This window comes from Thauera sp. GDN1 (assembly GCF_029223545.1).
Classification (GTDB): domain Bacteria; phylum Pseudomonadota; class Gammaproteobacteria; order Burkholderiales; family Rhodocyclaceae; genus Thauera.
The window spans coordinates 1,064,000-1,120,803 of the sequence record NZ_CP097870.1 but is presented as its reverse complement, the minus strand read 5'-3'; the positions used below and the strand labels follow the sequence as shown (position 1 = coordinate 1,120,803).

Here is a 56,804-nt window from a genome sequence, read left to right as displayed (position 1 = left end):
ATCACGAGCTGGGTAGACGGCCCATACACCGCGTAGCCGGCGGCGACCTGCTCGCGACCCGGCTGCAGGAAGTCGTCCTCGGTCGGCTCGGTATGGTCGGGCGGGTTGCGCAGCACCGAGAAGATGGTGCCGACCGAGATGTTCACGTCGATGTTCGAGGAGCCGTCGAGCGGATCGAACAGCAGCAGGAAACCGCCCTTCGGATAGTCGAAGGGGATCTGGCACACGGTCTCGACCTCTTCCGAGGCCATCGCGGCGAGGTGGCCGCCCCATTCGTTGGCCTGCACCAGGATCTCGTTGGCGATGACGTCGAGCTTCTTCTGCGCCTCGCCCTGCACGTTGTCGGTGCCGGCCTCGCCGAGCACGCCGGCGAGCGCCCCCTTGGAGACGTTGACGCTGATCGCCTTCACCGCGCGCGCGACGACTTCGATCAGCAGGCGCAGCTCGGGGTTGACGCGCCCGGCGCGCTGCTGCTCGATCAGGAACTGGGTTAGGGTGACTCGGCGCATGGGGGACTCCGTGAAAGCGTATGGAACGGACAGGCGCGAATTATCGCGGTTCCACGCCCTCAGCGCACGGACAAAAGCGTATCGCCGCGCACGATTGCCGGCCCCGGCGCGGTTTCTCGGCACCGCGGCTGGGGGTATCATCGACGGCCTTCCCGCAGGTCCCGCCCCTTGCCTCCGCCCACCCTCCTCACGCAACCCCCGCCCATGCACGTGATGGTTCTCGGTGCCGGCCTGTCCGGCGTGACCACGGCCTGGTACCTCCAGCAGGCGGGTTTCCGCGTCAGCCTGGTCGACCGCCAGCCCGAGGCCGCACGCGAGACCAGCTTCGCCAACGGCGGGCAGATCTCGATCAGCCATCCCGAACCCTGGGCCAATCCCGGCGCGCCGCGCCAGATCCTGCGCTGGCTCGGGCGCGACGACGCGCCGCTGATGTTCCGGCCGACCCGCGACCCGGCGCAGTGGCTGTGGGGTGCGCGCTTCCTGCTCGAGTGCCTGCCCGCGCGCGCGCATCGCAACACGCGCGCGGTGGCGGCGCTGGCGACCTGGAGCGGACGGCAGCTGCGCGCGCTGCGCGCACGGCTCGGCCTCGAGTACGACCAGCTCGAGCGCGGCATCCTGCATCTGTTCTACAGCGCGGAAGAGTTCGCCCAGGCGCCGGCGCGCGCGCGCATGCTGGCCGGATTCGGCATCGAGGCGCGGGTGTGCGGGCACGACGAATGCCTGGCGATCGAGCCTGCGCTCGGCGCGGGATCGGCCAGCCTGGCGGGCGGCCTGTACGCGCCGGCAGACGAGTCGGGCGACGCCTGCCGCTTCACCCAGGCGCTCGCCACGCATGTCGCGGCGCAGGGCGCGGCCCTGCACTGGGACACCGAGATCCTGCGCCTGCGCTCCGCGGGCAGTGGCGGCGACATCACCGGCGTCGAGGTGCGCGGCGCGGACGGCGAAGCGCAGATCCTGCACGCCGACGCCTGGGTGGTGTGCCTGGGAAGTCACGGACCGCGCCTGCTGGCGGGCCTGGGTGAGCACCTGCCGATCTATCCGGTCAAGGGCTACTCGATCACCGCGCCGGTCCTCGACCCGGCGCGGGCGCCGAGCGTGAGCCTGACCGACGAGTCGCGCCGCATCGTGTGCTCGCGGCTCGGCTCGCGCCTGCGCATCGCCGGCACGGCCGAGCTCAACGGCTTCGATACGCGGATCCGGCCGGAGCGGATCGCCGGCATCCTGGAATGGGCGGCGAGCCGCTTCCCCGGCGCGATCGACATCGACCGTGCGGAACACTGGGCGGGATTGCGCCCGGCGACGCCGGGCAACGTGCCGCTGATCGGGCGCGGCCGCCACCCCAACCTGTGGCTCAACACCGGCCACGGCACGCTGGGGTGGACGCTGGCCTGCGGTTCGGCCGCGGCGCTGGCGGAGCTGATGTGCGGGCGCCGGCCGCCGGTGGACTTCCCCTTCCTCGGCGCCTGAAGGCGCCGCGCGCCGGCGCCTGCCTCAGGCGGCGTTCGGGGTCGTGGTCGCGCAGCCTTCGTCGGCGCCGCTCAGGGTGGCGCAGGCGCAGCCCGCAGCACGGGTCTCACCTTCGGCCAGGGGCTCGAGTGCGCCCTGCTCGAAGTCGAAACCGATCGACGTCAGGTGAAACGCAAGCGCGGCATCCATTCCGTTCACATGGTTCTCGAACCAGGCCGGCAGCTCCTCGATCAGGCGCCGCCCGAGGAACATGTCGCCTTTCTCGACGCGCTTGCGGATGTCCCGCATCACCGCCAGCACGCGATCGTGCTCGCCACGGTGGCAGCCGGGGAAATCGACCGCCGCCATCCACCCGTTCTCGAGCTCGAAATGCGCCACGGTGTGCTCGAGCAGGCGATCGAACGCGGGCAGGAAGTCTTCCGGCGAGGCCGATGCGACCGCGTTGTAGCAGTCGACGAACTCGCGGTGGGTCTGGTCCATCGGCGCCAGATCGTTCTTGAGCGCATCGTTCCAGGTCAGGCTGGGCATGGGCGATCCTTACTTGACGACCTTGAGGTGGCTGCCGCGCGGCGGCCGCGGCGGCGCAGCGGGCGGCTCCTGCTCGCGCTGCAGCGCGGCGGTGGTCTCGGCCATGTCTTCCACGCCTTCGTCCGCGGGGGCCGCCTCGTCCTCGGCCGCCTCGTCGGTCTCGAGCTCGGGCTCGAAGGCCATGCCCTGGCCGTTCTCGCGGGCGTAGATCGCGATCACGTTGGCGACCGGGATCACCAGCGAATGCGCCACGCCGCCGAAGCGGGCCTGGAAGCTGACGTAGTCGTTGGCCATCTGCAGCTGTCCGGTGGCGTCCGGCGCCAGGTTCAGCACGATCTGGCCGTCGCGCGCATAGCCCGGCGGCACGCGGGTATTCTCATCCACCAGGGTGGCGAGGTAGGGCGTGAAACCCTGGTCCACGCACCATTCCCAGATGGCGCGCATCAGGTAGGGCTTGGTCGAGACTGTGCTCATCGGCTCTCCGGCGGCCGTGCATCGCCCGCAGGGGCGCGGCACGGCCTGGTTGCGGTCGGGCGGATCAGCGCCGCATGACCTTTTCGGACGGGGTCAGCGCGTCGATGAAACCCTGACGGCTGAAGATGCGCTCGGCGTACTTCATCAGCGGCGCGGCGGCCTTGGGCAGCTCGATGCCGTAGTGCTCCAGGCGCCACAGCAGCGGGGCGATGGCGACGTCGAGCATCGAGAACTCCTCGCCGAGCATGTACTTCTGCTTGGTGAACACCGGCGCGAGCTGGGTCAGGTGGTCGCGCACATGGGCGCGGACCTTGTCGACGCCCTTCTGCGCGGCTTCCAGCGCCTCGAGGTGGGTGAACAGCTCCTGCTCGAAGGTGTGCAGCAGCTGGCGGGCCCGCGCACGCATGATCGGGTCGGGCGGCATCAGCTGCGGATGCGGGAAGCGCTCGTCGATGTACTCGTTGATGATGTTGGCCTCGTACAGGACCAGGTCGCGGTCGACGAGGACCGGGACGCGGTTGTACGGGTTGATCACGGCGATGTCTTCGGGCTTGTTGTAGAGATCGACGTCGATGACTTCGAAATCCATGCCCTTCTCGAACAACACGATCCGGCAGCGGTGGCTGAAGGGATCGGTCGTGCCCGAATACAGGTTCATCATGGTGTTGCGACTCCGGAATTCAAAAGCAAAAGCGCACCACGCGGTACCGCGTGGTGCGTCTGGGTCAGTACCGCACTAACCGGCCCTCGGGGCCGTGGCGACTGGGATCAATGAATGTCCTTCCAGTAGTTCTTCTTCAGCGCGTAGCTGAGCACGAACAGGCCGGCGAGGAAGATCAGCACGACGGTGCCGATCGTCTTGCGCTTGTCGGCCACCGGCTCGCCCATCCACACCAGGAAGGAGACCAGGTCGGCGACCGCCTTGTCGTACTCCGCCGGCGACATCACGCCCGGCTTCACCAGCTCGAGCGCGGTCGACGTGGTGCCGTCGGCATTCTGCGTCACCTTGGCGATCTGCTCGCCCTGGAGCTGCCAGAACACGTGCGGCATGGCGACGTTGGCGAAGATCACGTTGTTCCAGCCGGTCGGGCGGGCCGGATCGCGGTAGAACTGGCGCAGGTAGGTGTACAGCCAGTCGGCACCGCTGCCGAACTCGGACGCGCGCTGACGCGCGACCAGGGTCAGGTCGGGGGGCGCGACACCGAACCACACCTTCGACTCCGCCGGACGCATCGCGATCTTCATCAGGTCGCCGACGCGCTCGCCGGTGAACATCAGGTTGTCGCGGATCTCCTGCTCGCCCAGGCCGATGTTCTCGAGCTGGTTGTAACGCATGAAGCTCGCGCTATGGCAGCTCAGGCAGTAGTTCACGAACAGCTTGGCGCCGTGCTGGAGGGCCGCCGGGTCGTTGCTGACCGGCGCCTTGTCCAGGTGCAGCACCGCGCCTGCCGCCATCGCGACCGCCGGCGCGAACAGCAGCACCGCCGCCGCTCGCTTGATCAGGTTGAGTAGACGCATCTTCATTTGAAATTCACCCTTTCCGGTTCGGGTTTGCACTTGTCGAGCTTGCTGTACCAGGGCATCAGCAGGAAGAAGCCGAAATACAGCACCGAGCAGATTTGCGACACCAGCGTACGACCCGGGGTGGGGGGCAGCACGCCCAGGTAGCCGAGGATGAAGAAGCACACCACGAAGATGGCCACGGCGATCTTGAAGATCGGCCCCTTGTAGCGCATCGACTTCACCGGGCTGCGGTCCAGCCAGGGCAGGAAGGCGATGATCACCACCGACGCACCCATCGCCACCACACCCCAGAACTTCGCATCGAGACCGAACAGCGGATAGGTCACCGCGCGCAGGATCGAGTAGAAGGGCGTGAAGTACCAGACCGGCGCGATGTGCGGCGGGGTCTTCAGCGGGTCGGCCGGGATGAAGTTGTTGAACTCGAGGAAGTAGCCGCCGCCTTCGGGCGCGAAGAACACCACCGCGCTGAAGAAGAACAGGAAGGCCACGACGCCGACGATGTCCTTCACCGTGTAGTACGGGTGGAAGGGGATGCCGTCGAGCGGCTTGCCGCTCGCATCCTTCTTCTTCTTGATCTCGACGCCGTCGGGGTTGTTCGAGCCGACTTCGTGCAGCGCGACGATGTGCGCGAGCACCAGGCCGATCAGCACCAGCGGCACGGCGATGACGTGGAAGGAGAAGAAGCGGTTCAGGGTGGCGTCGGAGACGACGAAGTCACCGCGGATCACCAGCGACAGATCCGGACCGATCACCGGGATCGCCGAGAACAGGTTCACGATCACCTGGGCGCCCCAGAACGACATCTGTCCCCACGGCAGCAGGTAGCCCATGAAGGCCTCGGCCATCAGAACCAGGAAGATCAGGGTGCCGAAGATCCAGATCAGCTCGCGCGGCTTGCGGTACGAGCCGTACAGCAGACCACGGAACATGTGCAGGTAGACGACGATGAAGAAGGCCGAGGCACCGGTCGAGTGCAGGTAGCGGATCAGCCAGCCACCCGGCACCTCGCGCATGATGTACTCGACGCTGGCGAAGGCCACCGGCACACCTGAGGCGTTGAGCGAGGCATCCGGCTTGTAGTGCATCACCAGGAAGATGCCGGTGACGATCTGGATGACCAGCACCAGCAGCGCCAGCGAGCCGAAGAAGTACCAGAAGTTGAAGTTCTTCGGCGCGTAGTACTCGGACAGATGCGCCTTCCAGGTGGACGTGAGCGGGAAGCGCTCATCGATCCAGTTGAGAACGGCTTGGGATTTCGTAGTCATCGCTTAGGCCTTCCCGTCTTCGCCAACAAGAATGGTGGTGTCCGCGAGGTACTGGTGCGGCGGAATCTCGAGGTTGTCGGGCGCGGGCATGCTGCTGTACACGCGACCGGCGAGGTCGAAGATCGAGCCGTGACAGGGGCACAGGAAGCCACCGGGCCAGTCCGCGCCCATGCCGCTCTCGGCGCCCATCTTGAACTTCTCGGAAGGCGAGCAGCCCAGGTGGGTGCAGATGCCGACGGCAACGAGGTAATCGGGCTTGATCGAACGATGCTTGTTCTTGGCGTACTCGGGCTGCATCGGCTTGTCGGAAGCCGGATCGCTGACCTTGTCGTCGGTCTTGTCGAGCGAAGCCAGCATCTCGGGGGTACGACGCAGGATCCACACGGGCTTGCCGCGCCATTCCACAGTCATCATCTCGCCCGGCGCGAGCTTGCTCACATCCACTTCCACCGGAGCACCGGCTGCCTTGGCGCGCTCGGACGGCGTCAGGCTGGCAACAAACGGCACCGCGGTCGCCACTGCGGCCACGCCGCCAGCGGCGGACGTCGCCAGCAGCAGGGTGCGGCGGCTGCTGTCCATCTTTTGATCAACGCTCATGACCCTCTTCCCAAAAAGGAAAACGAAAGACCTGGATACAAATAACCGGGCGATTATATCGAAGACGCCGCAGCAGAGAAAGCGCAAACCGCGCATCTCCAGCAGGAACAAGGCTTTCCGCACGAAAACCGGCATCGCTGGCGGGTAATCGGGGCGTCGCTTTTCTGCAACGCAACATCCGATTTCAGACCGATCGCCGCTCCACCAGGGCCTGGGCGATCGTCCCGGTATCGGTGTGTTCCAGCTCGCCGCCGACCGGCACGCCGCGCGACAGCCGGCTCACCTTGACCCCGCGCGCGGACAGCAGCGTGGCCACGGTGTGGGCGGTGGCCTCGCCCTCGTTGGTGAAGTTGGTGGCGAGGATGACCTCGCGCACGCCCTCCTCGGTGGCGCGCGCGATCAGCCTGTCGAACCGCAGCTCGCGCGGGCCGATGCCGTCGAGCGGCGACAGCCGGCCCATCAGCACGTAGTACAGGCCGTTGTAGGACTGCGTCTGCTCGATCATCGCCAGGTCGGCCGGCATCTCCACCACGCACAGCAGCGCGGGGTCGCGGCGCGGATTGGCGCAGCGCGGGCACACCGCCTCCTCGGCGAAGGTGTTGCAGCGCTCGCAGTGGCGCAGCACCTCGAGCGCATGCAGCAGCGCATGGCCGAGCCGCGCCGCGCCGCGCTGGTCGCGCTGCAGCAGGTGGTAGGCCATGCGCTGGGCGGACTTCGGCCCCACCCCGGGCAGGCAGCGCAGGGCCTCGATCAGCTCGTCGAGGCTGGAAGGCGACATCTTCGGCGCGCGCTCAGAACGGCAGCTTCATGCCCGGCGGCAGATTCAGGCCGGCGGTGACGCTGGCCATCTTCTCCTGGGTGGCGGTCTCGACCTTGCGCACCGCGTCGTTGAGCGCGGCGGCGACCAGATCCTCCAGCATCTCCTTGTCGTCCATCACCGACTCGTCGATCGACACCCGACGCACGTCGTACTTGCAGGTCATCAGCACCTTGACCATGCCCGCGCCGGACTGGCCCTCGACCTCGACCGAGGCGAGCTGGTCCTGCATCTTCTTCATGTTTTCCTGCATCTGCTGGGCCTGCTTCATCAGGCCGGCGATACCGCCTTTCATCATGGTGATTTCTCCACTGGATCAATTGATTGGGCAAGGGGGACACACGGTTCGGCGCGCCGCCGTGCCAATGGCGGCGAGGCGCGCGCCGCGTGCTTACAAGGGCTTCACCGTGCTCTCGACGAGAGTGGCGTCGAAGCGTTCGATCAGTTCGCGCACGAAGGGATCGGCCTCCAGCGCCGCCACCGCATCGGCGTGGCGCGCCCGGCGCTCGATGGCGTCGCGCTGCGCCGGGGTCTCGCCGGCGATGTCGCCGATCTCGATGCGCAGCTTCAGCGGCCGGCCGAGCGCCACGGAAAGCTGGTCCTGGATGCGCTCGGCCGCGCCGCGGTTCATGTCGAGCAGGTGGCGGTGGGTGGTCGACAGGCGCAGGTGCAGGCCCTCGTCGCCACACTCGACCCACTCGCAGTGCTGGGCGAGTTCGCGCACCAGCCCGCCGAGTCCGAGCGCGCGGATCAGGCCGCGCCAGTCGCCGAGCGCCAGCAGGGCCTCGGCATCGCCGCTCGGGCCGGTAGCCGGCGGGGCCGCGGGCGTGACGACGGGGACGGAGCCTGGGCCGGGGCCGCCGTCCGCTACACGGCTGGCGCCCCGCCCGTCGGGGCGGCGGGCTGCCTGGGAATCCGCCGCGACGGACGTGCGCGGCGCAGGTGCGGAGCGGGGGCGCGACGCGACGTCCTCGTCCGCCATCGGCATGCGCTCGGCGCGGGCGGGGCGGCCATCGTCGTCGGCATAGGCCTCGGCGGGTAGATCCTCCCAGGGCGGGACGTCTTGCTCGACCGTCGCGGCGGCCGGCGCCGCATTCGCGGGCACGCCCGCTCCCACGGAAACCGTGGCCGGTGCGTCACCGCGGTGGCGCAGCGGCACCGCCGGGTTCGCGGGCGCGCCCGCTCCCACAGGGGCAACAGCCGATGCGGAAGGCGGAGCGGGGGTCGCAGGCGAGCCCGCGCCCGCGGCAGGCGCGGGCGATGCGGAAGGGGGCGCTGAAACGGTCGGCGGCGCCGATGCCTGCGGGGCAGCCGGCCCCGCCGCAGCACCGCGCGCCGTGGGCACGGGTTTGCCCGCGACTGCGCCCGGCCCGCCACCGATCTCCCGCGCCTGCCCCGCCGGGCCCGGCTGCACGCCCGGCCCGCCGAGCGCCGCCGGCTGCTCGGGCCGGAAGGCATGCAGGCGCAGCAGCGTCATCGTGAACCCGGTGTACTCGTCGGGGGCCAGCGGCAGTTCGTCGCGGCCGTGGATCGCGATCTGGTAGGCGAGCTGCAGGAACTCCGCGTCGAAGCGCTCCACGTACGCCAGGACGCGCGCGCGCTCGACCTCGTCGCCGATCGCCTCGGGCGCGTACTGCGCGAGCGCGATCCGGTGCAGCAGGGTCGCCAGCGCCTGCAGCGCGGCGTCGAAGGACAGGCTGCGCGCCTCCATGCCGTCGGCCACCGCGAGCAGCGCCGCCACGTCGCCGGCGGCGAGCGCATCCAGCACCGCATACAGGTGATCGTCACCCACCGTGCCCAGCATGTGCGTGACCTGCTCCTCCTCGACCTTGCCCGCGCCATGCGCGATCGCCTGGTCGAGCAGCGACAGCGCGTCGCGCATCGAGCCCGCCGCCGCCTTGGCCAGGTGGCGCAGCGCGCCGGGCTCGAAGGGCACGGCCTCGGCCTGCAGGATGCGGGTCAGGTGATCGACGATGTGGCCCTGCGGCATCTGCTTGAGGTTGAACTGCAGGCAGCGCGACAGCACCGTCACCGGAATCTTCTGCGGGTCGGTGGTGGCGAGGATGAATTTCACATGCTCGGGCGGCTCCTCGAGGGTCTTCAGCATGGCGTTGAAGGCGTGCCCGGTGAGCATGTGCACTTCGTCGATCATGTAGACCTTGTAGCGCCCCTGCACCGGCGCATACACCGCCTTGTCGAGCAGGGCCGCCATGTCGTCCACGCCGCGGTTGGAGGCCGCGTCCATCTCGACGTAGTCGGGAAAGCGGTCGGCGTCGATCGCGCGGCAGGCGTCGCACACGCCACAGGGCTCGGGCGTGATGCCGGTCTCGCAGTTCAGGGCCTTGGCCAGGATGCGGCTGATCGTGGTCTTGCCCACGCCGCGCGTGCCGGTGAACAGCCAGGCGTGATGCAGCCGCCCGGTGGCGAGCGCGTGCGTCAGCGCACGCACGACGTGCTCCTGACCGACCAGCGTGCCGAAGGACTTCGGCCGCCACTTGCGTGCGAGGACCTGATAGCTCATGGCGGGCGATTCTAGCAGAGCGGCAGCGCGCGGCCGGGCCCGATCGCCAGCGTGGGCGGCCCGGATCATGAAGGCTGCCAATGACCGGCATGGCCTCGATCGATTGGATCGATCCACACCTGCGACCTATCCTGAGCATGTCGGGCAGGGTGCTCTGCCCGCGCTGAAGGAGCCGAGCATGAACCCGAACGCAAGAGACTTCGACGCCCTCTTCGACCTCCTGTGCGAGGTGTGGGCCGAGTACGCCGAAAGCCACTGAGTCCCCGGAGCGGCCGATGGCGAACCTGCCGCCCGCGCCGGAACCTCGCGCTGCGCTGCGCCCCCATGCGCCGCGCGAAGGCGCTCACCACGAGGACGCCCGCCCCAGCCTGCGCCCGCGTCTGCGACCGCTGCCGCCCGCGTCGCGCGACGACCCTTCGCTGCGCGCGATGGCCGCGCTGCTGGCCGAGGCGGACGTCGGCATCGACGGTGCCCGGCCGTGGGACATGGTCATCCACCACCCGCAAACCGCCGATCGCATCCTCGCGCGCGGCAGTCTCGGCCTGGGCGAGAGCTACGTGGACGGCTGGTGGGATTGCGCGCGGCTGGACGAATTCATCGCCCGCGTGCTGCGCGCCCGCCTCGACGAGAAGGTCGGCGGCACCGCGCTGCTGGTGCAGGGCCTGCGTGCGCGCCTCTTCAACCTGCAGAACCTGCGCCGCAGCTGGCAGGTCGGCGAAGCGCACTACGACCTCGGCAACGACTTCTTCGAGTCCATGCTCGGGCCGTCGATGGCCTACACCTGCGGCTACTGGGCCGCGGCCGACACCCTGGACGACGCGCAGGCCGCCAAGCTCGACCTCGTGTGCCGCAAGCTGGGGCTGGAACCGGGGATGCGCCTGCTCGACATCGGCTGCGGCTGGGGCAGCCTGATGAAGTTCGCCGCCCAGCGTTACGGCGTCGACTGCGTCGGCCTCACCATCTCGCGCGCGCAGGCCGAATACGGCCAGGCGCGCTGCACCGGCCTGCCGGTGCGCTTCCGCCTGCAGGACTATCGCCAGTTCAACGACGACGGCGGCGAGCGCTTCGACCGCATCGCCTCGCTCGGCATGTTCGAACACGTCGGCGCCAAGAACCACCGCGCCTTCTTCGCGATGGCGCGGCGCAGTCTCGAGGACGACGGCCTGTTCCTGCTCCACACCATCGGCAAGAACCTGCGCCGCACGCCTACCGACCCATGGATCGAGCGCTACATCTTCCCCAACGGCGACCTGCCCGCGCTCGGCCAGATCGCCGACGCCTGCGAAGACGACTTCGTCATCGAGGACGTACACAACTTCGGCGCAGACTACGACCGCACGCTGATGGCCTGGCACGCCAGGTTCGAGGCCGCCTGGCCGCACTTCGCCGAGCGCTACGGCGAGCGTTTCCGGCGCATGTGGCGCTACTACCTGCTCGCCTGCGCCGGCACCTTCCGCGCGCGCACCAACCAGCTGTGGCAGATCGTGCTGTCGCCCGGCGGCGTCGCAAGCGGCTACCGCCGTCCGGCCTGAGCGCCCGCACCTGCGCCTCGGCGGAGTCGGACGCCCGATCCTTGCGCGCCGCCCTGCCGCACCGTGATCGACTTCCGTTGTGAATGGACTGCCAGGGCGCTAACCTTTTGTCGGACCAAGCCCCAGGCCGGTTCGCCCGCGTGCGGACCGGCCTTTCTCCTGCTCACCCGGCCGCCATGAACAACACCACCCTGCTCCACCACCTGATCGCCGCCTCCGCCCGACGCGCGCCGGACGCCCCGGCGCTGAGCTTTTCCGGCGCCACGCAGCGCTACGCCGAACTCGACGCCGCGGTCGGCCGCTTCGCCAGCGGCCTCCTCGGCCTCGGCCTGGAGCGCAGCGAGCGCGTCGGCATCTACCTCGACAAGCGCCCGGAGACGGTCACCGCCTTCTTCGGCACCAGCGCCGCCGGCGGGGTGTTCGTGCCGGTCAATCCGATCCTCAAGGCCGAGCAGGTCGGCTACATCCTGCAGGACTGCAACGTGCGCGTGCTGCTGACCTCGCCCGAGCGCTTCGCCACCCTGCGCGACACGCTGGCCGGCTGCCACGACCTGCGCCACGTCGTGCTCACCGGCAAGGTCGATGTGCTGCCCGAGCTGCCCGGCGCCAGCGTGCTGCGCTGGGACGAGCTGTGTGCCGCGCCGCCCGCCGCCGGTCATCGCGTCATCGACACCGACATCGCCGCGATCCTGTACACCTCGGGCAGCACCGGGCGGCCCAAGGGCGTGGTGCTGTCGCATCGCAACATGGTCGCCGGCGGCAAGAGCGTCGCCCAGTACCTCGGCAACCACGCCGGCGACACCCTGCTCGCCGCACTGCCGCTGTCCTTCGACGCCGGCTTCTCGCAGCTCAGTACCGCCTTTCACAGCGGCGCGCGCGTCGTGCTGCTCAACTACCTGATGCCGCGCGACGTGCTGAAGGCGGTGGAAAAGGAGCGCGTCACCGGCCTGACCGCGGTGCCGCCGCTGTGGATCCAGCTCTCGCAGCTGCAGTGGCCGGAGACCATCACCGAGCACCTGCGCTACATCGCCAACACCGGCGGCCGCATGCCGCTGGAGACGCTGACCACGCTGCGCGGCATGCTGCCGAAGACCCGGCCCTTCCTGATGTACGGCCTCACCGAGGCCTTCCGCGCCACCTTCCTGCCGCCGGAGCAGGCCGACGTGCGCCCCGACTCGATCGGCAAGGCCATCCCCAACGCCGAGATCATGGTGCTGCGCGAGGACGGCAGCGAATGCGCGCCCAACGAACCGGGCGAACTGGTGCAGCGCGGCGCGCTGGTCGCGATGGGCTACTGGAACGACCCGGAGAAGACCGCCGAGCGCTTCAAGCCCCTGCCCGCCAAGGCCCCCGGCCGCCAGAGCGGGCTGGTGCTGCCCGAGATCGCGGTGTTCTCCGGCGACACCGTGCGCCGCGACGAGGAAGGCTACCTGTACTTCATCGGCCGCCGCGACGAGATGATCAAGACCTCCGGCTACCGCGTCAGCCCGACCGAGGTCGAGGAGATCCTCTACGCCACCCGGCTGGTCGGCGAATGCGCGGCTTTCGGCGTGGCCCACGACACCCTCGGCCAGAGCATCGTCGTCATCGCCACCCCGCCCGCCGGCGGCACCCTCGACACCGATGCCCTGCTCGCCGAATGCCGCATCCGCATGCCGGCCTACATGGTGCCGGGGCGCATCGAGGTGCGCGACGGCCCGCTGCCGCGCAACCCCAACGGCAAGATCGACCGCAAGGCGCTGGCCACCGAACTCGCCGGCTGAGGCCCTCCCCTGTGGGAGCGGCGGCAGCCGCGAACATTGCGGCTGCGTTCGAAGCGGGTGGATATCGAGGATCGAATTTCGCGGCTGCCGCCGCTCCCACGGAAGCACGACAGCCTCGAGGTCGTGACCGGGGATGCGGATGCCACCCGCCCTGCCTATGATGAGTTTCATGAAAGCGCTCGTCCTGGCCCTCGGGTGGGTCTCCTCCTTCGCCGCTGCACAAGCACAGGCAGCGGTGCTGCGCGTCGGCCCCGGCGAAGCGATCACCCGCATCGCCGACGCCGCCAAGCGGGCCAAGGACGGCGACATCGTCGAGATCCTGCCCGGCGAATACCGCGGCGACGTCGCGACGTGGCGGCAGAAGCATCTCGTCATCCGTGGCGTCGGCGAGCGCCCGGTGCTGATCGCCGACGGCAGGATCGCCGACGGCAAGGCGATCTGGGTGATCGCCAACGGCGACTTCGTCATCGACAACATCGAGTTCCGCGGCGCGCGCGCGACCGATCACAACGGCGCCGGCATCCGCTTCGAGCGCGGCCGGCTGGAGGTGCGCAACAGCGTCTTCCTCGACAACCAGAACGGCATCCTCACCGCCAACTTCGACGATGCCGAACTGGTGATCCGCGACAGCGTGTTCGCCCGGGCGCCGCGCGAGGGCGCCGACTTGCCCCACCTGCTCTACGTCGGCCGCATCGGGCGCTTCGAGCTCAGCGGCAGCCGCTTCCACGACGGCTACCGCGGCCATCTGCTGAAGTCGCGCGCGCGCTACAACGACATCCGCTACAACCTGATCTACGACGGCCCCCAGGGCGAAGCCTCCTACGAGATCGACCTGCCCAACGGCGGGCTCGCCTTCGTCGTCGGCAACATCGTCGGCCAGAGCGCCGGCACGCAGAACCCGGTGGTGGTTTCCTACGGCGCGGAGGGCGATGCCTGGCCGGAGAGCGCGCTCCATCTCGCCCACAACACCCTGCTCAGCGACCGCCACACCGGCACCCTGTTCCTGCGCACCTGGCCCGACAGGCTGCCCGCGGACGTGGAGATCGTCGGCATCAACAACCTCAGCGTCGGGCTCGGCAGCCTCACCCTGGTCAACGGCGGCGACTACCGCGGCAACCTGCCGCTGCCGCCCGGCGCGCTGCAGGACCCGGCCACGCTCGACTTCCGCCCGCTCGGCGCCGGCCTGCTGCGCAAGCTCACCACCCCCGCCGGCAGCGCACGCGGCGTGTCGCTGCAGCCGGACGCCGAGTTCGCCCTGCCCATCGGCACCCGCCCGCTGCCCCCGCCCGCCGACTGGCTGCCCGGGGCGGTGCAGCTGGGGTACTGACCAGCGCGCGCCCACCTGTCCGACAGTTCACTGACAATCCCTGCGGCATGGAGCATCATTAAATAGGTTGGATGAAACGCGGCCCGGCATCGGGGTCGAGGGAGAGAGTCGTGCGCGAACGATTTAGTGGGGTTCTCGGCACGCCGGAAGCGGCGGCCGCCCTGCCCGCGGACATGGCGCGGCTGCAGTTTCCCGCCGGGGCGGTGGCCTGCCAGGCCGAGGTCGGCACCTACCAGGAAGGCGGACGGTTTTACCTGGCGCTCGGGCGGCCGCGCTTTCATGACGATGCGCTGGAGCAGGCCAACACCCGCCTGGGCGCGGCGGCGGCCTGGGCGCAGGCCTTCGCCCGCTTCGGCGACGACGCGGTCGGTCAGGCCGCGGGCCGCTTCTGCGTGGCGATGATCGCCGACGACGGCCGCGAGGCCGTGCTCGCCACCGACCGCTTCGGCACCTGGCCGATCTGCTATGCCGAGCGCGACGGCCGCCTGCACTTCTCCGACCGCGCCGACACGGTCCCGGGCGTGGAGCGCCACATCGCCCCGCAGTCGGTGTTCGAATACCTGTTCTTCCACATGATCCCGGCGCCGGCGACCATCTTCGACGGCATCGCCCGCCTGCCCCACGGCCACCTGCTCAAGTGGCAGGACGGCAAGGCCGAATGCCGGCGCTGGTGGAATCCGCAGTTCGACGAGGACGCCGCCCCCGGCTTCGACGAGGCCAGGGCGCGCTTCCTGCAGATCGTCCAGGACGGCGTGCGGCGCGAGGCCGAGGGCGCCAGCGTGGGCTGCTTCCTCTCCGGCGGCACCGACAGCTCCACCGTCACCGGCATGCTGTGCAAGGTGCTCGGCCGGCCCGCGCGCGCCTACTCGATCGGCTTCGACGCCAGCGGCTACGACGAGATGGCGTACGCGCGCATCGCCGCGAAGCGCTTCGGCGCCGAGCATCGGGAGTACTACGTCACCCCCGCCGACCTGGTCGACGGCATCCCCAAGGTCGCCATCCACTACGACCAGCCCTTCGGCAACTCCTCGGCGCTCCCGGGCTGGATCTGCGCCAGGCGCGCGCGCGAGGACGGCGTCGAGCGCATGCTCGCCGGCGACGGTGGCGACGAGCTCTTCGGCGGCAACAGCCGCTACGCCAAGCAGCGCGTGTTCGGCTGGTACGACGAGGTGCCAGGCCTGCTGCGCCGCGGCCTGCTCGAACCGGCGCTGGCGCTGCCCGGCATGGACCGCATCCCGGTCGCGAAGAAGGGCGTCAGCTACGTCGAGCAGGCGCGCGTGCCCATGCCCGACCGCATCCACATGTACAACATGCTCCTGCGCCTGGGCATGGACAACGTGTTCGAGCCCGACTTCCTCGCCCGCGTCGACACCGGCCGGCCGAATGTCGAGCAGCGCGCGGTGTGGCAGGCGACCAATGCGCGCTCGCACATCAACCTGATGCTCAACTACGACTGGAAATACACGCTGGCCGACAACGACCTGCCCAAGGTCATCGGCACCACCCAGCTCGCCGGGGTGGATGTGGCCTTCCCGCTGCTGTCGGACGAGCTCGCCGACTTCTCCACCGGCCTGCCGCCCGACTGGAAGCTCAAGCGCCTGACCCTGCGCTGGTTCTTCAAGGAGGCGCTGCGCGGCTTCCTGCCCGACGAGATCATCGCCAAGAAGAAGCACGGCTTCGGCCTGCCCTTCGGCGTGTGGGCCTGCCAAGATGCGGGGCTGAAGGCGCTCGCCGCCGATGCGCTGGGCAGCTTCCGCCAGCGCGGCATCGTGCGCCCGGGCTTCATCGACGCGCTGCTGACGACCCACCTGCCCGCCCACCCCGGCTACTACGGCGAGATGGTGTGGATCCTGATGATGATGGAGTTCTGGATGCGCGGGCATTCCGATGGCGTCCGCCTCGATTGATCCGCTGCATTGAACGCCGGCGCCTGCTCGCCCACAATGGCGGCAACGCATCAGGAGCCTCGCCATGGGACACGCACGGGAAGCCGCACCGCTCAATCGCCAGGCCTACCTCGACTGGGAGGCCCAGCAGCCGGACAAGCACGAGTACATCGCGGGAGAGGTGTTCGCGATGGTGGGGGTGCGGCAGAACCACGCGCTCGCAGCCGGGGCCATTTACGCACGCCTGCGCAGCCATCTTGCGGGGAGCCGCTGCCGCAGCTTCATCGCCGACATGAAACTCTTCGTCGCCGAAGCCGACGCCTACTTCTACCCCGACGTGATGGTCACCTGCGACGAGCGCGACCGCCGCGCGGAACTCGCGATCGAGCACCCCAAGCTGGTCGTCGAGGTCCTCTCCGACTCCACCGCAGCCTACGACCGCGGCACCAAATTCGCCGCCTACCGCAAGCTCGCCGACCTGCAGGAATACCTGCTGGTCGACATCGACCAGCGCCGCCTCGAACTCTATCGCCGCGAAGCCGACCACTGGATCCTGCTCGAGAGCGAGGGCAGCGGCCCCGCGCTGAAACTGGAGAGCGTCGACATGGCGCTGTCGCCCGCCGAGGCCTTCGAGGATCTCGACGAGCAGCCCTGAAGACACCCGTTTCTCCGCGATGCTGCCCACACTTCCCCTTTCGGCGGGCAGCCGACGACAACGACAATACCGCCCATGAATCCCCTCCCCACCCCCGACACCGAAGCCATCCGCAGCGCGCTGCGCCTGGTCATGGACCCCGAAGTCGGCATGAACATCGTCGATCTGGGCCTCATCTACAAGATCGAGAGCCAGCCCGGCGCGCTCTACATCGAGATGACGATGACCTCGCCGGCGTGCCCGATGGCCGACATGATCCTCGACGACATCGACCGCATCCTCGACCCGATGGTGCCGCCCGAGGTGGACATCCGCGTGGAGATCGTCTGGGATCCGCCCTGGAGCCCGGAGAAGATGGCGCCCGAGGCGCGCGAGCACTTCGGCTGGAAGCGATGAACACCCTGCCCCCGCTCGCCCGGGTGCCGCTGCTGGTGCTCGGGCTGGCCTCGCTGGTCACCGGCGTGCTCGCCGGGCTGGCGCGGGTGGGCGTGAGCGTGCCGGATTTCGGCGCCATGCAGGCCGGCAGCCATGCGGCGCTGATGATCGGCGCCTTCTTCGGCACGGTCATCAGCCTGGAACGTGCGGTCGCGCTCGGCGGTCTGTGGCCCTACCTCGGGCCGGCGCTCGCCGGTGGCGGTGGCGTGCTGCTGATGCTGGGCGGTCCGCTGGTGGTCGCGCAGAGCCTGCTCCTGCTCGCCTCAAGCGTGCTCGTTGCCGGCAGCGTGGTCGTCACCCGGCGGCAGCTGGCGCTGTTCACCGTCATGCTGGCCATCGGCGCGGCGTGCTGGCTCACCGGCAACCTGGTGTGGATCGCGGGCGGCAACCTGCATGCCGCCGTGCCGTTCTGGCTCGCCTTCCTGGTGCTGACGGTGGCCGGCGAACGCCTGGAGCTCACCCGCTTCCTGCCCGTGCGACCGGCGGCGGCGCCCAGCTTCATCGTCGTCAGCGGGGTCATCCTCGCCGGCGCGCTGGTCGCATCGTTCGGGATCACCGACACCCTCGGGTCGACACTGTTCGCCGCCGGCCTGCTCGCCCTCGCCCTCTGGCTGCTGGTGTTCGACATCGCCCGCCACACCGCCGGCCAGCACGGCCTCACCCGCTTCATCGGCATCTGCCTGCTCACCGGCTACGTCTGGCTCGGCGCCGGCGCCATCGCGGGCCTGGGCGGCGGCTTCGCGCCCGGCCATGCGCTGCACGACACCGCGATGCATGCGATCGCGCTCGGCTTCGTGTTCGCGATGGTCTTCGGCCACGCGGCGATCATCTTCCCGGCCGTGCTCAAGGTGAAGATTCCCTATCACCCCTTCTTCTACGTGCCGCTCGCGCTGCTCCACCTCTCGCTCGCGCTGCGCGTGTTCGGGGGCCTGGGCGAGAGCCTCGCGCTGCGGCAGTGGGGCGCGCTCGCCAATGCCGCCACGCTGGCGGTCTTCATCGCCACCATGATCGCCAGCGTCATCCGCGGCGCCCGCCAGCCCGCCGCCCGCAGCACGCGCCGACGTGCGAGCAGCGCGACCAGATAGCCCGCGCCGCCAGCCACTACAATCCCAGCCAGCCTGTAGATCCCCGAGCGCACCATGACCGAGACCCGCCAGCCGCCCGTCCACGCCCCGATGTCGCAGTTCCGCAGCGCAGGAGGCGAACTGCTGATCAACGGCCAGCCGATCGGCCGCATCGCCGCGCGGGTCGGGCGCACGCCCTTCTACGCCTACGACCGCAGCCTGCTCGACGCGCGCGTGGCGCAGCTGCGTGCCGCGCTGCCGGCGGCGGTCAAGCTGCACTACGCGATGAAGGCCAACCCGATGCCGGCACTGGTGTGCCACATGGCGCGGCTGGTCGATGGCATCGACGTCGCCTCGGCGGGCGAGCTGCTGGTCGCGCTCGACGCCGGTGCCGATCCGCAGGAGATCAGCTTCGCCGGCCCCGGCAAGACCGAGGCCGAGCTGCAGCAGGCGGTCGCCGCCGGCATCCTGGTCAATGTCGAATCCTTCCGCGAGCTGCCGATCCTGGCCGCCGCGCAGCAGGCACTCGGGCTGCCGGCGAGGGTCGCGGTGCGCGTCAATCCGGATTTCGAGCTCAAGGCCTCGGGCATGAAGATGGGCGGCGGGCCGAAGCAGTTCGGTGTCGATGCCGAAGAGGTGCCCGCGCTGCTGGCGGAAATCGGTCGCGCCGGGCTCGCCTTCGAGGGCTTCCACCTCTTCGCCGGCTCGCAGAACCTCAAGCCCGAGGCCATCGTCGAGGCCCAGCAGAAGAGCTTCGCCCTCGCCTGCCGGCTGGCGGAACACGCGCCCTCGCCGGTGAAGTTCCTCAACCTCGGCGGCGGCTTCGGCATCCCCTATTTCCCGGGCGAGCAGCCGCTGGACCTCGCGCCCATCGGCGCCAATCTCGCCGACATCGTCGCTCAGGCCCGCAGCGCGCTGCCGCAGGCGGAGATCGTCATCGAACTCGGCCGCTATCTGGTCGGCGAGGCCGGCCTCTACGTCGCGCGCGTGCTGGACAGGAAGGTCTCGCGCGGCCACACCTACCTGGTCACCGACGGCGGCCTGCACCACCACCTCTCGGCCTCGGGCAACTTCGGCCAGGTCATCCGCAAGAACTACCCGGTGGCGATCGCCAATCGCATGGACGGCAGCGCAACGGAAAACGTCTCGGTGGTCGGCCCGCTATGCACCCCGCTCGACCTGCTCGCCGACCGCATGAACCTGCCCGCCGCCCAGCCGGGCGACCTGGTGGCGATCTACCAGTCCGGCGCCTACGGTGCCACCGCCAGCCCGCAGCGATTCCTCGGGCATCCCGGGGTGGTGGAAGTGCTCGTCTGATCGGCAGCGCGGTTCGCGGGCAGGCCTGCGAACCGTCGGCGCGCCTTCAAGCCTTGCGCGATCCGGACACGGGCGGAATGCGCACCCCGCCCCGCTGCTCGCCTGCCGAAGAGGCGAACCGCGATGCACCATCCTTGAAAGGCATCAGCACCCGGCAGACCACCTCGAACGGCACCCCCGCCGACTCCAGGGTCTCGGCCGCCTTCGGCAGGGACATCATGCCCCCGCCGACCGCTCGCGTGGTCAACTCGATCAAGCGCCGCAGCGTGTGCCGCGTCCGCTGTTCCATCATTCAGCCCCTTCAGAAAAGAGGGAACCGATCGACCGGCTCAAGCAAGTCCAGCCGGCAATCATGCAGAAGGCGTTGTTCTCGTCTCCCTTGTGCCGATACGACAAGCAAAAATCGTTCGCAGACGCTCCAAGCTGACAACAAAAAGCGTCAAATCATATAGTTGCGCGCAAAATAAAACCCGACCACATCCGGCAATCGGCACATCGGAATCGAAAATGTAAAAATTCCCGACACCTGTCGGCGGCGACCGCCACGGGCTGCACCAACGCGGTCGACGTCTACCGCCCGCGCGCGCCCCTCACCCCCAGCGCCGTAAACATCAGCAGGAAGGCCAGCGTCGCCAGCCGTGGCGCATCGACCAGACTGTCGAAGGCGCCCACGATGAAGAAGGCGCTCAGGCCGCCCAGCAGGGGCGGAGCCAGGGGATGGGTAGCGCCCCGCCCCAGCGTCAGGCGCCACACCGCCGCCGCACACAGCAGCGAGAACGCCACCAGCCCCATCCAGCCCTGCTCCACGAAGAAGTGCAACCACAGGTTCTTCGCGTGCCAGGGCAGGTGGTGACGGTCGCTGGTGAAGAACCAGTAGTCCGCCCCGTGAGCGAAATGCCCGTTGTCCAGCAACTCGCGCCCACGCCCATCGACCAGGCTGATGTCATCGACCTCGAGCAGTGCACGGCTACTGTTGGCGATCGAGAACACGGTCAGCCGCGGCACCCCCGATCCACCCAGGCGACCGGGATCCAGCACCAGGTGCTGCGTCGTCCACGCGCCCCCCTTCGGCACGCGAATCCGCCCCCCCGTGCACCCCGCCTCGTACAGCAGATGCTTGCGGCACACCTCCACCGTCAGGCGCGCATCGGCCTCGGGCGCACGCACGCGCACCGCCAGTTGCAGGGGCGCGATCAGGCCCGGCGACACCCGCTGCGACACCCGGTACAGTTCGCCAAAGCCCAGTACATGCCGCGGCGCGCCGAGCTTGAGATAGGTATTGCCTGCATCGAAGCCCAGGCCGTGCGAACCCGGAAACACCCCCTCCGGCGCCTGCCAGAAGTAGGCCTCGGCGAACTGGCCCACGCCAACGCCCAGCCACTGCGTCCCCTGCCCCGAAGGCAGGGACGCCGCGTAGGACCAATGCGCAAGGCGACCCTCCAGGTCGGCGGCGGCACGCTCCATCCGGGTCGCCGCGTAATAGGTGTTCAGGCTCACCACCACGATCGTGATCGCCCCCAGGCACATCGACACCAGCACCCAGCCATGCGGCGTCGGCCGCCAGCAGCGAGCGGGCCGAATGCGCACCCAGGCCAGGGGCAGAAACAACCACAGCGCACAGAACATGGCCGGCAACAGGCCATCCGACTCGGCCCAGTACTGGCTCACCAGCACCGCATTCGCCGCCAGCCATCCCAGCAGGGCGATCACCACGCCCGTGACCCAGCGCTCGAGCGCGCCCGGCCAGCGGCTGAACAAGGCCACGCCCAGCAGCATGGCATTGAGCGCGTACGCCAGATACACCCCCTTGGGCACCATGAGCATCGCCGCCACACTCGCCACCGCAGCCGCGAGGGCCAGCACCACCGCCCCGCCGAGCGCCCGCGCCGACGCCACCGCCACGACCGGCGCCGCGCCGAACACCGCCAAGGCCAGGCCCAGCATCGCCCCCGCGCCGCGGTAGCCGCCAGTCTGGAACCCCCCTGCCAGCAACCACAGCAGCACGCCCGCATAGGCCAGCCACCCCAGCAGGCTCGTCACCGACACCCGCCACGCGCCGTGCCGCAGCATCGCCAGCAGCAACACGACCACCCCGACCGCCAGCCCCAGATACAACCCGCGCGAAAACGTCGTAAAGCTCGCGTACGCCAGCACGCCCAGCACCGCCAACCCGATCCACAGCGCTGGCGCCTCCCAGCCCGCATCCCGCTGCCGCAGCACCCACCACAACGCCACCGGCACCGTCAGCGCCAGCCAGCCGTCCAGCGTGGCGCCGCCCACGTTCATCTCCCAGAACAAGGCCGTGGTGCGGTAGTCGCTCGCGAAGTCCGACAGCCCGGTAAAGGCCCAGCGCTCCCACACCGCAGCCAGCGACACCAGCACCGCCCCCGCCACCAACCCCCACACCAGGCAGCGCGTCGCCGCCTGCGGCCGATCGCGCAAGGCCTGCGCCAGCAGCGGCAGCAACAGCACCGCCCACACGAAGCCCTTTGCCACGCGCGGTCCGTTCAGCGCCGTGCCGTAACCGATCAACAACGCCGCATCGCGCGCCGCCGCCCCCACGGCCGACCACTGCGTCGACACCATGTAGCTCAGCCCGAGCAAGCCCACCAGGGCAATCTGGATCACCCCGAAGCGCCAGGCCCGCCCGCCGCCGGCCTCCACCGCGGCCCCCATCCGACCTGCCGCCGCCAGCATCGCCTGCACGCTGCCCGCGAGCAGCGCGCTCATCACCAGCGCGTCGCTCTCGGTCAGATGGATCGCCCCCGACCATCCGGCCAGATCGACCACCGGCGCCAATGACGGCAGGCACAGCAGCCAGGCATCGCGCCGCACGCTCATCAGTGCCAGGAAGGCGATCGCGATTCCGCCTCCGATCGCTACGCCAAACGGATGTCGCAGCGCAAACACCGCGAGCCCCAGCGCGCCGCACAACGCGAGCAGGATCCAGCACGCCAACGCCAGGGAACTGCCCCTGCTCCTCGAATCCGTCCGCATATGCCGCCGCCCGCGCCTTGTTCGACCGACTCTCAGTCTAGCCAAGATTTCAAACCACCATCACACCCCCGTAACGCCGTTTTCATCCCGCCCGCCTAGCTTCGAGCGCATACACCACTGCGGAATCGAAGCGGATGAAACTGAGCATTTTCGGCACCGGCTACGTCGGACTGGTCACCGGCGCGTGCATGGCGGAAGTCGGCCACACCGTGGTCTGCATAGACGTCGATCAGGCCAAGATCGACAAGCTCGAGGCGGGCGTCATCCCGATCTGGGAGCCGGGCCTGCAGCCGATCGTCGAGCGCAACATCGCCGACGGGCGGCTGCGCTTCACCACCGACGTGGAAGAGGCGGTCAAGCACGCCGAGGTCCAGTTCATCGCCGTCGGCACCCCACCCGACGAGGACGGCTCGGCCGACCTGAAGTACGTGCTCGCCGTCGCCGAGGGCATCGCCCGCCACATGCCGCGCTACCGCGTCATCGTCAATAAATCGACCGTCCCCGTCGGCACCGCCGACAGGGTGCAGGCCAAGATCGAGCAGATCCTCGCCGAGCGCGGCGAAGAGATCCCCTTCGACGTCGTCTCCAACCCCGAATTCCTCAAGGAAGGCGCCGCGGTGGGCGACTTCCTCAAGCCCGACCGCATCATCATCGGCACCCGCTCGGCCAAGGCGCAGGAGCGCATGCGCGAGCTCTACGAGCCCTTCAACCGCAACCGCGAACGCGCCCTGTTCATGGACGTGAAGAGCGCCGAGCTCACGAAGTACGCCGCCAACGCGATGCTCGCCACCAAGATCAGCTTCATGAACGAGCTCGCCAACATGGCCGAGCTGCTGGGCGCCGACATCGAGGAGGTGCGCAAGGGCATCGGCGCCGACCCGCGCATCGGCTACCACTTCATCTACCCCGGCTGCGGCTATGGCGGATCGTGCTTCCCCAAGGACGTCCAGGCGCTGGGCCGCACTGCCGACCAGATCGGCTACGAGGCCCCGCTGCTGAAGGCGGTCGAGGCGGTCAACAACCGCCAGAAGACCACCCTGTTCGCCAAGCTCGCCCGCCACTTCGGCGGCGCCGACAAGCTCGCCGGCAAGACCATCGCCGTCTGGGGCCTGGCCTTCAAGCCCAACACCGACGACATGCGCGCAGCCCCCAGCCGCACGCTGATCGAGGCGCTGTGGGCCGCGGGCGCCAAGGTGCAGGCCTACGATCCGGTGGCGATGGACGAGATGCGGCGCATCTACGGCCCGCGCAACGACCTGGCGCTCGCCAGCAACAAGTACAACGTGCTCGAGGGCGCCCACGCGCTGGCGATCTGCACCGAGTGGCAGCAGTTCCGGGCACCCGACTTCGACGAGATGGAAGGCCTGCTGCGCAACAAGCTCATCATCGACGGCCGGAATCTCTACAACTCGGACCGCCTCGCCAACGACGGCTGGCATTACTACAGCGTAGGCCGCAACCAGCCCGACTCGACCCAGTAATGCGTCACCAGCAGCGCATTCGAAGCAAGGCCCGCAAGCAAGCCGGCCTCACGCAAGAAGAAGTCGCAGCCCGCATGGGCACGACGAGAAGCGCGTCATCACAACTCGAGGCCTCGCTGCGCAACGACAAGCACTAGCCGTCCTTCGCCACCCTGCGTAAATACGCCCACACCTACGGCAAGCGGCTGATCATCAAGATGGTTTGAACACCACCATGGGAGCGGGCTTGCCCGCGAATGCAGCGACTCGATGCCCCAATCATCCGACACCGTGCTTATCCGGCGGCAATCCCATCTGGGCATGCACTGATCAGGGCACTTCCTCGCTTACACCGATTCGCATTCTTACGAAATTAAATGGTGCTAAGCTACCTCAAGGCTTTGCCGGAGGACGCAAGCTGCGGCCCGCGATTGGTGATGATGGGCTCGTGATTGCGTAAGCCATGAAAATCAAGCGCGAGAGGACTTCAAGCGAGAACGACGAGTGCGTGGCTTTCAACCTGGCGCTTCGTCAGACGAGGCGCGGCGCAACGTCGCTCTCGCCCGCGGTTACACCTGCAGTCGTGGTCGGTCTTTGTGCGCACGGCCTGGGGATCGTGCGCGAGCTTGCTCACGCCAAGGTTCCCGTCATCGCACTTGAATCGAACATGGCGCTTCCCGGTGTGAAGACCCGGCTTGCCCAAATCCGCCGCGTGACGGATATCAACAGCCCCACCCTCATCGATGATCTCGACGCCCTTGCGAAAACCTTGGGGCCGGACGTGCACCCCGTGCTGTTCCTGACCAATGATCGAATGGTTCAAGTCCTGGGCGAAGCCGCACAGCAGCACATTAGCCGCAGATTCCGGCTCTCATGGGCACACGCTGCTACGCGCCTGCTGCCGCTGCTGAGCAAGAGTGAAATCGAGGCGCGCTGTGCCGAAACGGGACTGAACTACCCGAAATCCCATCTGGCTCACACGCTGGATGAGGTGCCGATCGCTCTGGCTGGCCTGCGGTTCCCCGTTATTGCGAAACCCGTGCAGCCCCTCTCCGCGTTCAAGACGCTCATCGCACAACAACCAGAAGACCTGCCCGCCGCTCACAAAAAAATTGCATCGAGCCTCCCCGTCCTCCTCCAAGAGTTCATCCCCGGAGGCGACGATCAGATTCAGTTCGGAGCCCTCTACCTCGACCACGGAAAGATCATTGCCCGCTTTGAGGGCCGTAAGCTCCATTCAAGGCCAATGGGGCACACAACCATCGGCATCTCCGAGCCAAATGATGAAGTGCACGCACTCACAGCCCGGTTCTTCAGCGGCCTCGATCTCTCCGGCCCAGTCTCCCTCGAACTCAAGCGGGCAGAGGATGGCTCCTTCTGGGTAATCGAGCCCACCGTCGGGAGGACCGACTTCTGGGCCGGCTTGTGCAGCGCCAATGGCGTACCGCTTGCCGTAATCGAATACCTCACGGTCCTTGGGCAACCGGCTCCAATATCTACCCAATTCGTACATCGAACCTGGATCAACGGCGAACGCTTTCCGGGCGCACTGCTCTGGCTCCTGATCCATCACCCGACTCGACTACGCGAGGGAGCCCGTGGCGTCTACCTTGACTATGATGACCTAGCTCCGTTCGTCTGCGCCACGCGGCAGTCAATAGTCAGCATCCCCGGGAGAGCGATGCGCAAGGCATGCCGACAGTTTGGATTCAGTTCACGTAAGGACACCTAAGTGAACATTCTCCTCACCTTCGATGTCGAGATCTGGTGTAACGGATGGGCGATGCTGGAGCGCGACTTCCCGGCGAGTTTCGAGCGCTACGTCTTCGGCCGCTCGGCAGCAGGCGATTTTGCATTGCCAAAAACCCTGGAAACCCTCGCTCGGCACGGACTTCGGGGTGTGTTCTTCATCGAGCCTCTCTTTGCAGCACGCTTCGGCATCGAGCCGCTGGCAACCATCGTTAGGCTCATCCAGCAAGCAGGACAGGAAGTGCAGCTTCATCTCCACCCCGAGTGGACGGATGAAGCCAAATCGCCATTGCTGCCAAACGTCACCGCCAAACGCCAGCACCTTTCCTTTTACAGCAGGCAGGAGCAAGAGGCACTCATCGGGCATGGGCTACGGCTGTTGCGCGAAGCCGGCCAGGCAACAGCCCCTTCTGCGTTTCGCTCGGGCAGCTTCGCCTGCAACGAAGACACGCTCCCTGCAGTTGCGGCAAATGGCTTGCGGTTCGACAGCAGCATCAACCGGACACTGTCTGTATCCTCGCCCGGCGCCATACAACCCCAATCAGCCGGCCTCTGCGAGCCTTTCACGGCAGGCAACGGACTCGAGGTTTATCCGATGACGCTTTTCCGAGATGGGTTTGGGCATCTGCGTCATGCTCAGATCGGCGCTTGCAGTGCGCGCGAACTCATACAGGCCATGCAATGCGGACACGCAACCGGTTGGTCGTCGTTCATTGCGCTTTCGCACAACTTCGAGCTCATGGTCCCGAAAAAATCCAAACCCGACCCGATCGTCGTCCGGCGCTTTGAAGCCCTGTGCAGTTTCCTGGCCAGTAATCGCAACACCCTGCCGACGGTGGGCTTCAATGACCTGACGCCATTGCCAGATACCGTGCACGGGCTACCTTTACCGCACACCAGCGGGGTCTCGACCGCCATTCGCTACGTCGAACAATCCCTGCGCCGACTGCACTGACCCCGATGAATACAGCCCAATGGCACCCGTTCGAGTACGCGCTCAAATACCGTCTCGGCGAGATCACCCTCGGTCAAACCCGCTTCAGCGTGCTGCGCAAAGTTTTCTCGCTTGACCAGATACGCAACTGCAACGCTCCCCCTGAACCTCCCCCGCTCCCCGCGGAACTCGACGGCTACCTTCTGGCCAACGCGCCCAGCGAAGACGCTTCGAGCGCAGTTGAACGCGAAGATGGATACATCAGCTATTCCCTGAAATCGTACACGCGGTCCTACATCGACATGACCGGGGACTTCGACGCCTATCAGGCCAAGTTCTCGAGCAAGACGCGCTCAGGCATCAGTCGAAAGGTGCGCAAGTTTGCCGATCACGCAGGCGGCCTCGACTTTCGCTGCTACAAGGGGCCTGCAGAGCTTGCCGAGTTCTTCAACCTTGCCCGACCGGTCTCCGCCGACAGCTACCAGGAGCGGCTGCTCGACTGCGGCCTGCCCGACAACAAAGACTTTATCGATGACGCAATCCAGGCCGCGACGCGTGACGAGGTGCGCGCCTTCCTGCTGTTTGCACAGGGAGAACCCGTCTCCTACCTCTACTGCCCCGTCGATCAGGGGATCCTCCAGTACGCCTACCTCGGCTACCGCCCGGAGCACAGCAAACTGTCGCCCGGCACCGTACTGCAATGGCTCGCAATGGAAAGCCTTTTCGCCGAGCAGCGCTTCACGGCCTTCGACTTCACCGAGGGCGACTCCGAGCACAAGCGCTTCTTCAGCACACATCAGATCCCATGCACCATTGAACTCTTGCTCCGCCCCACCCTGGCCAATCGGATCAAGTTGGGACTTCACCAAGGCATCAGCGCGGCATCGGACACTGCAGTAAGAGCGCTCGATCGAATAGGCCTCAAGCAGCGAATCAAGCGCTGGATTCGGCGTGCTGCATGACAGCAGCCACCACACACGTTCAGCAAGTGCGCAAACAGAAACCCAGAAGCGGATAACCAGCAGGCCTCCGCCAGCGGACCACCAGAGTATTGAGGATCACCACAAGATCCATGCGCCCCGCAGGGCGCATTCCACCTTTCTGCAAGCCTCTTTGCGAAGCTGTGTTATCGGGACTCGTCTCGGCAACGATGCGCACAAAACCATGGCTACGGGCGATCTCGGCACGCGCACCAACCGAGCGCGACTGACATCCCCTGCCCCGGTAACTCGGCACCGTAAAGTCGTTGCCGATCAGGGCCGTACCATTGGCCAAACCCAGAATGCACGCCGTCTTGTTCTTCACGAAGACATAGCTGTAATGCTCCACCATCCCCGCACGAAGGATCACGAAGGCAACTACCCGCCCACGACGCAAATCTTCGAGGTAGTCCGCAACATCGCCACCGAGTTCGAGCAAGGCTTCGCAGACGTCCCGATGCGCATGCACATTCGAAGCAGTCAGCACAAAGAACTGCTCGTCGTCCATCGCACCTGACGCCGCGACTGAAGAACATTCGGCCTCGAGGATCACGTATGCCCGAGCACGATAGAGTTTGGCCAACAGGTACGACAGCGCCAGTTTCAAGCTTCACCCCCTGTCCACCGACCTATCCGTCGAAGGCTGAGCGAACTCGTTGGCCCTACTGCGCCGCGCGCCACTTTCCCGCACGCTTCAACTTTTCCCGTAGCCCAGGCAGCGGAAAACCCGCCGCATAGGCACGGTGCGCGCTCTGAAGCGCCTTTTCGTGCAGGCCGACGTCAAAGTAGGCGAGACCGAGGTTGTATTGGATGTTGCCATCACCCGAGTCCAGCGAAGCCGCCTGTTCAAGTTTGCCGACCGCCTCGGCCCTCTTCCCGCTCCGAAGCAAAAAGATCCCATGCAGCACCTTGACCATCCCATCGTCGGGCCGATAAACCTCAGCGCGCTGGTACCAGCAGGACACCGAATAGCGGACTCCGTATGGTGGATCCCTTTTCTCCTTTCTCGCCAAATCCATCATCGCTTTCAAAGCGCGATGATGGTTCGGTGATGCCCCAAGGGTGTAGGCAATATCACCCCCTGGCTTCGCTCCACTCCTGTTCCCACGTTCGAGACGCTCCACTTCTGGAGTAAAGTGCGCGCCTTCTACGATCTCCAGTTCCTTTTTATGGGTACGGTAATCATATGGACCATATCCACCGCCTATTTGGCCGCACTCCGCCGGCAATTTTTGCGCGTAAGAAGGCAAGGAATATGAAGCAAACAAGGCAAGCGCCAAGCCCAGAATCAAGTTCAGTTTCATTGCGGCTGCCCTCCTATTCATCAAGCCACTAAATCTGCCCACCCAGAGTCTCACACCAATTCAACGACAGGCTGGCCACCTCCTCACGTTGCCGGGCATTGGAAAACGTGTGGTCGACCTCGGGTAGGTGTTGCACCACATTGGCCGCCAGAAACCGCTGCCAGCCGGGATGGTTCTGACAAACCTGCTCGAACTCACGTGCCACATAGTCGCGGCCACTCAGTACGATCAAGGCCGGCTTTGCCGCACGTTGCAGGTCGGCCAGCATGCGTTCGGGCAGCGTGCCCCCCGCACTTGGCTGAGTCTGAGACGCGCCGCCACGGGCGCGCTTCATCGCAGCCGACAGCCCCGCCAACGACTGGCCCAGGCGCACGCCACCGCGCAACAACTTCAGCCAGAACGCGCGAGACAGCAAACGCTGCAGATAGTAATGCTTGAGATACGTCTGCGCCTCACCCTGGGCAGTACGCACCCACGGATTAAGCAGAATCAGCCCGCAGACCCGCGCATCGGTGGGCGCATAAAAGCACGCTGCGCTCGCCCCGTCACACAAACCCCACAGCACCACGCGGCGCAGCTCGGGCACCTGGCGAAAAAACGCATCGACCGCCGCGCGCACGTCGTCATTCACCGACTCGAAGCTGCAAACGTCGCCCGCCGAATCGCCCATGCCGCGGTAGTCGAAGCGCATGCACCCCATGCCATGTGATGCAAGGCTGCGCGCCAGCAGCACGAACTGGCGGTGACTGCCCACCCGATACTGCGGCCCGCCGACGATGACCAGCACCCCAAGCGGCCCGGCCTCACCCTCGGGTCTGCTCAACACGCCCACGAGCTCGTCCGCGCCGCAGTTAAAAAGCATGGCCTCGTCACGCACTGCGTTCACGGCATCTGCTCCAGCGCAGCCAAAGACTGCTCGATCAGCGCCGGCACCACCTCGATCTCCTGCGTCTGCCAGAACGCGCTGCCCGGCACCGGAATGGCCGACACACTAATACCCTCGTGCTGCCAGGCCGCAACGAGGCTGGCCAAGGCTGGCGACACCGCGGTCGCCTCGCCAGACGCAATCTCGAACATCGCCGCCGCAGCAGCGCGTCCCGGTGGTAAGCGCAGTGTCGCCTGCTCCAGCCCCGACACAAGCCCTGCACCCAAGGCGTAACCCGCCACCTCCACAGTCTCGCCGCGCTCGATCGCCGCCCGCAATTCGGCCATCGCCGCGCGCGCATCGGATTCGGCCAGCATCTCGTTCGCCGCCTTCAGGCGCAGGAACTGGGTCAGGTGCTGTTTGCCGTTGATCACCGGCTGCCACGCCAGCCAGGGGGCCTTGATCCCGCTGGCGCCAAGCCAGTCGCTGACCAGAAGGCTGCCGGCGCGCAGGCTCCACAGGGCCGGCGCCAGCCCGAAGCGGGCCTGCAGCCAGGCATACCCGCGCCCGACGTCATCCACCCACGCCTGCCAGCTCGCATCACCGAAGTCCCCGGCACTGTCGCCACACCCCAGGAGGTCCATCTGCAGCACCGCCCAGCCCTGCCCTGCAAAAGCGCGGGCGGCCAGCCCCACCATGCGGCGTGACTTGTTCAGCTCTTCGGCGAACGGCGGGACAAACAAAAGGGCGCCACAAGGCGCCCCCGAAGGAATGGTCAGCAAACAAAACCGATCGCCGCCCGGAGCGGACATGAAGAACGCTTCACGCCGCAATCCGGTTGCGCCCATCAGCCCAACTTGCCCTCGACGAACTCGACCAGCGTCCCCACCGTCGCGAACGAGGAGCCGTCGATCTCGTCATCCTCGATCACGAAGCCGAAGCGTTCCTCGAGCAGGTTGATCACGCCGACCACGGCCATCGAATCGAGTTCGGGCACGGCACCCAGCAGCGGCGTTTCGCGGTCGAACGCCAGCGCCCGGCCACCGAGGCTCAGAACCTCGTCGATGACTGCCAAAACCTCTTTGCTGATATCCAAAACATTCTCCTGCCGTATGCCGTTCAGCGCGCGGGTGACGCAATCGACATCGTTACTCCGAAACGGGTTGCTATTATAGGTGCCGACGCTGCTCCGCCGTGAGCGGGAGTCTAAGCCACTTCGGGCCGCTTGGCCCATCCGGGATGCCAGACGATGAAGCGCTTGCTGATGGTCGCCTTCCACTTCCCCCCGCTCGCGGGAAGCAGCGGCATCCAGCGCACCCTTCGCTTCGCCCGGTACCTCCCCGACAACGGCTGGGAGCCGGTGGTGCTCACAGCCCACCCTCGCGCCTACGAGCGCACCAGTGGCGACCAGATGCAGGACATCGCCCCCAGCCTGCGCGTGGTGCGCGCCCAGGCATGGGACACAGCCCGCCACTTCGCCTTCGGCGGGCGCTACATCGGCGCACTCGCCCGCCCCGACCGCTGGCTGAGCTGGAAGTACGACGCCATCCGCCAGGGCATGCGACTGATCCGCGAGTTGCGCCCCGCCGCCATCTGGTCCACCTACCCGATCGCCACCGCGAATCTCATCGGCCTGGCGCTACACCAGCGCAGCGGCCTGCCCTGGATAGCGGATTTCCGCGACCCGATGGCGCAGGACGGTTACCCAGCCGATCCGGTCACCTGGCGGCAGTTCAAGTCCATCGAGACGCAGGCCGTCCAGCACGCCGCCGCCATGGTCTTCACCACGCCCGGCGCTTGCGACGACTACCGCCAGCGCTACCCGCAAGCAGCCAGCCGCATCCACCTTATCGAAAACGGCTACGACGAAGCCCCCTTCCGCGAGATCGCCCCCAGCGCGCAGCCGCTCGTGCCGGGCCGCGTCACCTTGCTGCACTCGGGCATCGTCTACCCGTCCGAACGCGACCCGCGCCCACTCTTCGACGCCCTTGCCGAACTCAAGGCCGCCGCCCCCGAGCTGACCGCCCGCCTGCATGTGCGCCTGCGCGCCTGCGCGCACGAAGCCTTCGTCAACGAAGAACTCGCCCGCCGCAACATCACCGACCTCGTCGAGACCCAGCCCCCCATTCCCTACCGCGAGGCGCTGGAAGAAATGTGCCGCGCCGATGCGCTGCTCGTCATGCAGGCAGCCAACTGCAACGCGCAGATTCCCGCCAAGCTCTACGAGTACTTTCGCGCCGGCCGCCCGCTTATCGGGCTGACGGACCCGGCGGGCGACACCGCCCGCAGCCTCCGGGCAGCGGGCGTTTCGGCCATCGCCCCGCTTGACAACGCTGCCGCCATCGGCGAGCTGCTGCTGCTCTACCTGAAGAATGGCGCAGCACAAGGATTCACCCCCAAGGCCAGCTATGTGCAAGCCTGCTCGCGCCAGGCGCGCACTGCCGCCTTCGCCGGCCTGCTCGAACAGGTCGTGAAGTGACCCCCGTGCAGCGCCACCTGCCCAAACGTCCCGTACTCGACTGGGCAGACTTCGTCGGCGCCCGGCAGGCCAGCCTGCCCAGCATTGCCGACCTGCCCCATCGCCAGCTCACCACCAGCGGTCGCGCAGCCATCTACCACGCCCTCGAGCTGGCAAACCCCGCGCCGGGTGCCGCGGTGCTGGTGCCCACCTACCATTGCCCAACGATGATCGCGCCCTTCGTGCTGCTGGGGCTCGAACCCATCTTCTACGCCATCAACGCCCAAGGCCTGCCCGCACTGGAACTGATATCGGATGCGGATGCCCGCCGTGCCAACTGCCTGCTCGCACCGCACTACTTCGGCATCACCCAGTCCTTTGCCCACCTGCGCCAATGGTGCGACGCAACCGACACCCTGCTGATCGAAGACTGCGCCCATGCCTTTTACGGCAGGGCCGGCGAACGCCCCGTCGGCGCCTGGGGCGACTACGCCATCACCAGCCTGACCAAGTTCTTCCCCATCCTGGAGGGCGGGCTACTCGCCTCGGCAAGTCGCCCGATTCCCGCGCTTTCGCTTGCCCCGCAAACATTGAAGGCAGAGTTCAAGGCCGCTTTCGACATCTCGCACCTAGCCACCGCGCATGGGCGCTTGAAAGGCCTGGGTCTTTTCGTCGAGATGCTGCGCGGCAGTCGGGGCCGTAGCGGGCTAAATAGCGAGGAACAAACACCTGCCGCCGCTCCACCGCCTGCGCCAGCGCCCACCACAAGCGCATCCATGCACGACAGCGACATGGCCCGGGTCAACAGCGCTCCCCTTCGCTCTACCCGCTGGCTCACCGCGCACCTGCCGAAACAGCAAGCCTGCACCCATCGGCAACGGCTCTTTGCTCGCTATGCCGATGCGCTCTCGGCCCTGCCCGGCGCGCGCCCGCTGCATGCCGAGCTGCCAGCCAACACCGCCCCCTACGCCTTTCCGCTATGGGTGGACGACGCCGAGCGCGTCTATCACACGCTGCGCATTGCCGGCGTTCCGGTGTATCGCTGGGACAGGCGCTGGCCCGGCACGCCTCACCTCACCGGCGACCAGGGCCCACTGTGGAGTACGCACGTGCTGCAACTGCTCTGCCACCAAAGCCTCACCGAAGACGAAGCAGACTGGGCAATCGCCACCATCCGCCGCACCTTGCTAAACAACGACACCCCGCACAATGGCCGCTGACATGCCTGACCGACTGACCTGGATCACCCACCCCGCACACGAACTCGCCAGCAACGCAAAACTGCGTGAAGACTGGAACCAGCTCAACGCCAGCACCACCCGCCAGGTGTTCATGGATGCGGAGGCGATCAGTTGCGCAATCAAACACTTCGGCACAGGTCAGGAGCGCCTCTTCGTCGGCACCGCCCAGGGCCAGATCGTGTGCATGGCCGTCCTGTCGCGAATCGACGCCCTGCGCTGGTCCACCTTCCAGCCCTCGCAGATCCCGCTCGGCGCATTTCTCATCGCACCGCACGCGGGCCTCGACACCGCGTCGGCCGCGCTGCTCCGCGCCCTGCCCGCAACCACGCTCGTCCTCTCGATCACCCAGCTCGACCCGCTGTACGTTCCGCGGCCAGCCGACACCGCCACCCTACGCCTGGATGACTACATCGAAACTGGCTGGATCGAGCTCACAGGCACTTTCGAGGAATACTGGGCTGCCCGCGGAAAGAACCTGCGCCAGAACATGCGCAAACAACTCAACAAGCTCGCAGCCGAAGGCACCGTGGTGGAATTCCGCACCATCAGCGAGGCCAGTGACATGGCTGCGGCCGTTGCCCGCTACGGCGAAGTCGAAAGCGCCGGGTGGAAAGCCGAATCCGGCACCGCCATCCACCCCGACAACGAGCAGGGGCGCTTTTACACCGAACTACTTACGACTGAAGCCGCGCACGGCCGCGCCCTAGTGCATGAGTACTGGCTGGATGGCGGTTTGGCGGCGTCGAACCTGTGCCTGGTGCACGACAAGACACTCGTCGTCCTCAAGACGACCTACGATGAAAAGTACACGCAACTCTCCCCCGCCTTTCTGCTTCGTCTAGCGCAAACGCAATCAGCGTACGAAACCGGCGAAGTCGATCGGATTGAGTTTTACGGTCGCAAGCGCGATTGGCACACGCGTTGGACGGAAAAATTCCGTACCCTGTATCACGCTACTGCGTACCGGCAGGGTTGGATCCGACGACTCTCGGAACCCCGACGCGACGCCAACCCGTAACAACCAGCGCTCACAGGGTAAGCATCCCGAGCACTGGCGTCGATGTCGTCGTTTGGCGCCGCCTCTCCGAACCGAAAGCAAGGGTCTGCAGAAAACCTGAACCACTTACGAATGGGGAGAAGGCCATGGATCTCACTGCTTACCGCGCAAGCACCAGCGAACAAGAGCGAACTGACGACTTGGTGCGCCTGATGCCAAGCGCCGGAGAAATCGCACTGGACATCGGGGCAAGGGATGGCCACTTTTCACGGTTACTTGCGGAACGTTTTGGAACCATCGTCGCCCTGGATCTCTGTCTCCCGCGGTTTATGCTTCCGAAAGTTCTATGTATACAAGGCGATGTCACGAAACTGAGCTTTTCTGATAAATCGATCGACTTCATTCTTTGCGCCGAAGTGCTCGAGCACATTCCGCCTGACCTGCTGCCCTTGGCCTGCAATGAGCTTCAGCGGGTTTGCCGCGGGAAACTTCTAATCGGAGTTCCCTATCGCCAGGACCTTCGCCTGGATCGACTGACATGCTCTCACTGCAAGAAAAAAAATCCACCCTGGGGGCATGTCAATCAATTTGACGAAAACGTGATAGCGAACCTCTTCAAGAACTCCGCGATCGAATTTATTTCTTACGTCGGGCACACCCGCGCCCAGACTAACATCTTATCCGCCTTCCTAATGGATCTCGCCGGCAACCCATACGGCACCTACATGCAAGACGAACCCTGCATCCATTGCGGAAAAAAAATGCCTTTACCCCCTCCGCGCAATCTCACAAGAAAGATCCTCACGCGACTTGCCATTTTCGCCCGAAGCCTTACCCGCCCGTTCAAGAAAGAAAGGGCCAAGTGGATCCATGTGATTCTGCATCCACATTACCTGAAAGACACAAAATGAGCGTTCTTCGCGCCCTGCGCTTTACCTCAATTGCAACTGCAGTCAATTTCGTTCTTTCGCTCATCAGCGTAGTCGTTGTCTCACGCCTGCTAAAACCCGAAGAAATCGGAGTTTTTTCAGTCGCTGTATCTCTCGTTGCGTACACACACATTCTCCGTGAGTTCGGAGTCGGCCAATATTTTGTTCAATTAAAAGAGCTTACCCGAGAACACCTAAGGGCTGGATTCACCATAATGCTAGCCGTCTCCTGGACGATAGCTTTGGCTCTACTCTTGACTCGCGAACCTGTAGCAGTTTTTTATGAGCACTCGGGACTATCCGCGGTCTTTACAATCCTCTCAATCAACTTCGTCATTCTGCCTTTCGCCTCACCCATCCTGTCAATTCTAAAGCGTGAGATGCGTTTTGACCGTCTAGCCATAGTTAGCGTCTCCAACGCAGCAGTACAAGTCAGCGTCACACTTGGTACTGCAATGGCCGGCGAAAGTTACATGAGCATGGCTTGGGGCTCCCTGGCCGGAAATATTACCAATGTCGTGATGCTCTCTCTGATGCGCCGCGAGTTCGCGTTTTTGCTACCAACCACCAAAGGCTTACGCGAGGTGCTCTCCTTTGGTGGCAAGGCCAGTGCCGGCTCGCTTGTGGGTCAGTTCGAAAACAGCGGTCCCGATCTCATCCTCGGCAAGACGCTTGGCTTCGAAGCCGTAGCGAACTTTAGCCGCGGGATAAGCCTGAACAACATGATTCTAGGGAAAGTTAACGAACTGATCGGGCAGATCTTTCTGCCCGCCTTCGCGCAAGGCATTCGCCACGGCCGTCCGCCCGAAGCAATGTACTGCGACGCTATGCGGCTAATTACTGGCATCACCGTACCACTCATCGGTATTCTGACCATCCTCGCTCAGCCCATGATCTTGCTATTCTTCGGCCCGCAATGGCACGAGGCTGCCTATGTGGCCATCTTCTTGTGCATGTATCAACTCGTACTCGCCCCTGTCGCCTTCGCAAGCAACGCATTGATGGCTGGGGGCCATGCAGGTGCGGTTCTACGCAGTGTGAGCATGACTCAGGGCGCAAACCTCTGCATTCTTGCTTTTTCAATCTGGCTTAACCTCGAGACTGTCGTTTACCTTTTGCTCATCGCAAGACTGTGCAACCTCTTTTTCTTCTTCAATTCTCTCGCAATTCACTATAATTTGACACCACGGCAACTCTATCGTGCGGCCATCCCCAGCTACGCGCTTCTGCCCGCAACACTTATAGGCCCGGCCCTTGTGCTGTTGGCAGCACATTATCAAGCAACCGTATCGCCTTTTGTACCGATCGCACTTTCGGGGCTGCTTGGAGCCGTGGGCTATGTTGCCGCCTTGAGACTCTCACACCACCCCGTTCGCGAAGAACTCATCCGACTTGTACCTCCCCTCGTCTTTTTGCTAGGTCCTATCAAGCAAAGACCTGATTGACCCCAGGAACTTCGATGTCACTGCCATTTCAATTCATCGGGATCTACCGCCTCGGCGCCTTCCCCGTAGCGGACGACTCAAACTTCGAAGACAGACTCCGCGAAATCGCGGGTGCGCCGTTGTACAGCGACGAACGGTTCTTACTTTTTGGCGCACATGAAGACCGCTGGCCTGGCAGCCCGTTTCACATTGACTCACGAACCGTAACGCTGATTCTAGGCGAACCGCTACTGATCGAAGAAAAGACCCCAATCCCTCGAGCGGATGCACTCCCCATACTTGCCCAAGCACTTGGCGAGGACAAAGTTTCACTGCTTACGCGCACTCATGGCAGCTATTGCGGAATTCACTATCACTGCAAGCGCGGCACGCTCCGATTGTTCACCGACAAGATCGGACTGCACGGTCTCTTCATTGCTGAAATCGGGAATGTCTTGATGTTCGCGAGCAGCCCTGAACTTTTGATGCAACTCGTGGAGCCGTACTCTGAAGGGGACGAAGCAGCCGCTGCGGAAACCATCGCATTCGGCTATCCACTTGGTGATCGTACGCTTCTGAAGGCGTGCAAGCGGCTACTGGAAGCTGAAGTGGTTCAGTGCAACCCCTCTGGCATTAGCCGAGAGCGCTATTACCACTGGACCGCATCTATCGATCAAGCACTTTCGCTCGAAGAGGCCACCGATAGAATTCATGCTGTTTTTACGCAGGCCGTGTCCGACCGCCTGAAGGTCGCACCGAAGACGGTCCCCTTCGCTTTTTTATCGGGCGGAATGGATTCGCGACTGATCGTTGATGCCCTGTGCGCTTCCGGGCACCGTCCCGTCACGCTCAATGTAGCGCCAAGTGAGACGCAAGACGCCTTGTTCGGCCAATCTGCCGCTTCCTTCTTTGGGACCCGACATCACATCTTTCCCGCAACGAGCATCTCGCTGGCAAATGCCATAGATGAGGGCGTCCGCCGTGCCTGTGAGGCGCACAAAGACCTCGAAGGGCATCTGTGGTGGTCTGGCGACGGCGGTAGCGTAGGACTAGGGCATGTATATCTGACCGACGCCTCGTGTCCGAAGTCCGAAACGGCGGCCCACACACTCGCGCAGGTACTCATTCGCGCGAACAACTGGCGGATTAGCACTCGCGCGTTGAAGAAAAACTGGCGCCACCTTGGCGAGCAGCCACAACGCGGCATCGTCGAAGAACTTGAACGGTTAAGCCATTTCCCGCCGGAGAAGCGCGCCTACGCCTTCCTACTCTTCAACGACCAACGCCGGCATTCAGATCGTCACTTCAGCACGCTTGACGCACGTGATCATGATCTCATTTTACCATTCTTTGATGACCGCTTAATCCAGGCAGTATTAGACACACCGACTGAACATTTGCTACGCCACAAACTGTACAACAAGCTTTTCGAACGCCACCTCCCGCCAACGCATGCTGTTCCGTGGCAAGCTTACCCCGGACATGAAGCGTGCCCCTATCCGCAGGACAGCATGGGGCGATACCAGTGGGACAGTTGGGTGGACAAAAGTAGCCTTCGACAAGCTCAGCGCGATTCAGCGCGAGAAGCCGTATTAAGTCTGATTTACGGAAAAACGGCCCCTCAGATGAACAAGTTCTCGTTAGTTATAGCTTCGCTTCTTACGTACGTAGGCTTAAGGGATATGCGCTATGTACTCAAGACCGGAGCGGTCTTGTCGCAAGCGCGAACGAGATGCGCCACACTGGGCAAAGCATGAATCTGAAAAGCGCCCGCACTACCTATTCTTCGCCAAGAAACAAGATCGCCTAAAAATAGATGACCGCTATTCTTTACGGATATTACGAAATAGCCGTAGCATAAATCGCAATCGGGACTGATCCCAAGGCGTGAAGCGCAGCAACTGAAAACAGTCAGTCGACATCGAGCTTGCCCCCCAATTGGTGGAAGCTGCCGCGTCAAAGCCCAAAGATCGAACCATCTCAACGTGTTCCGCGAGATAGTCCTGCCCCAGCTTTCCGTTGGGATAGGCAAAAAGACCGCATCGCTCTCCGAGCAATTCCTCTAGCCGTTCCCGCCCCTCGGCAATTTCACGATAGGCAGACGCCGCGTCGATGCGCGCAAGGATGGGGTGGCTCACCGTATGTGCGCCGACACCCATGCCAGCCGATCGAAGCGCACGCAATTGTTCAGTCGTGAGCATCAGATCATTGGGCAAAACCGCAGCACAAGACTCAGCCACCCTTGAAACCGCTGCGTCTCGCTCCACGGCCGGCATGTGCTTGATAGCGGGAATCAGCGCATCAAGCGCAGTACGCTTCTCCGCAATCGAGTCCAGCGCCAACGTCGGCTTTCCAAGCCACGACAGGTCGATCTGCCCGGCACGGGTGTTGCGAACAGACTCGATCAGCGTGTCGTTCCACATGCGACCACCGTCGAGAAAGCCCGTTGCGATGAAAAACGTGGCGTGCAGACCATGTTTCTGCAAAATCGGCACCGCATTGAGCCAGTTGTCCGCATAGCCATCATCGAAGGTGATGGCCGCTGCGCGCGCCGGCAGTTGCCCACGCTTGAGGCGGGCGACCGCCTCCTCGAGCGGCAGCACGTTGAACCATGCCGCGATCCAGCCCATCAGCTCATCGAAGCGTCGCCGGTCGACCTCGCCAGGAAACAGCGGATCGGGCTCGCTGAGCACACGATGGAAGATGAGGATGGACAGGCGTGCTCGCGGTCCGGCGGGCGACAGGGCGGAGAGCGCGGCGCGGATCAGCATGGGAATTCAAGTCAAACCGTTCTGAACGGGATACACGCCGGGCTTGGCCATCGGCGGCTGATCCTTGCGGCGTTTGCGAAGCCCCATGTACTCGAGCCAGGGCACTTGCTGATCGCGTTCCCAGCCGCGCGCTCGAACCCAGGCCTGAGCGGCAACAACCAGGATCATCATGTTGTACGGCAGATCGAAGTACGACAGGCTGAGGAAGGCACCGCCTACCGCATAGCCGACAAGGCTCACCTGAACCATCGCGCCGAGATCCGCGGCCCACGTCGCCTCTTCCTGCTGGCGCGCATTCCTGCGCAACCAGCCTGCCACACGATAGGTGGACAACCAGATACCGAGGAAAAGGAATAGCCCCACGAACCCGTGATTGCCGAGCACTTGGAAATAGATGCTGTGTGCAGCACGCACGATTGTTTCGTGGACGCCATAGAGGATGAACAGCACTTCGTGCTGGTAGCTCATCCCCGCGCCGAAGAAGTTGTGCTTTGCAACCTCCCAAGCGACCCCCCAGGCATTGATGCGCCCCATGGCCGAACCGTCTTCCTGATACTCGCGGATGGAGCTCATCCGCTCCCACCACTCCTCGGGCATCATCGGCAGCGCGACCAGCACGGCGAAGAGCAGCATCGCGCCGATGAGTCCCTTGCGGCTGCTACGCCACCAGAACATCGCCGACATTGCGGCAATAGCCAGCAGGCCGCCGCGTGAGTGGGTACCGATTGCCGCAGCGGCGCAAAGTAGCATTGCCGCTGAAAGCCCGTGTCGCATCCATACGCTCTTGAGCTGAAGCTGCAGGAAATGCAGCAGCGGGATGGTCATGATAAGCGCCAAGGCAAACTCGTTGTTGTCGCCGATGAACGTGCCCGGGGGCCCCCATACCCTGTGGTTGCCACCTGTCAGGATCGTGAACACGCCGCCTTTTGCGCCAAGCAGCGCCAAGGAACCAATCGTGACCCAGGCAAAGGCCGTGATGTGCATTTTGTTGATGACGAGCATGGCGGCTACGAAGGTCATGAGATAGATCTTCATGACCTTGTTCCATTGCTCATAGTCGCCGACTGGGTCCATGCCAAACAGCCACGACAGCGTTACCCAGCACGCGAAGAGAAAGAACCAGACGATCGGCGCGCCTTGAAATGGGTTTTGGCGCTCCTTGGTCATCAACAACCCGAGCAGGGTGCTCCCGGCGGCAACGGCCGCGAGCGGGGCCGAATAGGCGAACCCCCATGCGTAGCGATGGGGATTCATGATGCTGATCCAGGTCCACAGCATCACCCCAATCCACGGCCGCTTCAGCGCCATCAGGGCACCGACGGCGACGATGCCAACTATGATCAGATCGCGCATGGGTTCGACTCCTTCAACGCACCGCCACGTGGCTCACCACGTAGCGGAACTTTCCGGACTTCTCAGCCGGAATGGATTCGACGAATTCCACCGACACCTCCACGCCCCTCCCGAGCCGCCGACGGAAACCTTCGGTCACGGTCGTATCCATGCCCGTCGAGTCAGCACCCTCCTCGGGCACAACCAGAGCCCGGGTCAGGCAGCGGCTCTCCTGCACGATCTTGAACGCACGCACGCCGGGCATGTCGCGCAGGATGTAGATCAGCGACAACCCGTGCAGCACCGTACCGTCTTCCGCCACCACGAAGTCGGTGCTGCGCCCCTGGATGTCCTTGAGGATCGGAAGCCCGCGGCCGCAGGTGCACACCTCGTCACCCAGCGTGCCGATGTCACCGGTGCAGTAGCGAATGAAAGGATAGTCGCGCGTGGCCAAGTGGGTGACGACGATCTCGCCCGACTCGCCCGGCGGAAGCACCCTGCCCACCTCGTCGATGATCTCGACGACGATATCCTCGGCAGTGATGTGCATGTTGCCGTTGGGGCATTCGTGGGCGATGAAGCCGGCGTCGCGCCCTCCATAACCGTTGGCCACCGGGCAGCCGCAGAGCCGGCTGATGGTTTCGCGCTGGTGGTCGTAGAGCCGCTCGGAGGTGCAGAACACCACCTTGATGCCCAAGTCGTCGAGCCGCACGCCGCGCTGTTCGGCGCGCAGGGCGATGTGGCTGATGGCCGAGGGGTAGCCGAAGAGCATCTTGGGCCGGCGCTCGCGGATGCGGGCGATGAAGCCGTCGACCTTGGCGTCGGACATCTCGAACGCAGGCAGCAGCTCGGTGCGCATCAGCGCGTCGCGCACCAGGCGCACGCGGTCTTGCGTGCCGAGCTCGATCGGCGAGCCCCAGACCACGATCTCGCGGTCGCCGATGTCCACGTCCCACCAGCGCGTAGCGCGCCACTTGGCGGCGACGTCGTGGGTGACACGCTCTGCTCCGATGAAAAAGATCAGCGGCTCGCCGCTGCTGCCACCGGTGTTGAAGCGGGCCAGGCCCTTCGCATCGTCGGCGCGCAGGGCGTCGGCGTGGGCGCGGATCTCGGCCTTGGTGAGGAAGGGCAGCGCCTGCAGGTCGGCCACGCTGCGCACGGCGGCACGGTCGAAGCCGATGCGGGCGAAGAGGTCTCGGTAGTACGGCACATGCACGGCGACGTCTTGCAGCAGGGCCTGCAGGCGCTCGAACTGCAGATTGAGAATGCGATCACGAGGCCACCACTGCGAGGCTTCCATGTCGCGGTGCACGCGCACGGTGTCGTGCTTCTTCAATTTCTCCTGAAGCGGGAAGAGCGCGCCGGAGACGAAGCGGGTGTAGAAGTCGCTCATGATCTTTTCTCTCAGGCCACCGGCCGCATGGATTCGGCGGGCGCGTGCAGGGCGTCGTGGTAGGCGGCGAGCAGGGTGTCGCGCACGGTCTCCCAGCGGTAGCGCTGCACGGCTTGCAGCCCGGCGCTTCGTAGTGCGGCAGCACTGGCTGGGTCCGTCAGGATCTGCAGCGCCGCGGCGCCCATGGCTTCGGCATCGTTAACCGGTACGAGCAGCGCGGTGCGGCCGTGCTCGACGATGAAGGGCACGCCGCCCACATCGGTGCTGACCACCGGCACGCCGCTGGCCAGGGATTCGAGCACCGAGTTGGGCATGTTGTCGACGTGGCTGGGGTTCAGGCAGAGGTCTGCCTCGCGGTACAGCGCGGCCATCTGGTCGCGGTCGAGTCGGCCGGTAAAGCGGACTCGGTCGGCCACGCCGAGCGTGGTGGCGAGCTGTTCGAGTTCTTCACGCTGCGGCCCGCTGCCCGCAATCGACAGGCGCGCCGCCGGCAGCTTTGCGGCGATGACAACGAAGGCACGCAGCGCGACGTCGATGCCATAGATGGGCTCGAGGTTGCGCGCCACCATGATGTGCGGCGCCTGCGGCTTGGGCGGGTACTGCTCCGCTGGGTGGAAGCGGACAAGGTCGATGATGTTCGGCACTACCCTGCCCTGCATGCCGTGGCGTGCGAACACTTCGAGCAAGAATCCCGAGGGCAACAGCAGCCCTGCGCTGTGGCGCAGCGTGGCGCGCACGGATGCTGCAGCCTTGTCCAGAAACGGCCCCGCCTCGCCGCCACGGTAATTGACCACGACAGGCGTGCCGCGTAACACCGCGATGCGGATGGCCGGCATGGCGAAGAGGTGCCACGACCAGCCGGAATTGGCCATCACGTGCACGATGTCCGCTCGGCCGCAAGCTTGCCAGAGGTGCGCCAGGTAAGGCAGCAGACGGAACCCCGCGCGCACGCCCTTGATACGGCCCGCCCATTCGGGCTTGTAGGGCGCATTCACCTGCACTAGCTCGACGCTCGCCCCTTCGCCGCGCAGCAGCTCGGCGAGCTGGTGCGTCTGGCTAGCCATGCCACCCGCGGGAGGGGGCAAGGGGCCGACGAGGGCGATGCGCAGCCCGTCGAGCTTCATGCGGCCTTCCGCCGCGTGAGCCGGCCGTACACCGGGATGTAATTGGCCACGCTGTTCTTCCAGTTGCGCACCTCTTCCACGAAGTGCCGCCCCGCCGCGCGCATCGCCGGCCAGCGCTCGCGATGGTCGAGCATGTCGTCGATGGTGGCGGCAAGCGCCTCGGCGCTGCCGGCCTCGAACAGCCTGCCGGTCTCGCCGTCGCGGATCAGCTCCTTGTGCCCGCCGACGTCCGAGGCCACGAACAGCCGCCCCTGCGCCATCGCCTCCAGCGGCTTGAGCGGGGTGACGAGTTCGGTGAGGCGCATGGAATGGCGCGGATAGGCGAGCAGGTCAATCTGGTCGTAGTAGCGGCTGACCTCGCTGTGCGGCACGCGGCCGGTAAAGACGATCTTGTCGGCCACGCCCAGGCGCTGGGCCTGAGCCTTGAGGTTGGCGTCCTGCGGGCCGCCGCCCACCAGCAGCAGGCGCAGGTCGGGGCGCTTTTGCAGCAGCGCGGGGAAGGCATCGAGCAGCAGGTCGAGGCCTTCGTAGGCGTAGAAGGAACCGACGAAGCCGACCGTGGTGCAGCCCTCCAGGCCGAGCTGGCGGCGGAGTGCGGGGTCGGCTTCGCCCGAGAGCTGGAAGCCTTCGATATCCACCGCGTTGGGGATCACGGTGACCTTGTCCGCCGGGATGCCGCGCGCGACGATGTCGGCGCGCAGACCCTCGCAGATCGTAAAGGCGTGATCGACGCGCTGGAGCGCCCAGGTTTCGATGGCGCGCGTGACGCGATAGCGGACGCTGCCCTCGCTGGTGGTGCCGTGGTCGACTGCAGCGTCTTCCCAGAACGCGCGGATCTCATAGGCGACGGGAATGCCGAGGCGCTTGCCGACGCGGATCGCCGGGATCGCGTCGAGCACGGGCGAATGAGCGTGCAGCACGTCGGGCTTGAGCTCGCGTGCGAGCTCTTCCAGGCGGGTCTCGGTGGCGCGCATCAGGCGCAGCTCGTTGATCCCCGCCGGGCCGGGCTCGGGCACCGGGCAGCGGTAGAAGCGCAGGCCATCGACATCCTCGACCTCGGCCGCCGTCCTGCCCTGCTTGGGCGAGGTCAGGTGAAACGTCTCCCAGCCCAGCGCCCGCTGCTCGCGCAGGATGGCCGCGGTGCGAAAGGTGTAGCCGCTGTGCAGCGGGATGGAGTGGTCGAGGATGTGGAGGATGCGCATTGAAGGTCACTACCAAAATCGGAATCTGGCACTCACTGCCCGCTACGAGAAGAAGGCTCAACGCAAGGCACCGCACTGGGATAGTCTGCGAACCCGCGCGAGCAAGGCGGCAACTGGCTAGGCTGCACGTCATTCAGGAGATAGAGGGGCCGCTGCTTGACCTCATCGAAAACGCGCCCGAGATACTCCCCCAAGATGCCCGTAAACATGAGCTGCGTACCCCCAAGAAAAAGCACCACAACCATTAACGACGGATAGCCCTGAACAGGATCCCCGTACATCAGAGTTTTATAGATCACAAAGGCTGCGTAAATGAAGGCTCCCGTTGCCACACCCAATCCAATGTAGGTCGCAATCTTGAGCGGAGCAATCGTGAATGATGTAATTCCTTCAAGCGCAAAATTCCAGAGTTTCCAATAATCCCACTTTGTTTCCCCGGCCGCACGCGGAGCGCGCTTGTAATAAATTGGCTTAGACGGGAATCCAATCCATGAAAAGAGCCCTTTCATGAAACGGTGATGTTCGCGTAGGGAGCTCAGCGCTTCTACGGCCCGCCGGCTCATCAACCTGAAGTCACCGGTATCCTTCGGAATATCAATGCGGCTTACCGACTGAATGAGACGGTAGAACGCAGCAGCTGTAGCTTTCTTAAGCCAGGTCTCGCCCCCTCTCTCAGTCCGCACTGCATAAACAACGTCGAAACCCTTTCTCCACTCCGAAACGAGCTCCGGAATCAATTCGGGCGGATCCTGCAAATCAGCATCGATAACAACCACGACATCTCCGCGAGATTGATCCAAGCCGGCCGTTAAGGCAATCTCCTTGCCGAAATTTCTTGAAAGATCAACAACCGCGATGTTTGGGTCCGACTCCCGCAGGGACAACATCACGTCAAGCGTTCGGTCCTTACTTCCATCGTTGATGAAGACTATCTCATAGCGAAGACCCAGAGTCTTTAGCACCGCTAACGCTCGCTCGTAAAATTCGGGCAGGACCTCCTCCTCATTAAATGCAGGTACAACCACAGAGATGCTGGGGTTAGGCAACCGCATATTGGGAAAAGTTACACCCTCGGCTCTCGAAAGATCCATGTCTTGCTCACGAAATAGTTGAGTACCAGCACACCAGCCGTTGCGATAACCTGCGCTGCAAGATAATGAAGACCAAAATGGACAAAAACACCAACAATAAACGCGTTCAAGAAAATTCCCACACCTGCCAGCAGAAGAAAGCGCGGTAATGCGACGACATGCTTTACATTACTTATAAACGTGTAGCGATAGTTCAGCATGTAATTCGTCAATGCGCCTAGTGCAGCTCCCATCGTCGCGCCGAGCACGGGCGCGAAACCAAAAACTGAAACTGCCAAAATTAACAGCGCGTAGTGCCCCATCGTACCGATTGCACCGGCAGCCAAGAACCGTGAGAACTGCGTCAAAGGCGTCACCTCCGAAGCACCCATCTATCGGCACTGACTGACAGCAAAACTGCTAACAAGACACATGGCACCCACAGTACAGGCACATGATATTTTCCGGCGCTTTCGAATACGCTGTGAATTGCGAATAGATAGAGCCAAAGCCAGACTACGCTGACAGAGAACGACTGAGCAGAAAAAACCTTGGATCGAGATATAAGAGCTAGACAACCAATGACCATCCAGACAAACATCCACCAAGCGTTCGCAACTAGCTTCAATATGGCGTAGAGCTTTGGATCGCCCTCTGCACCACCCACCTTGAAGGTGCTGTATACACCCACAGCATCATCACCCATGAAGCGAATCTGCTTCTCAAGCAAAAGACCGAAGAAACGGCTCGGGTTCTCCTTGATCCACTCCATGGCGAGACGGCGTCCCTCCTTGTCCTGCGTGATCTCGTCCATGTTGGCCAAGACTATTTCCCCATGCGGTATGTAGCCCCCGGTTGCGAGAGGGTTATTAGCGCGATAAAGAACGCTGCCACCATTGGTAGCGACAAGGACCGGAGTATCGAAAACCAGATAGTTGCGGTACGTCCATGGCGCCACAACGAGCGCAGCCCCCAGGACAACCAGAAGCGCCTGGGCAAAGCCGACGCGCATCTGCCGCGCAGATCCCACCAGAAGGATCGCAGCAACGAACGGCAGGAACTGCAGCGATGGCTGAACCAAAGTGCATGCACCAAGCAACAGCCCTGCCTGGAAAACACTGAGACCGCGACCGCTGCGGTTCAGGGCGGCAAGCATCCAGAAAGTAGCCCAAGGCAATAGCGCGAGGACAAGGACTTCTTTCTCGGGCGTGCCCGCCAGAAAAACAAGGTTCGGCCAAGTTGCAAACAGCAGCGCAGCAAAGTTGCCTGCTCGCTCGCCGGCAAGGAATCTTGCCAATGCGGCTACACCAAACGCGCCGACAACGAATAGCACCAGGTTGGAGGCGAGATAGGCGGTGCGTGGATCATCGAAGATTGCGACCCAGGGAACGAGAAAAAGCGGGTAGCCCGCGGGCCAGTAGGCCTTTGTGCCCCCCGCTTCATAGGCACCGCCCTGCGCGAGTCGTTCGGCCAGCCCGAGGTAGACGGCGCCGTCGGAGCCGGCTTGTGCGGGAAACAGGGCTATCCAGACCACACGCAGGACCAGGCCGAATACCACCACCTGCCAGACGCGAACACTGGAAAGCGCGGCGAAGAGCCCGCCCAAGGCCTTGGGAAACCGACGATGAAATAGCAGCGCAAAGCCCCCTGCCCCGATAGCGCAGATCGCAGAAATGCCCAAGCGCACCGGCTCGGAGAAGACCTCGACCAGTCGCATCATCTGGAGCGGCGTTGCAAAGAGCGCGAGCGCTGCGAAAAAAACGAGCAGCCAGTGGAGCCAAGCACCCGCGACGAAGCGAGCGAAAACATTTGCATCGCCAGCAACGCCGGCTTGGGTGCGGTCGGAAGTGCCAATGAATAGGGATCGATTCATAGCGGCGTCGCCTCAGAGAGCACTTGCCCCCGCAGCCCCGCCGGGAGTGCTCGCGGTGTCAGCACATCGACATCGACGTTCAACAGCATACGAAGCTCGTGCCGGATAGCGCCGATATCCATCAGGGTGGTCTCTGGCGTTGGGTCGATGAGGATGTCGAGATCGCTCCCCTCCTCGTCATCGCCTCTGAGGACCGAGCCGAAAACGCGGGCGTTGCTTGCGCGGTGCGCAGCGACGATGCGTCTGACCTGCTCCCGATGAAGGCGAAGGGCTTCCGAGGGTTTCATTCATTGCTCCGACGGATCAATGGAGTCTGACCCCATCGATATCAAATAGCCGTAGAACCACTCCCGAAACTCTGCCAACTCGTGCGCAGATAGTGACTCGATCCGTCTTTTTACCGCCTCCAGCCGATCCATGCGCTTACTCCTTCACCACGCCCCAGCCAGCCCTATCCGCAACCTGCTCGATCCAGTCGAGCATGTCCCCCTCCTGCGGGTCTTGCGCGATAAGCCTCGACTGTCGACAGCATTCTTCAGCAAAGTCTCGCGACTGCGTGTCGAGCGGGTTTTGAGAGACAGTGTCAGTGTTTGGCATATCACTTACTCAGGCATGCGCGCGCCGATCAATGGAGTCTGACCCCATTGATCCGTTGTTGCGGACGAAGGCTTCGAACATCAACAGCGTCCACAGCGGCGAGCTGTAGTCACGCGCACCGGACTGATGGGCGTCGACCAGATGCCGCAGGTAGTCGGTATTGAAGATCCCCGTGGCCGCCAGCGTCTCGCCCAGCACCGCGTCCCGTACGCGCTGCTTGAGCGGGCCGCGGAACCAGCGCGCGAGCGGCACCGAGAATCCCATCTTCGGGCGATAGAGCACGTCGTCGGGCAGGAAGGGCTCCATGGCCTTCTTGAACAGGAACTTGCCCTCGTTGCCCCGGATCTTGAGGCCAGAAGGCAGGGTGGCGAGCCATTCGACCAGCTCGTGGTCCATCAGCGGTTCGCGCACTTCGAGCGAGTGGGCCATGCTGGCGCGGTCGACCTTGGTGTTGATGTCGCCGACCAGGTAGGTCTTGAGGTCGAGGTACTGGATGAGCGCGAGCGGATCGTCGGTGCCGGCGTTCGCGGCGTGGCGGCGGAATACGTCGAGCGCGTCGTAACCGCCGAGCTTGCTGCGGAAATCGGCGCTGAACAGCCTTGCGCGCATGTCGCCGCGCAGGATGGAGACGCTGTGGAAGTAGGCCTCGGTGGCGTCGCGCGCCATGGCCTGGAAGGTGGTCTTGGCGCGGAACACGCGCGGCGCCCAGTCGGCCTTGGGGTAGGCGCGCCCGAGCAGGCCGAAGAGCGGCCGGCGCACGCCCATCGGCAGCGCGGCGCGCATCTTCTCTTCCATCAGGTGCAGGCGGTAGCGCCGGTAGCCGCCGAAGCTCTCGTCGCCGCCGTCGCCCGAGAGCGCCACGGTGACCTTCTTGCGCGCGAGCTGGCACACCCGGTAGGTGGGGATGGCGGAGCTGTCGGCGTAGGGCTCGTCGTAGAGCGCGGCCAGGGTGTCGACGAGGTCGAAGTCGTCGGACTTGACCGTCTCGACGAAGTGATTGGTGCGGTAGCGGTTGGCGACCTTCTGGGCGAACTCGGATTCGTTGAACTTGGGGTCGTCGAAGGCGATGGAGCAGGTGTTGACCGGCTCGTCGGAGAGCCCCGCCATGGTGGCGACCACCGCGCTGGAATCCACCCCGCCGGAGAGGAAGGCGCCCAGCGGCACCTCGGCGATCATGCGCAGGCGCACGGATTCGCGCAGACGCTCGACGAGCTCGGCGCTGGCGTCTTCGAGGCTGGTGGGGTTGTCTAGGGTGAAGCGCACGTCCCAGTACTGCCGGGGTCCGGGCACGGGGTGGCCGCGGCGGACGCACAGCGATTCGCCCGGGCCGAGCTTCCTGGCGCCGAGGAAGATGGTGCGCGGTTCGGCGACGTAGCCCAGCGCGAAGTACTCCTCCACCGCGAGCGGATCGATGCGGCGGTCCAGATCCGGATGCTGCATCAGTACCTTGAGCTCGGAGCCGAAGGCGAGCGTGCCGTCAGGCAGCAGCGCATAGAACATCGGCTTGACCCCGAGGCGGTCGCGCGCCATGAACAGGGTGTCGCGATTGCGGTCGTGCAGCGCGAAGGCGAACATGCCGCGGAAGCGCCGCACGCAGTCCTCGCCCCAGGCTTCCCAGGCGTGGACGATGACCTCGGTGTCGCTGCGGGTGTGGAAGACGTGGCCCAGGGCCTCGAGCTCGGGGACGAGTGCCTGGAAGTTGTAGATCTCGCCGTTGAAGACCACCGCCACCGAGCCGTCCTCGTTGAACAGCGGCTGCTGGCCGGTGGCAAGGTCGATGATCGACAGCCGGCGATGGGCGAGCGCGACCCCGGGCTCGAAGTGGTAGCCGCCCTCGTCCGGACCGCGGTGATGCTGGACGTCGTTCATGCGCTGCATCAGCGCACGATCGAAGTCGCGCTTGCCGCGGGTATCGAAGAGGCCGGCGATGCCACACATGATCAGGATCCTTTACATGCGTTCACTTGAGCAAGTCTTCGTACAGCCGGGTGTAGCGCATCACCATGCCGTCGATGCTGAAATTCTGCTCCACCCGCTTGCGACCCGCGACACCATGGGCGTGTCGCAATGCAGCATCTTCAGTGTAGCGCAGTAATTCCCTCGCCATGGCATCCGGATCGCGCGCCGGAACGAGGGCGCCGGTCTCGCCCTCCGCGACCAGTTCGGCATTGCCGCCCACGTCGGTCGCGACCACCGGCAGGCCGCTGGCCATGGCTTCGAGGATGGTGTTGGAAATGCCCTCGGCCTGCGAGGGCAGCGCGAACACGTCGAGCGCGCGCATGAGTTCGGGCACGTCGCTGCGCTCGCCGGCGAGCCAGGTGACGTCGCCGATGCCGGCGGCGCGGATCTCCGCCTCGACGTCGGCGCGCTGCGGGCCGTCGCCGGCGATCAGCAGACGCAGCCGTGCGCCAGCTCGACCCTGTCCGCGCGCGAGGGCGAACGCACGCACGAGATTCACCTGATCCTTCACCGCCTGCAGCCGGCCGACGGTGCCGACGATCACCAGCGCAGTGTCGTCGAACGTACTCCCGGCGAGCGGCTCACGGACAGCCGCAGGCCGGAAGCGGGCGGTATCGACACCGTTGCAGATGCGCTCCACCCGCTCGGGCGCGATGCCCACCCGATCGACCAGATAGGACTCGATCTGCCCCGACAGCGCGACGTAGCGGCTGACGAAGGGGCTGTAGGCGCGACGCAGCAATTGGTACTTGCGTCGCGTGCCGCCGGGATCGGCGGTGTCCCAGCCGTGCTCGCCATGCACCCGCGCCCGGACGCCCGCCAGCGCAGCCGGCACGGCGAACTCCAGTGCGGCCAGGTTGCGGGTGTGCACGATCGACGGGCGCAGGCGGCGGCAGAGGCGGAGGAATGCAGGAAAGAGCCGGACACCGTGGCCGGGCGGCTTGTTCAGCGAGATGAACTCGACATCGCCGCGTCGCACCCGCTCGCAGAAGGCCGGCGCGCACCGCGTGAGCGCGACCACCGCATGACGGAAGCGCTGGGGCGGCATGTGGTTGATGAGATTGACCACGCCGTTCTCCAGCCCGCCGACGTCGAAGCTGTAGAGGACGTGCAGGACCAGCGGGCGCGACCCTGTAGCGGGGGCGCCCGTGGTTAGCGTCATTGCGGGATGCTCCGAGCCGGCGCGTCCAGCGCAGCCTCGATCGCGGTCCGATGGCTACGGAAGAAAGCCTCCAGGCGCGAGCGTGCGGCCTCTTCATCATCGCGCCCCTCGGGCGTGACGAGCACGACCACCGCGGACTCGTCGTCCATGCCACGGAGGCGATCGAACGCCAGGCGCAGCTTGACCTCGGCATCACGCGTGAGGCTGCGGCCGTTCACCCGGTACCAGTGCCAGACGAGCATTCGTCCGGCGGGCGTCGCGATGCGGTTCTCACGCACGGTGAAGCCGTCCACCTCCAGCGTGAGCGTGTTGCGAACGAGACGGGTGTCCTGCTGGCGGGGCGAAGTGGGCCCGTTCTCCCACGCGATCATCTCGCTGCCTTCGCGCTGGCCCACGTACCACGCCGCGAAGAAGCCGACGGGCAATGCTGCGCCGTCGGCCGCGTAGGCCTGGAATACATCCGCACGCGCGCCCCTGTACGTCGGGCGGTAGTCGATGTCGGGACCCAGGGACGTCGTCCAGCCGGCCGCCGGCTCGGGCGCGGCGATGCGGACCGGAAAATCGGGCACCGGGGTGTCGAGGAGCTTCAGCACCGGAGGGAAGATGGCGATCGCGATGATCAGCGGCAGCCCCCTGCCCCACGACGCGGCGCGCTGCATCGTCGCGGGCGCCCTCACCTGGGCCGCGGGCAGCCTGAGCTCGTGCCAGCGCGCACCGATCCAGAACATCGCGAGGATGACCACGCCGAACAGGATCCATCCGTAGAAGACGTGATCCTCGCCGGCGCCAAAACGGTTGTCGGTGAGGTAGCCCATCATCACGATCATGTAGGCGCGCAGCCAGTTGGCGAGGATGGGGGCGATGAGCGCGACCACCATGAACAGTAGCCGGCGCTTGAGGCTGGTGTAGTTGAGATAGGCGTAGAGCGCGCCCACCATCAGCGACGCGGTGAGGTAACGGATACCGCTGCAGGCCTCCACCACCGACCAGCGACCATTGGGTACCACGAAATGCAGCCCATCCTGATACACCGGCACGCCGGACAGGCGCAGCGCCCACACCGTGACCTCCGCGGTGTAGTGCATCAGCGTGGGGATCATGAACTCCCCGATCGGCAACCCGAAGAACAGGAAAACCAGTGGGAACAGCAGCACCCGGCTCAGGCGCCAGCCGAGGACGCCGACGAAAGCCGAGACGAGCATGGCGAACAGGGCGAAGTGCTGGGCCGCGGCGACGCTGACCATGCCGCCGAGCATCCACAACAGGCCGGCGGCGAGGATGGGCAGCGCCATCCATCCTACGGGCTGCGGCTGCAGTTCGCCGATGCGCTCGCGTGCGTCCCACACCAGCCAGGCGAAGGCCGGCAGCACGACGAGGCCGTGGGCGAAGGTGTCCGAGCGCCGCCAGATGTCGGCGATCTCCTGCGCGGTCTGCCAGTACCAGCCCACCACCCACAGCAGCGTCAGGGCGAGCGCGAGGGCGACGGTGGTGAAGGCGCGGGAGGCGATGCGAGACATGGCGAGATCAGGCCGGAGTAAGGAGGGTGTCGAGCCGAGCGAGATGGGCCTGCCAGCTGTAGTTCTCCACCACGCAGCTGCGCGCGGCGACGCCCATGGCGCTGCGGCGGGCGGGATCCTCCAGCAGTTGCAGCACCTGGCGGACGCTGTCTTCGCCATCGCGGGCGATCTCGCAGTCCTGTCCGGGCTGCGCTGCGAGGCCGGCGGCGGAGTCGGCGGAGACGACGACCGGGCGGGCCATGGCCATCGCTTCGAGGACCTTGTTCTGGATGCCGCGCGCGATGCGCAGCGGGGCGACGACCACGTCGGCATGGGCGAGGTAGGGGCGCACGTCGGGCACGGTGCCGGTGACGACGATGCCCTCCCCCGCCAGCGCCTGCACCGCCGGCGCCGGGTTCATGCCGACGATCCAGAAGCGCACGCCAGGCAGCTGCTGGCGGATGCGCGGCAGGAGTTCGGTGGCGAACCAGCCCACCGCGTCGACGTTGGGCCAGTAGTCCATGGCGCCGCTGAAGACGATGACGGGAGCGCCTGCCGGATAGGGGGATTCGCCGCCATGCGCGGGCGAGAAGAAGTCGGCATCGACGCCGTTCTGCATGACGCCGATCCGGCCCGAGGCCTCGGGTGCTGCGCGGCGGAAGAGTTCGGCCTCAGCGGCAGTGACGAACAGGCTGGCATCGACACGGCTGGCGGCAGCGCGCTCGAAGTCGAGCAGGCGGGCGCCTTCGCGGCGGTAAAGCCAGGACATCGGCCACCGGTGCTCGGCGGCGTACTGGGACCATTTGGCGGAGTCGACGTCGCAGAAGTCGATGATGCGGCGATCGAGTCCGGGGACGTCGAGGTATTGCGCCATCGGCCCGGAGAAGGCCACCGCGGCGCGGATCTCGTGCTCGGCGACCTTGCGCGCCACCCAGTCGGCGAGGCGCGGACTGCGGTAGTACGGCAGGCTGAGCGCTTCGCCGCGCAGCAGGCCGCGCAGGCTGGCGATGCGGCGGACGCCGGGCTCGATCGGGACCACGCAGGTCTGCACGCACCACTGGGCAAGCGCGGGAATGTGGCGCTGGTCGTCGGGGTGGTCGACGAAGGTGCCGAGCCAGACCCGGTGGGTGCGCGCGAGCTGGCGCAGGATGTTGAAGGAGCGGACCTTGTCGCCCTTGTTGGGCGGATAAGGGATGCGGTGCGTGAGGTAGAGCACCGGAGGCAGCCCGTCCTTGTCCGGCGTCACGGTCCTACCCCAGGTTGCGCACGATGTAGGGCCCAAGCCGGTTCGCCACCCCGATCGGCAGGCGCTTCCACAGCGCGATGAAGCTGCGGTACTTCGGGTTCATCGGGTTGTGCTGCGGGACCCCGTCGCATTTGTACAGGCGGTACTCGTAAGACAGCGGCTGCGGCTCGAAGCCCCAGTTGCGCTTGAAATCGTAGGGGCCGGTGCCGACCTTGCTGCGGCCGTAGTCGAAGACCTTGCAGCCACGCTCGCAGGCGCGGCGCATCAGCTCCCAGTACTTGAAGTCGTTGGCAGCGAGCTCGCGCGCCGCCACGTCGTCGCCGGCGTAGTACGGCAGCACCTCGTCGCGGAAGTAGAAGCTCAGCACGCTCGACAGCGGCTTGCCGTCCGGACCGACCACGGTGAGGACCTCGCAGGCCTCGCCGAAGCTGTCCTTGAGGCGCTGAAAATACTTTTTCGACAGCGCCGGCGTGCCGTGGCGCAGCACGTTGTCGGCGTAGAGCGCGAAGAAGCGGTCGACGCCGTCGTCGATCTCGCTGACCAGCCCGTTCTTGATGCCCTTGCGCACCATGGCGCGCTGCTTGCGCGGAATGGCGAGCATGTTGGCCTCGACCTCGGGGAGGATCTCCTTGCGAAAGCTGACGTAGAGGTCCTGCCGCGGCCACTCCGGGTGGCGGGCGTGCAGGTTGCGGTATTCGAGGTACCGCACGCCCAGCGCGTGGGCGAGCGTCTCGGCCTTGGATTCGAGCTCGTGGGCAACGTCGGCGCCGGCATCGACATCCGCGGCGATGCCGCCATAGACGCAGAAGGGGAGCGAAGTCAGCGCGTGGCCGAATAGCCGGCTACGGACTTCGGCGAGCGGCAGGATGGCGACGATCTCGCCCGCGCGCTCGGCATACAGGTAGAAGCTGCGGTGGTCGAAAACCTCTTCCAGGATCCCCTGCCAGGCCGAGAGATGGAAGAAAGTGGCCTGCGGACAACGCTGCACGAAGGCGTCCCAGCGCTCGCGTTGCGATGAGGTGAGCATGCTGACACTGATCGGCAATCGGTCCATGCTGGGCATCCGGATCCTGTCGGTTCAGGCGGCGTCGCTAAAAACCTCGTCTGCACGCCCCCACGAGAAATCGGACAGCAGGCGGTCGAGCCGCGCGGCCGTACGACTGAGATTAATGTAATGCCTAAACCGGATCTTTGTCGTGGCGTCGGTCACGCGAGGTTGATCGGGGTCAAGCTCCCAGGGGTGGAAATAGAAGATCGCGGGGCGCTTGTCGCGGGTGTTGAAGTGCGCGATCTGCCAGCGCGAGAGTGCATAGGGCAGCAGGCGGAAGAAGCCGCCGCCGCCCGCCGGCCAGTTGCGCCCGAACAGGTGCAGGGTGGTGATCGGCACCTCGACGAGGCCGCTGGGCAGCCGCCACGGGAAACGCGGCGCGTCCGGGATGCCGTAGTGGTCGTGGCGCACCGGATACACGCTCGAGCTGTAGCGGTAGCCCTCCTCTGCGATGCAGTCGTGCGCCCACAGGTTGGCGGTGCCGATCGAGAAGCTGGGGGCGCGGTAACCGGTGACGGCCCGGCCGGTGATGTCCTCGAGGATGGCCTTGGCGAGCCGGATGTCGGCGCGGAAGGCCTCGGGCGTCAGCTCGCTCGCGCGCTGGTGGCCGTAGCCGTGGCTGGCGACCTCGTGGCCGGCGTCGGCGACGCGGCGGACGAGCTGCGGGAAGCGTTCGGCGATCCAGCCCAGGGTGAAGAAGGTCCCGCGCACGCCATGGCCGTCGAGCAGTTCGAGCACGCGCTCCACGTTGGCCTCGACCCGGCACGGGACGCTGTCCCACTGGTTGCGCGGGAAGTGCGGCGCCAGCGCGGAGACCTGGAAGTAGTCCTCGACGTCGCAGGTGAAGGCGTTGGTGATGCGGGTCTCCATGTCAGCTTCCGGCGGGCGGGCCGGCCTCGGTGCGCAGCAGCCAGTCGTGCAGGTGGGCGGCGATGCGCTCGGCGCAGCGCCCGTCCCACAGCTCGGGGATGCGCCCGCCCTTGCCGCCGGTGGCGAGCACGCCGCGCGCCGCGGCGAGGATGGCCTGCGGATCGATGCCGACCAGGGTGTTGGTGCCCTGCTCCACGGTGATCGGACGCTCGGTGTTCTCGCGGATGGTGATGCAGGGCACGCCGAGCGCGGTGGTCTCTTCCTGGATGCCGCCGGAGTCGGTGAGCACCATGCGCGCGCCCGACATCAGGCCGAGCATCTCCAGGTAGCCCTGCGGCGGCAGGATCAGGAAGCCCGGGGTGTCGAGCCGGCCGAGCATGCCGAAGCGCTCGAGGTTGTTGCGGGTGCGCGGATGCAGCGCGACGACCAGCGGCAGGCGCTCGGCGACGGTGCGCAGGGCGTCGATGATCGGCCCGAGCACCTCGGCATCGTCGACGTTGGACGGCCGGTGCAGGGTGACGACGCCGTAGCCGCCGGCAATCCGCCCGGCATCCAGCCCGGCGCTGGCGAGCAGCGCGTCGGCAGGCACCGCCTTGGGCAGGCTGGCGCGCAGGCTGTCGATCATGACGTTGCCGACGAAGA

The 56,804-nt window shown here is 65.5% G+C and carries 53 protein-coding genes (2 of these 53 running past the window's edge); 20 read left to right on the top strand and 33 right to left on the bottom strand.

The annotated features are described in order from the left end of the window. Window positions 1–509, bottom strand: partial view of a class 1 fructose-bisphosphatase gene (locus tag CKCBHOJB_RS05120; RefSeq protein ID WP_281050939.1) — the 5' portion only. Its footprint begins 493 nt before the window's first position; 509 of the gene's 1,002 nt are visible here — the first part of the coding sequence; it begins with the start codon at window positions 507–509; its stop codon lies off the left edge, out of view. Between the two features lie 204 nt (window positions 510–713). Here CKCBHOJB_RS05120 and CKCBHOJB_RS05115 point away from each other — a divergent pair, with 204 nt between their 5' ends. After that, window positions 714–1,976 carry a D-amino acid dehydrogenase gene (locus CKCBHOJB_RS05115; protein WP_281050938.1) on the top strand — a complete coding sequence of 421 codons (1,263 nt, stop codon included), beginning with the start codon at window positions 714–716 and terminating at the stop codon, window positions 1,974–1,976. 24 nt (window positions 1,977–2,000) lie between these two features. Here CKCBHOJB_RS05115 and CKCBHOJB_RS05110 read toward each other — a convergent pair whose 3' ends face one another. From CKCBHOJB_RS05110 to dnaX, 9 genes are all read right to left on the bottom strand, one after another. Further along, complete coding sequence (locus CKCBHOJB_RS05110) at window positions 2,001–2,504, bottom strand: bacteriohemerythrin (protein ID WP_281050937.1); 504 nt, start codon at window positions 2,502–2,504, stop codon at window positions 2,001–2,003. Between the two features lie 9 nt (window positions 2,505–2,513). Continuing rightward, complete coding sequence (locus CKCBHOJB_RS05105; protein ID WP_281050935.1) at window positions 2,514–2,978, bottom strand: ClpXP protease specificity-enhancing factor; 465 nt, start codon at window positions 2,976–2,978, stop codon at window positions 2,514–2,516. A 64-nt stretch (window positions 2,979–3,042) separates the two neighbouring features. Next, entirely contained in the window at window positions 3,043–3,639 is a 597-nt protein-coding gene (locus CKCBHOJB_RS05100) for a glutathione S-transferase N-terminal domain-containing protein (protein ID WP_004325185.1), read from the bottom strand. A gap of 107 nt (window positions 3,640–3,746) precedes the next feature. Further along, on the bottom strand, window positions 3,747–4,502 hold the full coding sequence (locus CKCBHOJB_RS05095; protein WP_281050934.1) for a cytochrome c1: 756 nt from the start codon (window positions 4,500–4,502) through the stop codon (window positions 3,747–3,749). After that, window positions 4,499–5,767, bottom strand: a complete 1,269-nt coding sequence (locus CKCBHOJB_RS05090) for a cytochrome bc complex cytochrome b subunit (protein ID WP_281050933.1) — start codon at window positions 5,765–5,767, stop codon at window positions 4,499–4,501. Before CKCBHOJB_RS05090 ends, CKCBHOJB_RS05095 begins: the two co-directional genes overlap by 4 nt. 3 nt (window positions 5,768–5,770) lie before the next feature. Then, window positions 5,771–6,364: a ubiquinol-cytochrome c reductase iron-sulfur subunit gene (gene petA / locus CKCBHOJB_RS05085; RefSeq protein WP_281050932.1), complete on the bottom strand. Its 594-nt coding sequence runs from the start codon at window positions 6,362–6,364 to the stop codon at window positions 5,771–5,773. Between the two features lie 184 nt (window positions 6,365–6,548). Next, on the bottom strand, window positions 6,549–7,142 hold the full coding sequence (gene recR, locus CKCBHOJB_RS05080; RefSeq protein ID WP_281050931.1) for a recombination mediator RecR: 594 nt from the start codon (window positions 7,140–7,142) through the stop codon (window positions 6,549–6,551). 13 nt (window positions 7,143–7,155) lie between these two features. After that, complete coding sequence (locus CKCBHOJB_RS05075) at window positions 7,156–7,479, bottom strand: YbaB/EbfC family nucleoid-associated protein (RefSeq protein ID WP_281050930.1); 324 nt, start codon at window positions 7,477–7,479, stop codon at window positions 7,156–7,158. Between the two features lie 93 nt (window positions 7,480–7,572). Beyond that, window positions 7,573–9,702, bottom strand: coding sequence for a DNA polymerase III subunit gamma/tau (gene dnaX / locus CKCBHOJB_RS05070; protein ID WP_281050929.1), 2,130 nt, complete (start codon window positions 9,700–9,702; stop codon window positions 7,573–7,575). A 67-nt stretch (window positions 9,703–9,769) separates the two neighbouring features. Between dnaX and CKCBHOJB_RS05065 the strand changes: the two genes are divergently transcribed. From CKCBHOJB_RS05065 to CKCBHOJB_RS05025, 9 genes are all read left to right on the top strand, one after another. Beyond that, window positions 9,770–9,961 carry a hypothetical protein gene (locus CKCBHOJB_RS05065; RefSeq protein ID WP_281050928.1) on the top strand — a complete coding sequence of 64 codons (192 nt, stop codon included), beginning with the start codon at window positions 9,770–9,772 and terminating at the stop codon, window positions 9,959–9,961. 16 nt (window positions 9,962–9,977) lie between these two features. Further along, complete coding sequence (gene cfa / locus CKCBHOJB_RS05060) at window positions 9,978–11,234, top strand: cyclopropane fatty acyl phospholipid synthase (protein ID WP_281050927.1); 1,257 nt, start codon at window positions 9,978–9,980, stop codon at window positions 11,232–11,234. A 176-nt stretch (window positions 11,235–11,410) separates the two neighbouring features. After that, window positions 11,411–12,997, top strand: coding sequence for an acyl-CoA ligase (AMP-forming), exosortase A system-associated (locus tag CKCBHOJB_RS05055; protein ID WP_281050926.1), 1,587 nt, complete (start codon window positions 11,411–11,413; stop codon window positions 12,995–12,997). A 169-nt stretch (window positions 12,998–13,166) separates the two neighbouring features. Further along, entirely contained in the window at window positions 13,167–14,324 is a 1,158-nt protein-coding gene (locus tag CKCBHOJB_RS05050) for a hypothetical protein (protein WP_281050925.1), read from the top strand. Between the two features lie 110 nt (window positions 14,325–14,434). After that, window positions 14,435–16,231: an asparagine synthase C-terminal domain-containing protein gene (locus tag CKCBHOJB_RS05045; protein WP_348634860.1), complete on the top strand. Its 1,797-nt coding sequence runs from the start codon at window positions 14,435–14,437 to the stop codon at window positions 16,229–16,231. A 64-nt stretch (window positions 16,232–16,295) separates the two neighbouring features. Beyond that, the gene (locus CKCBHOJB_RS05040; protein WP_281050924.1) at window positions 16,296–16,865 is read left to right on the top strand and encodes a Uma2 family endonuclease; all 570 of its coding nucleotides are present in this window, start codon (window positions 16,296–16,298) and stop codon (window positions 16,863–16,865) included. 75 nt (window positions 16,866–16,940) lie between these two features. After that, the gene (locus CKCBHOJB_RS05035; protein WP_281050923.1) at window positions 16,941–17,261 is read left to right on the top strand and encodes a metal-sulfur cluster assembly factor; all 321 of its coding nucleotides are present in this window, start codon (window positions 16,941–16,943) and stop codon (window positions 17,259–17,261) included. Then, entirely contained in the window at window positions 17,258–18,385 is a 1,128-nt protein-coding gene (locus tag CKCBHOJB_RS05030; protein ID WP_281050922.1) for a hypothetical protein, read from the top strand. The genes CKCBHOJB_RS05035 and CKCBHOJB_RS05030 overlap by 4 nt, the downstream gene beginning before the upstream one ends. 54 nt (window positions 18,386–18,439) lie before the next feature. Beyond that, on the top strand, window positions 18,440–19,681 hold the full coding sequence (locus CKCBHOJB_RS05025; RefSeq protein ID WP_281050921.1) for a pyridoxal-dependent decarboxylase, exosortase A system-associated: 1,242 nt from the start codon (window positions 18,440–18,442) through the stop codon (window positions 19,679–19,681). Window positions 19,682–19,727: 46 nt separating this feature from the next. Here the strand turns inward: CKCBHOJB_RS05025 and CKCBHOJB_RS05020 are convergent, their stop codons facing one another. Together CKCBHOJB_RS05020 and CKCBHOJB_RS05015 are read right to left on the bottom strand one after the other, a co-directional pair. Next, window positions 19,728–19,973, bottom strand: coding sequence for a hypothetical protein (locus tag CKCBHOJB_RS05020; protein ID WP_281050920.1), 246 nt, complete (start codon window positions 19,971–19,973; stop codon window positions 19,728–19,730). A gap of 278 nt (window positions 19,974–20,251) precedes the next feature. Beyond that, window positions 20,252–22,639 carry a hypothetical protein gene (locus tag CKCBHOJB_RS05015; RefSeq protein ID WP_281050919.1) on the bottom strand — a complete coding sequence of 796 codons (2,388 nt, stop codon included), beginning with the start codon at window positions 22,637–22,639 and terminating at the stop codon, window positions 20,252–20,254. Between the two features lie 173 nt (window positions 22,640–22,812). Here CKCBHOJB_RS05015 and CKCBHOJB_RS05010 point away from each other — a divergent pair, with 173 nt between their 5' ends. The 4 genes from CKCBHOJB_RS05010 to CKCBHOJB_RS04995 all read left to right on the top strand — a co-directional run bounded on the left by CKCBHOJB_RS05010 (window position 22,813) and on the right by CKCBHOJB_RS04995 (window position 27,783). Further along, window positions 22,813–24,159 carry a UDP-glucose/GDP-mannose dehydrogenase family protein gene (locus CKCBHOJB_RS05010; RefSeq protein ID WP_281050918.1) on the top strand — a complete coding sequence of 449 codons (1,347 nt, stop codon included), beginning with the start codon at window positions 22,813–22,815 and terminating at the stop codon, window positions 24,157–24,159. A gap of 442 nt (window positions 24,160–24,601) precedes the next feature. Beyond that, window positions 24,602–25,870, top strand: coding sequence for a hypothetical protein (locus CKCBHOJB_RS05005; protein WP_281050917.1), 1,269 nt, complete (start codon window positions 24,602–24,604; stop codon window positions 25,868–25,870). Further along, window positions 25,871–26,842 (top strand): hypothetical protein, encoded by a 972-nt coding sequence (locus CKCBHOJB_RS05000; protein WP_281050916.1) that lies wholly within the window; start codon window positions 25,871–25,873, stop codon window positions 26,840–26,842. It begins immediately after the preceding gene. Window positions 26,843–26,847: 5 nt separating this feature from the next. Further along, window positions 26,848–27,783, top strand: coding sequence for a GNAT family N-acetyltransferase (locus tag CKCBHOJB_RS04995; RefSeq protein WP_281050915.1), 936 nt, complete (start codon window positions 26,848–26,850; stop codon window positions 27,781–27,783). A gap of 19 nt (window positions 27,784–27,802) precedes the next feature. Here CKCBHOJB_RS04995 and CKCBHOJB_RS04990 read toward each other — a convergent pair whose 3' ends face one another. Genes CKCBHOJB_RS04990 through CKCBHOJB_RS04970 form a run of 5 tightly spaced genes read right to left on the bottom strand, consistent with a single transcriptional unit; the run spans window position 27,803 to window position 31,066 of the window. After that, the gene (locus CKCBHOJB_RS04990) at window positions 27,803–28,408 is read right to left on the bottom strand and encodes a GNAT family protein (RefSeq protein ID WP_281050914.1); all 606 of its coding nucleotides are present in this window, start codon (window positions 28,406–28,408) and stop codon (window positions 27,803–27,805) included. A gap of 55 nt (window positions 28,409–28,463) precedes the next feature. Continuing rightward, window positions 28,464–29,105, bottom strand: coding sequence for a hypothetical protein (locus CKCBHOJB_RS04985; RefSeq protein WP_281050913.1), 642 nt, complete (start codon window positions 29,103–29,105; stop codon window positions 28,464–28,466). Between the two features lie 28 nt (window positions 29,106–29,133). Then, entirely contained in the window at window positions 29,134–29,991 is an 858-nt protein-coding gene (locus tag CKCBHOJB_RS04980; protein WP_281050912.1) for a hydrolase 1, exosortase A system-associated, read from the bottom strand. Beyond that, window positions 29,988–30,818, bottom strand: coding sequence for a hydrolase 2, exosortase A system-associated (locus tag CKCBHOJB_RS04975; RefSeq protein ID WP_281050911.1), 831 nt, complete (start codon window positions 30,816–30,818; stop codon window positions 29,988–29,990). Before CKCBHOJB_RS04975 ends, CKCBHOJB_RS04980 begins: the two co-directional genes overlap by 4 nt. Further along, window positions 30,818–31,066, bottom strand: a complete 249-nt coding sequence (locus CKCBHOJB_RS04970) for a phosphopantetheine-binding protein (RefSeq protein WP_281050910.1) — start codon at window positions 31,064–31,066, stop codon at window positions 30,818–30,820. The genes CKCBHOJB_RS04975 and CKCBHOJB_RS04970 overlap by 1 nt, the downstream gene beginning before the upstream one ends. 153 nt (window positions 31,067–31,219) lie before the next feature. Here CKCBHOJB_RS04970 and CKCBHOJB_RS04965 point away from each other — a divergent pair, with 153 nt between their 5' ends. From CKCBHOJB_RS04965 to CKCBHOJB_RS04940, 6 genes are all read left to right on the top strand, one after another. Next, window positions 31,220–32,449 carry a glycosyltransferase gene (locus CKCBHOJB_RS04965; protein ID WP_281050909.1) on the top strand — a complete coding sequence of 410 codons (1,230 nt, stop codon included), beginning with the start codon at window positions 31,220–31,222 and terminating at the stop codon, window positions 32,447–32,449. 5 nt (window positions 32,450–32,454) lie between these two features. Then, the gene (locus CKCBHOJB_RS04960; protein ID WP_281050908.1) at window positions 32,455–33,648 is read left to right on the top strand and encodes a DegT/DnrJ/EryC1/StrS family aminotransferase; all 1,194 of its coding nucleotides are present in this window, start codon (window positions 32,455–32,457) and stop codon (window positions 33,646–33,648) included. 1 nt (window position 33,649) lies between these two features. After that, entirely contained in the window at window positions 33,650–34,687 is a 1,038-nt protein-coding gene (locus tag CKCBHOJB_RS04955) for a GNAT family N-acetyltransferase (RefSeq protein WP_281050907.1), read from the top strand. Window positions 34,688–34,812: 125 nt separating this feature from the next. Beyond that, complete coding sequence (locus tag CKCBHOJB_RS04950; RefSeq protein WP_281050906.1) at window positions 34,813–35,577, top strand: class I SAM-dependent methyltransferase; 765 nt, start codon at window positions 34,813–34,815, stop codon at window positions 35,575–35,577. After that, window positions 35,574–37,040, top strand: a complete 1,467-nt coding sequence (locus CKCBHOJB_RS04945) for an oligosaccharide flippase family protein (protein ID WP_281050905.1) — start codon at window positions 35,574–35,576, stop codon at window positions 37,038–37,040. Before CKCBHOJB_RS04950 ends, CKCBHOJB_RS04945 begins: the two co-directional genes overlap by 4 nt. 14 nt (window positions 37,041–37,054) lie before the next feature. Next, window positions 37,055–38,776, top strand: coding sequence for an asparagine synthetase B family protein (locus CKCBHOJB_RS04940; protein ID WP_281050904.1), 1,722 nt, complete (start codon window positions 37,055–37,057; stop codon window positions 38,774–38,776). Between the two features lie 66 nt (window positions 38,777–38,842). Here CKCBHOJB_RS04940 and CKCBHOJB_RS04935 read toward each other — a convergent pair whose 3' ends face one another. From CKCBHOJB_RS04935 to wecB, 16 genes are all read right to left on the bottom strand, one after another. After that, window positions 38,843–39,790: a polysaccharide deacetylase family protein gene (locus tag CKCBHOJB_RS04935; protein ID WP_281050903.1), complete on the bottom strand. Its 948-nt coding sequence runs from the start codon at window positions 39,788–39,790 to the stop codon at window positions 38,843–38,845. Between the two features lie 6 nt (window positions 39,791–39,796). After that, entirely contained in the window at window positions 39,797–41,143 is a 1,347-nt protein-coding gene (locus CKCBHOJB_RS04930; RefSeq protein ID WP_281050902.1) for a putative O-glycosylation ligase, exosortase A system-associated, read from the bottom strand. 13 nt (window positions 41,144–41,156) lie between these two features. Further along, window positions 41,157–42,515 (bottom strand): phenylacetate--CoA ligase family protein, encoded by a 1,359-nt coding sequence (locus tag CKCBHOJB_RS04925; RefSeq protein ID WP_281050901.1) that lies wholly within the window; start codon window positions 42,513–42,515, stop codon window positions 41,157–41,159. A gap of 11 nt (window positions 42,516–42,526) precedes the next feature. After that, a complete protein-coding gene (locus CKCBHOJB_RS04920; RefSeq protein WP_281050900.1) occupies window positions 42,527–43,639 on the bottom strand; it encodes a glycosyltransferase family 4 protein in 1,113 nt (370 codons plus the stop codon). Then, window positions 43,636–44,841: a TIGR04063 family PEP-CTERM/XrtA system glycosyltransferase gene (locus CKCBHOJB_RS04915; RefSeq protein ID WP_281050899.1), complete on the bottom strand. Its 1,206-nt coding sequence runs from the start codon at window positions 44,839–44,841 to the stop codon at window positions 43,636–43,638. The genes CKCBHOJB_RS04920 and CKCBHOJB_RS04915 overlap by 4 nt, the downstream gene beginning before the upstream one ends. Before the next feature lie 32 nt (window positions 44,842–44,873). Continuing rightward, on the bottom strand, window positions 44,874–45,932 hold the full coding sequence (locus tag CKCBHOJB_RS04910) for a glycosyltransferase family 2 protein (protein WP_281050898.1): 1,059 nt from the start codon (window positions 45,930–45,932) through the stop codon (window positions 44,874–44,876). Next, complete coding sequence (locus CKCBHOJB_RS04905) at window positions 45,905–46,303, bottom strand: GtrA family protein (RefSeq protein ID WP_281050897.1); 399 nt, start codon at window positions 46,301–46,303, stop codon at window positions 45,905–45,907. Before CKCBHOJB_RS04905 ends, CKCBHOJB_RS04910 begins: the two co-directional genes overlap by 28 nt. Then, window positions 46,285–47,784 carry a glycosyltransferase family 39 protein gene (locus CKCBHOJB_RS04900; protein WP_281050896.1) on the bottom strand — a complete coding sequence of 500 codons (1,500 nt, stop codon included), beginning with the start codon at window positions 47,782–47,784 and terminating at the stop codon, window positions 46,285–46,287. The genes CKCBHOJB_RS04905 and CKCBHOJB_RS04900 overlap by 19 nt, the downstream gene beginning before the upstream one ends. Next, the gene (locus tag CKCBHOJB_RS04895) at window positions 47,781–48,071 is read right to left on the bottom strand and encodes a nucleotidyltransferase domain-containing protein (protein ID WP_281050895.1); all 291 of its coding nucleotides are present in this window, start codon (window positions 48,069–48,071) and stop codon (window positions 47,781–47,783) included. Before CKCBHOJB_RS04895 ends, CKCBHOJB_RS04900 begins: the two co-directional genes overlap by 4 nt. Window positions 48,072–48,390: 319 nt before the next feature. Beyond that, on the bottom strand, window positions 48,391–50,319 hold the full coding sequence (locus CKCBHOJB_RS04890; protein ID WP_281050894.1) for an XrtA/PEP-CTERM system amidotransferase: 1,929 nt from the start codon (window positions 50,317–50,319) through the stop codon (window positions 48,391–48,393). Window positions 50,320–50,341: 22 nt separating this feature from the next. Beyond that, window positions 50,342–51,502, bottom strand: coding sequence for a TIGR03088 family PEP-CTERM/XrtA system glycosyltransferase (locus CKCBHOJB_RS04885; protein ID WP_281050893.1), 1,161 nt, complete (start codon window positions 51,500–51,502; stop codon window positions 50,342–50,344). After that, window positions 51,499–53,019: an exosortase A gene (gene xrtA, locus CKCBHOJB_RS04880; RefSeq protein WP_281050892.1), complete on the bottom strand. Its 1,521-nt coding sequence runs from the start codon at window positions 53,017–53,019 to the stop codon at window positions 51,499–51,501. Before xrtA ends, CKCBHOJB_RS04885 begins: the two co-directional genes overlap by 4 nt. A 7-nt stretch (window positions 53,020–53,026) precedes the next feature. Then, the gene (locus CKCBHOJB_RS04875) at window positions 53,027–54,244 is read right to left on the bottom strand and encodes a TIGR03087 family PEP-CTERM/XrtA system glycosyltransferase (protein ID WP_281050891.1); all 1,218 of its coding nucleotides are present in this window, start codon (window positions 54,242–54,244) and stop codon (window positions 53,027–53,029) included. Between the two features lie 4 nt (window positions 54,245–54,248). After that, window positions 54,249–55,298 (bottom strand): FemAB family XrtA/PEP-CTERM system-associated protein, encoded by a 1,050-nt coding sequence (locus tag CKCBHOJB_RS04870; protein WP_281050890.1) that lies wholly within the window; start codon window positions 55,296–55,298, stop codon window positions 54,249–54,251. A gap of 24 nt (window positions 55,299–55,322) precedes the next feature. Next, window positions 55,323–56,162, bottom strand: coding sequence for an XrtA system polysaccharide deacetylase (locus tag CKCBHOJB_RS04865; protein ID WP_281050889.1), 840 nt, complete (start codon window positions 56,160–56,162; stop codon window positions 55,323–55,325). Window position 56,163: 1 nt separating this feature from the next. Further along, window positions 56,164–56,804 carry the 3' portion of a UDP-N-acetylglucosamine 2-epimerase (non-hydrolyzing) gene (wecB, locus tag CKCBHOJB_RS04860; protein WP_281050888.1) on the bottom strand. 523 nt of this gene lie beyond the right edge of the window, so the window shows 641 of its 1,164 coding nt (coding positions 524–1,164); the start codon falls outside the window, past its right edge; its stop codon occupies window positions 56,164–56,166.

Bases quoted from the DNA above. Each gene is read 5' to 3' on its own strand.
- CKCBHOJB_RS05115 (WP_281050938.1), top strand. From the start codon at position 714: ATGCACGTGATGGTTCTCGGTGCCGGCCTGTCCGGCGTGACCACGGCC.
- CKCBHOJB_RS05110 (WP_281050937.1), bottom strand. From the start codon at position 2,504: ATGCCCAGCCTGACCTGGAACGATGCGCTCAAGAACGATCTGGCGCCG.
- CKCBHOJB_RS05105 (WP_281050935.1), bottom strand. From the start codon at position 2,978: ATGAGCACAGTCTCGACCAAGCCCTACCTGATGCGCGCCATCTGGGAA.
- CKCBHOJB_RS05100 (WP_004325185.1), bottom strand. From the start codon at position 3,639: ATGATGAACCTGTATTCGGGCACGACCGATCCCTTCAGCCACCGCTGC.
- CKCBHOJB_RS05095 (WP_281050934.1), bottom strand. From the start codon at position 4,502: ATGAAGATGCGTCTACTCAACCTGATCAAGCGAGCGGCGGCGGTGCTG.
- CKCBHOJB_RS05090 (WP_281050933.1), bottom strand. From the start codon at position 5,767: ATGACTACGAAATCCCAAGCCGTTCTCAACTGGATCGATGAGCGCTTC.
- petA (WP_281050932.1), bottom strand. From the start codon at position 6,364: ATGAGCGTTGATCAAAAGATGGACAGCAGCCGCCGCACCCTGCTGCTG.
- recR (WP_281050931.1), bottom strand. From the start codon at position 7,142: ATGTCGCCTTCCAGCCTCGACGAGCTGATCGAGGCCCTGCGCTGCCTG.
- CKCBHOJB_RS05075 (WP_281050930.1), bottom strand. From the start codon at position 7,479: ATGATGAAAGGCGGTATCGCCGGCCTGATGAAGCAGGCCCAGCAGATG.
- dnaX (WP_281050929.1), bottom strand. From the start codon at position 9,702: ATGAGCTATCAGGTCCTCGCACGCAAGTGGCGGCCGAAGTCCTTCGGC.
- CKCBHOJB_RS05065 (WP_281050928.1), top strand. From the start codon at position 9,770: ATGAAGGCTGCCAATGACCGGCATGGCCTCGATCGATTGGATCGATCC.
- cfa (WP_281050927.1), top strand. From the start codon at position 9,978: ATGGCGAACCTGCCGCCCGCGCCGGAACCTCGCGCTGCGCTGCGCCCC.
- CKCBHOJB_RS05055 (WP_281050926.1), top strand. From the start codon at position 11,411: ATGAACAACACCACCCTGCTCCACCACCTGATCGCCGCCTCCGCCCGA.
- CKCBHOJB_RS05050 (WP_281050925.1), top strand. From the start codon at position 13,167: ATGAAAGCGCTCGTCCTGGCCCTCGGGTGGGTCTCCTCCTTCGCCGCT.
- CKCBHOJB_RS05040 (WP_281050924.1), top strand. From the start codon at position 16,296: ATGGGACACGCACGGGAAGCCGCACCGCTCAATCGCCAGGCCTACCTC.
- CKCBHOJB_RS05035 (WP_281050923.1), top strand. From the start codon at position 16,941: ATGAATCCCCTCCCCACCCCCGACACCGAAGCCATCCGCAGCGCGCTG.
- CKCBHOJB_RS05030 (WP_281050922.1), top strand. From the start codon at position 17,258: ATGAACACCCTGCCCCCGCTCGCCCGGGTGCCGCTGCTGGTGCTCGGG.
- CKCBHOJB_RS05025 (WP_281050921.1), top strand. From the start codon at position 18,440: ATGACCGAGACCCGCCAGCCGCCCGTCCACGCCCCGATGTCGCAGTTC.
- CKCBHOJB_RS05020 (WP_281050920.1), bottom strand. From the start codon at position 19,973: ATGATGGAACAGCGGACGCGGCACACGCTGCGGCGCTTGATCGAGTTG.
- CKCBHOJB_RS05010 (WP_281050918.1), top strand. From the start codon at position 22,813: ATGAAACTGAGCATTTTCGGCACCGGCTACGTCGGACTGGTCACCGGC.
- CKCBHOJB_RS05005 (WP_281050917.1), top strand. From the start codon at position 24,602: ATGAAAATCAAGCGCGAGAGGACTTCAAGCGAGAACGACGAGTGCGTG.
- CKCBHOJB_RS04995 (WP_281050915.1), top strand. From the start codon at position 26,848: ATGAATACAGCCCAATGGCACCCGTTCGAGTACGCGCTCAAATACCGT.
- CKCBHOJB_RS04985 (WP_281050913.1), bottom strand. From the start codon at position 29,105: ATGAAACTGAACTTGATTCTGGGCTTGGCGCTTGCCTTGTTTGCTTCA.
- CKCBHOJB_RS04975 (WP_281050911.1), bottom strand. From the start codon at position 30,818: ATGGGCGCAACCGGATTGCGGCGTGAAGCGTTCTTCATGTCCGCTCCG.
- CKCBHOJB_RS04965 (WP_281050909.1), top strand. From the start codon at position 31,220: ATGAAGCGCTTGCTGATGGTCGCCTTCCACTTCCCCCCGCTCGCGGGA.
- CKCBHOJB_RS04955 (WP_281050907.1), top strand. From the start codon at position 33,650: ATGCCTGACCGACTGACCTGGATCACCCACCCCGCACACGAACTCGCC.
- CKCBHOJB_RS04950 (WP_281050906.1), top strand. From the start codon at position 34,813: ATGGATCTCACTGCTTACCGCGCAAGCACCAGCGAACAAGAGCGAACT.
- CKCBHOJB_RS04945 (WP_281050905.1), top strand. From the start codon at position 35,574: ATGAGCGTTCTTCGCGCCCTGCGCTTTACCTCAATTGCAACTGCAGTC.
- CKCBHOJB_RS04940 (WP_281050904.1), top strand. From the start codon at position 37,055: ATGTCACTGCCATTTCAATTCATCGGGATCTACCGCCTCGGCGCCTTC.
- CKCBHOJB_RS04935 (WP_281050903.1), bottom strand. From the start codon at position 39,790: ATGCTGATCCGCGCCGCGCTCTCCGCCCTGTCGCCCGCCGGACCGCGA.
- CKCBHOJB_RS04930 (WP_281050902.1), bottom strand. From the start codon at position 41,143: ATGCGCGATCTGATCATAGTTGGCATCGTCGCCGTCGGTGCCCTGATG.
- CKCBHOJB_RS04925 (WP_281050901.1), bottom strand. From the start codon at position 42,515: ATGAGCGACTTCTACACCCGCTTCGTCTCCGGCGCGCTCTTCCCGCTT.
- CKCBHOJB_RS04920 (WP_281050900.1), bottom strand. From the start codon at position 43,639: ATGAAGCTCGACGGGCTGCGCATCGCCCTCGTCGGCCCCTTGCCCCCT.
- CKCBHOJB_RS04915 (WP_281050899.1), bottom strand. From the start codon at position 44,841: ATGCGCATCCTCCACATCCTCGACCACTCCATCCCGCTGCACAGCGGC.
- CKCBHOJB_RS04910 (WP_281050898.1), bottom strand. From the start codon at position 45,932: ATGGATCTTTCGAGAGCCGAGGGTGTAACTTTTCCCAATATGCGGTTG.
- CKCBHOJB_RS04905 (WP_281050897.1), bottom strand. From the start codon at position 46,303: ATGGGTGCTTCGGAGGTGACGCCTTTGACGCAGTTCTCACGGTTCTTG.
- CKCBHOJB_RS04900 (WP_281050896.1), bottom strand. From the start codon at position 47,784: ATGAATCGATCCCTATTCATTGGCACTTCCGACCGCACCCAAGCCGGC.
- CKCBHOJB_RS04895 (WP_281050895.1), bottom strand. From the start codon at position 48,071: ATGAAACCCTCGGAAGCCCTTCGCCTTCATCGGGAGCAGGTCAGACGC.
- CKCBHOJB_RS04890 (WP_281050894.1), bottom strand. From the start codon at position 50,319: ATGTGTGGCATCGCCGGCCTCTTCGATACCCGCGGCAAGCGCGACTTC.
- CKCBHOJB_RS04885 (WP_281050893.1), bottom strand. From the start codon at position 51,502: ATGACGCTAACCACGGGCGCCCCCGCTACAGGGTCGCGCCCGCTGGTC.
- xrtA (WP_281050892.1), bottom strand. From the start codon at position 53,019: ATGTCTCGCATCGCCTCCCGCGCCTTCACCACCGTCGCCCTCGCGCTC.
- CKCBHOJB_RS04870 (WP_281050890.1), bottom strand. From the start codon at position 55,298: ATGGACCGATTGCCGATCAGTGTCAGCATGCTCACCTCATCGCAACGC.
- CKCBHOJB_RS04865 (WP_281050889.1), bottom strand. From the start codon at position 56,162: ATGGAGACCCGCATCACCAACGCCTTCACCTGCGACGTCGAGGACTAC.